This window comes from Nitrospira sp. SG-bin1, assembly GCA_002083365.1.
In the GTDB taxonomy this organism is placed as follows: Bacteria; Nitrospirota; Nitrospiria; order Nitrospirales; family Nitrospiraceae; genus Nitrospira_D.
In genome coordinates this window covers 1-57,671 of sequence record LVWS01000007.1, presented here as the reverse complement: position 1 = coordinate 57,671, position 57,671 = coordinate 1, and the positions used below count along the sequence as shown (strand labels likewise).

The following is a 57,671-nucleotide window of genomic DNA, read 5'->3' as shown; positions in this document are numbered from 1 at the left end:
GCTTTGAAGGAGGTTTCTATGAAATTCAGTCTGACTGTGATGGTCATGATCGCGGCTTGTTCGATCTTTTCCGCCTGTTCTTTGGCCCAAAGAGCCATGCCGGGTGCGACCATGTCCGATGCGGATGTGGTCGGCGTGCTCAATACCGTGAACCGCAGTGAAATTCATGCCGGCCAGCTGGCGAGGGACAGAGCATCTTCTTCGGAGGTACGGGCCTATGCCTCTCAGATGGTGAACGAGCATCAGCTGAAAATGCAGAATGCCACTCAGCTGGCGCGCAGGATCGGCGTGCAGCCCCAGCAGCCCGCGCTCGCTCGAACGCTGGAAAATACCCATCGTGAGGCGATGGAGGAGCTTCGCGAGAAGTCCGGGCGGGACTTCGACAAGGCCTACCTCGAGTACCAAATCAAAATGCACCAACAATCAGTGGACCTGGTGGAAAATACCGTCGAATCGGTTGATCATCCTGAACTGAAACGGTTCCTACGAGAGACCCGACCTGATTTACAAAAGCATCTGGCCACAGCTCAGTCTATACAGCGCAATCAGTAGTGGAGGAGCATAGGCTGAAAGGAGGGGAAGGGAAGCCATGCCGGCTCCTCTTCCTCGCGTGGATGGAATATGGTTCCCACTGCATGTGGGGTGTCTTTCCTTTTTTATGAGCACATGCCGATCCATTGAATTGATCGGTGCCATCTATTTCTTTATCGGCTTGATCGGAACAGTGGAGCACGCTCGTTCCGCTTCTGCCCTGTACTTTGTCTTCCACTTGCTGCTCGGCATCCGGGCCATCCTAGCCTCGCGGTATCGAGTCATGGCGGTCGGATTTTCGCGCAAGGCCGCCGTTGTATTCAGCCTGCTTGTACTGGTCGAAATGCACCTGCCGTTCCCGACGCAGTTTGGACTCTGGCCGGCGGTCGGTCACGATATCTTGATTCTGCACATCGCAACCGCGTTGGCGTTGACGTATTACGGCTACTATTGGACGGATGCGGTGATAGAGACTGATTCTCGCGAAGCCGTACAAAGACCGGAATGAATATCACGAGATGCCAGGGCCGCATCGATAGGATCAAGCCGGTGGCTCGGAGGCAACGGCCTATCGATGCCGTTGCCTCACACCGAGACCAGGTATCCCTTATGCCGCCTTTCGATAGGTTTCACCTGTCTCGACCACCTCGGCACGTCGGCCATATCCATAATAAGCCGCCAGGGCGGCAGTACCCGCATGCAGCCAAATATCGTGGCCGAATATCGGAATCAAGCCGAACGTGACATTGAGCACCGGAAACAGGCCCATCAAAGCCAGCGTCCCGTATAACCAGGTCAACCCCCGCGCGAAGGCTTGGGCGCTCCCGATACTCCTGGCAGACGCGATGCCGGCAATACCGACACCCACATGTACCAAGTTATGGAGCCAATTGACGGGAAACAATCCGAGCAGGTATCCGAATCCACCGTCGACGGCGAGATTGAGCGCGGTACCCACGGGGGGCGTCGTCTTGAGACCAGGGAAAAACCCGAGTATTCCGATGGCGAGAAATACCCATCCGATCAGCTGAGCGAAACCTTTACTGGTCATGAGCAACCTCCTTTCTTGTAAAGAAATAAGTCTCGCAAATGGTGCGCCATCAGAATCGAGCCTCTCGGAAGAGCCGTGCGAGTAATGACGTTCATTACATAAGATTTTGATGGGGAGGGGAGCGATACCGTGCGGACTTGACGCCTATAGCCCCAGGGATGCAGCTTCGATGATATCAGCGATCTTTTGAGGCCTGTAGTGAGCACAGTAGGCTTGATCCCAACATCGGCTGGACTTTTGGTCTTCACATGGACTGTCGTTCCGGTCTGGTGCCACAGAGAGGCCTATGGATTGCACGATCACCATATACCGGAGGGGCGATGTATGGACAGATCGGGAGACCAAAGCCAAGCCGAGTATTATGGCCTGATCCGCGGTCAGATCGAGCATCACGATCAGTTGATCAATCAACGCGTCACCTGGCAAATCATCACCCAAGCCTTTTTCTTCGGCGCGTACGCGACCCTGCTCAACGCTCAGAAAGAGGCGAAGAATCCACTGTTTGAAGCCGAGCAACTCCTCTTGCTCTGGCTTCTCCCTGTCGCGGGTCTGCTGGCCGGTGCCTTGGCCTATGTCAGCATCATTGCCTCATTGAAAAACATCGATCATCTCCGTGCTCTGTACGAAAATTTCGCGCAATCGAAAACCCCGGAAGATGCCAGCACTAAATTGTATCCGCATATCCAAGGCCCTGCGTATCTCACCAAGTGGGCCAAACTGACGCCGATGTGGATGCCCGTGGTGTTCACGACCGCCTGGCTGATTATCCTGGGGCGACTGACCGCGGCGTTCCTACTCATCTGATGAACGCGCATCTTGAACGCCTTGCTTCATGTCCTTCATATCAACGAAGTAGGTATCCGCGCCCTTGCGGGGCGGCACTCTAGAACCCGCGCTTCGCCTGTCCAACACCGGGCGACAAACCTTTCTCATCACCGCCCTACCAGGCTGGACCTTTCGCCTATCTAGATTGTCCTGAGATGGACAGAATGCCTCCCAAGCTCGTCGGTACGGCGAGTCCGGGAGCTGCGAAGCGGCGGCAGGATCCTTCATTTCGAAAGCAAGGGGGCACGGGGGCTGTTCCGGCTTCCGAACAGACCCGCCGCCTGGCGCTACCAGGCTTTGATCGCCGCGGGCTCTCGGCCGTTCAATGTGATAACCGCTGAATCGCGTGAAGTCGTCGATCCGTCGACTTGCTCATAGGTCTGATGACCGGGACCTCCGGTCCGACGGATCAACCCGAGCAAGATCGTCTCGTGTCGCGTTCTCTGTTTGCGGAAGGGAAAGCATGCAGGGGCCATCGCAACAAGGGGATTTCCGAGGAGGTCGGGTTATTCTGAGGGGCTACAGTTCTAAGACTATGAGGAAATGTGTCTTCTTATTGGCGTATCTGATGGCAAACGGCTGCGTCTCCACACTGGAACCGGCTAAGTCCACATATACCTTCGATCGCGGGTGTATTCCATCGGAGACATCCTTCAAAAACATGCCTGTCTCCAAAGTCGAATCGGTTCCTTCCTCTACCGAGATAATCCAAGACGGCGACGCGGCAAAGTATTACAGCCCAGTCGCAATAGACATCGCCGATGCCATGCATTTGCTTCCGTTGCTCCATCGGCTGGCATTTCTGGAGCACGCTCACGAGGATGTGAACGAAGTGGAACGAGTCAGGCGAAAACTGATCAACAGGCTGCAGCTCGCGACGCTCGAGGTATCGAGCTTGGTTGCTGAATTGGAATGCGAGGTCCACCGGGCCGATGAGGTGCAAGATCGACTGAAAGACGTTCAAAATACCCGCATCATATCTCAGACGATCTTATCGGTCGTGATCGGCGGCTTGGTGAACGTCATGACCGGCGGGATCGGGATGGCGACCGGCGCGGGTGACACCGCGCATATCGTTTCCGTGGCGGGAGGAGCTTTGGAGGTCCTGTTCGGAACCTCGGCGAACTTCACTAAAGTGAGACAAGAGTTCAGACATCCGCATAATCATCTTCAACAGATATGGGAAGGCGAAGAGAAACGAGAATACTACCCTCCTCGGATCTGGCGGTTCTTGACAAGGCCGAATAGTCGCGACCTGGAGCGACGAAGTTTGCGCGACGTGCTGGTCACGACGTGGAAAGAGCAGGGGCGTCTTGGTAAACCCGGTTCCCGACGAGAGCAAGAACGGAAGTCGCTGTTGTTCGGTCCGGGCGGAATTTACGATGCCGACGATCTTCACATTCGAGAGGCCATGTTGCAGCAACTGGAATCGAATATTCAGTTGATGCATCAAGATTTGGAAACGTTGTTACGTGAATTGTTGATTCGTCAAGCAATGGAAGAGGACGAAGGTTAGGTAGGATGGCGCCCATCGATACGGGCGAACATTCATTTCTTTCAAAGTCGTGATGGACCGGCGTGGGTTATCGCCGGCATGCATTCTATAAGCGATAGAAGGAGGATACCGTGGGAATGAGTCTACGTTCCATGCATCGTGAGAGTGTGTCCCGGACTAGCCGCGCACAAGCTGTTTCGCCAACGCGCAAATCATCATCATCCAGCCTGGTTGCATCGCGCAATCAAGATCGGACGGCACCCGCCAAGCCAGTGACCTTGGTTGTGGACGTGGGCGCCAGCGGAATCAAGGCCGTCCCGGTCAACGAGCTGGGGAATCTCGCCGGTCGGCGTATCCGCCGAGACACCCCGTCTTCCGGCATGCCGGGTGAATTGATGGATACGATCGTCGCGCTGGCCGAACAATTTGACTCATACGACCGAGTCGCGATCGGATTTCCGGGCATCGTTGTCGACGGCATCGTCCGACAGGCTCCCAATCTTGCACCGGAGTGGAAAGATTTTAACCTCGCCGAGGTATTGCAAGCGCGCTTGGGGAAGCCGGTTCGCGCGGCGAATGACGCCGACGTGCAAGGTTTCGGAGCCATTGCCGGAAAGGGAGTCGAGTTGGTGCTTACTTTGGGGACGGGTGTCGGGACGGCGCTGTTTACCGACGGACATCTTGTCCCGAACGTCGAACTCGGCAAAGCCAAGTTACGGAACGAGAGGTTGCAGAAGGACGGGAAGAAAAAATGGAATCAGCGCTTGGCCAAATTCGTTCGCCGACTCGAAGACCGGTTTCATCTCTCCCGCCTGTACATCGGCGGCGGCAATTCGCGCGAAGTGGACATTTCCTTGCTTCCTCCCAATGTCACCATCGTGTCGAACCTCAACGGATTGGTCGGGGGCATTGCGCTCTGGAGAGGTGAGAAGGCCTATGCGAGGACCGGACCGGCTGATCCGGGAGCAGGCTGAAATCAAGGAGTAATACGCGTCCGATGGTTCACGGAGCCTCGGAAGAATAGGATCTGCTCCACAAAACGAACCGGCTCCACATCGGCTTCCGGGTCCACCTGCTGCCGACTAGAGCTGTCCCATCGCCCGCTCCATGGATCTTTGCGGGTGTGGAGGTTGGCATCGACGGCTGCGCGACGATCGAGGTAACCGGGCGCGCCGCCGTCTCTATTCCACCATGCCGAGTATCTGTATATGAGATATTGTGTCTCGCGATCAATAGGTATGGCGGATACCAAAGAGGAGGCCTATCGCGGACAATTCCGCCCCCGGTTGGTTCCGCTTCCACGCGGTCTCCACATTCAGCTTGAGCCCTTGAGGTGCGCCGGATATCAAGTGTGTCAGCGCATAATCCACGCCACCGCCGAGGCGCCAGGCGAACGTATCATCGACATCCTTCGTGTTCACGTTCACCCCGATCCCGGTCGTAAGATACGGGATGAAAGGGCCGATATGCCCGGGACGAAACTCCAACGTCGCCGGCAAAATGGAAATCGTATTGAGGGTCCCATCCCGGCCGTCTAAGCCGTGCCGTTCCCACTCCAGCATCATGCCGACTCGAAACCATTGGTTGAGGCCGTACATGCCCTGAAAATTGAGGGCCGGTCCGGCCGTCGATACGCCGCCGTCTTGTGTCGTAAAGCTGGGGCCGACCCGGAATCCGGCGATGAAGCGTCCCTCATCGGCCATGCCCTTGTTCGTCCAATCGTCCGCTAGTGATATTCCCTGCCCCGCGATGCTTAGGCAGCCGGCAATCAGTGCAATGAGGTACGATCGAAATTTGTAGCTCATCCGTTTCCTCCTACTCGTTTCGGCATCCAAGAGTGTTGGCCCATGTCCGGTCCTGGCTGACTATAGGAATTCTCATATCTGAAGCATACTAGGAAATCCTCCTGAAAATGGTTCCTGGGAAGCCCATGAGCTTCCGGCATGTTGAAGCCGTCTCCTCCGTGAAATGCTGGAAGCAATGGCATACGGCGCATCCCAATAACCGAATGGCGACCTGCCTTGCGTGGGTCCTCCGCTTCGCGCCTTCTATCAGTGCGTCCAGAGTCTTCCCTGGTTGTGCTTCGCAGAAAAGAATGAGTCAATAGCTCGTTCGATATGGCTCGCCGATGACCAGACTTGGTGGCGGACGCACAAGGAAGGATCGAGGCACCGTGAACGTTGCGCTGCGGTGGTCACCCGAAAATCTTCGTAAGGCCAAAAAACAACTGGGCGTCGCGGCATTTCGTCCGGGCCAGGCGGAATTGATTGAAGCGGTCATGAATGGCCGGGATGCCCTGGGCATTCTGCCTACGGGAGGAGGGAAATCGCTCTGCTATCAACTACCGGCTCTGTTTCTGCCTCACGCCGTCGTCGTGGTATCGCCGTTGATTGCTTTGATGAAGGATCAACAGGACAAGCTCGAAGATCGATCGATCGCGGTGGCCAAACTTGACAGCACGCTGTCCACCCAGGATGAGCGCGACATGATAGATGAGATACGGCAGGGGACGCCCGAGTTGATTTACGTGACCCCGGAGCGCCTGGAGCGGGAGGAGACCCTGGCGATGTTGCAGCGAACCGGCGTGTCGTTGATCGTCGTGGATGAGGCCCACTGCGTCTCGCAGTGGGGTCATGACTTCCGTCCGGCGTACTTGTCGATTCGCGATGCCGTGCGTCGATTGGGGAAGCCGCCGGTCTTGGCGCTCACGGCCACCGCTCCGCCCGATGTGGCCCGCGACATTGTGCGGCAGTTGGATATCCGGACGGCCGTCATCATCGATGCGGGAAACTATCGTGACAACCTCATTTATGAGATCCGCCGCACCGTGAACGACCTCGAGAAGGACCGTTGTTTGATGGAACTGCTCGCCGGTCAGCTGCGCGGCGGTCCGGGTTTGGTGTATGCCGCGACGATTCGTGAAGCGAAAGCCCTGTTCGAACGGTTACGGCAGAGAGGCTTGCCGGTCGGCCTTTATCACGGGAAAATGCGTGCAACAGATCGACACAAGACGCAGCAGGAGTTCATGGACAATCGGGTTCCGCTGGTGGTGGCGACGAAAGCCTTCGGGCTCGGCATCGACAAGCGTGACTTGCGCGTCGTCGTCCATTATTCCCTGCCGGACTCGCTCGAAAGCTACGTGCAAGAGACGGGACGGGCGGGACGAGACGGGAAGACGGCGTGGGCCGTGCTGCTCTATCGATTGGAAGACCGGCGAGTACAAGCCTACTTTCTCGGAGGAAAGTATCCCCGGAGAGAGGACTGCGCGGACGTCTATCGGGCGTTGGCTGAAGAGCAACGGCATGGCAACAAGGGGCTGACGCTCATAAAAATGGCGGCCGCGACCTCGTTACCCGTCGATAAGGTCAAGGTCGTCGTGGCCCTGCTCGACGCGATGGGCATCTTGCGGCGCGGACGGCGCTTGAAACTGGCACGTGCGTTCGTCGACGAGGATGAATTCGGACGGTACCTGGAGGAATATGAACAGCGGCACAAGTCGGATCAGGACAAGCTCGAGGTGATGATGAAGTACGGTCAAACGACGGAGTGCCGGGTGCGGTATATATCCAGGTACTTCGGCAATGAATTACCAAGAGACTGCGGCCGTTGCGACAACTGCCGGACCGACGCCGGCCAACGGACCGTGGATGTGCGGGAATTGCAGGCCGGAGTATAGGCCGATGAGGAGTCATATCATGTGGAAGCGGAGGCTTGGCTTCTCGTACCGTAGCGTGGCTTGCTGTGTCGAGGAGTGCTTTAAGTGGTGCAGTCGTTTTCCGCCTTGACTTTCCTCCGACGCGGCGGTTGCAGGATCATCTACTTCGCTCTGCCGGTTACGATCATCATTGATTCGCCCTGGATGTCTCGGTTGGGCGGCGCGCCGCTGCGTCCGTGTTTGGTGAACGCAGCCTGCGGCGCCGGCCAATCGATCGCCGGCTCTTCATGGCGGGCAGAGACCACGTGGCCGGCGATGAGCGTGTAGTCTGGATAAGATCACCGTTCCTGAGCAGATTCGATTCCCATTGATGACGCGATCGTCTGAGCTTGTTGCAGATGTTGCTTCAACACAGGCAATGTACCCGAAGCCCATTGCTTCACGTCCTTGTCTTGCAACTGCGAGGCGTTCTGTTCAAACTCCTTCACTTCCTTTTGATGGTCCTTCAGCATGTATTGCATATAAGCTCGGTCGAACTCCTTGCCGGAGAGCTGTGACAGCTCCTGCTGTTTTTGCTTCTGCTTGTCGCTAATCTGCATGGGCAATTGCAGTCCCTCCTTGGACGCCAATTGCTTCACTTCTTGGCTGGCTTTCTGGTGATCTTGGACCATCTTGGCGCCGAACTGCTTCACTTCCGGGCTTGTAGCTTTTTGAGCAGCTAGCTGCCCGAGAGCGATTTCAGCCTGGTTTCCCTGTGCCGCCGTCTGAAGAAAGGACTCCTCACCGGCCCCTTTCATTGCCGCTGGCGCCGGTGTAGCGGATGCCATTGAAAAGAGGGCGACTGCGGCTACGGAAAGCATTGTACGATTCATAACGTCTCCTCAGTTGAAGGTTTAGCCGAACGTTTTATGATTTGACTACGTATTCGCTGATGAAACCACTAGCGAATGCCCGAGAAAATAATGCTGCAGCATAAAATCCAAAGAAGGTCCAAGAATCCTATCGGATATCCATGTAAGGCCGAATGGTCCGGCCGAATGTTCGGTGATCGGGACTCCGACTGCCTGGTCGGGAACTCGGAGGACGGCGAATGAAGCAAACGAGGGACATGCCTAGTACTGGGTTCCATAGGCGCGACGCATAAGCTAGTCCGAACAACGGAGGGCGACGTGTGGAAGCGAACGGTGAAGGCGAACGCAGCGACGGCTCATCAGCTCTCACCGTCTTTCGCAACCTATCGCCGCTGTTCCATATCGCCGTTGTCGTGAGCGTACTGCTTTCGGGATGCAGCCGGCTCCTGCACCCGCCCGGCCATCATCAAACCCGCAGCTTCGAATCCCGTTGCAAGCCGCCGTCCATTCACCGGAACGTCTCGTTGACGGCGCTGGAGGGTCCGGTGGGCGAAAGCGGTGTGGTCATCGACGATCTGCCCGATCCGGAAGGGTTTTCCCCTCGAGTCCTCGATGCCGCCTATGCCATACAAGCGCTTCCGTTGCTCAGAGAGCTGCATGCGCTCCAACAGGAAGGCGGCGCCGCTCAAATCACATTGTTGAGCATCCGCGAGAAGCTCCTGGGCCGCATTCTGCTGGGAATCGAGGAAGTCAACGGCTTGGTTGCGGAAATCGAATGTGAAGCAGATCGGGCCAACCAAGTCGCTGATCGCCTCCAGGACGAGAACTCCAGCCGTGTCCGGTATGAAACGCTGGGCGCCATCATCGTGGCCGGCGTGGCCGCCGTCGCCTCGGGAGGCGCCGTGGTGGCCGGACTGACGGCCCTCGAAGCAGGCGCGGCCATCGGAGGAGGCACGGTGGCGGCCGGACTCGCGACGTTGCCTCTGTTTGCCGAGACACACCAAGAGTACAGCCATCCACGAAATTTGCTGCGGGAAGTTTGGGACGGCCCTACGACCAGCGCACTGTTTCCCTCTTCTGTCTGGCGCTATCTCACACGACAGACGAAGGCCGAATTGGACGGCACGACGTACCGGACCGAATTGATCAAAGCTTGGCGACAGGAGGGACGATTGGGCGAGCCCGGCTCGGACATCGAGGAGAAAAGGCTCGCGCTGTTCTTCCGCGAGGGAGGCGTGTACGAATTACAAGACCTACGGGCCAGGGCCGCGATGCTGAAGATCCTTGCCAGTATGGTGGAACTCATGCATCAAGACTTGGAGATGCTGATTCGCCAGGTGTTGATTCAGCAGGCATTGGCGAAATAATTCACGGTGTTGAATCATCGTCGGTCCGGTCGGATCGCCTATGCGTTCGCTGGTGGCTCGGAAGAGAAAGGGTAGTGTCCGCCCACCACCCAGCGTGATGACCCCAGTTTCATGGTCTCACGCCGTTCTTGGGCCGCTGAGGCCCATGTGCAATACACAGCGAATGCATAGTTGTACTGCGACAGAGCGCGCGAGACACTCGTCTGTCGAGAGGACAAAAACAACTCCCAGACGGCGTCTAATTCTTTCTTCACGGGGGCTACGGCGCTCTTAAAAAACGAAGAAATAGAGCAGCAGCACAATCACCCCTGGGACACCTAGCATCCACAAAATTAATGCCTTACCCATAATTGCTCCTCCTTTTTATTGTCTCTTTAGCTGCCTAGTTGTCCCCTGCATTGTGACTTGTGGGGGACACATGAGGCCGACCGGCTGCGCTCTCCTTTAAGCTACGTTTTCGATCCGCCAAATGACATCGACACCTCGGCAGAGCGATTCTTCATCTCAAGGTTGCACACGCCGTTTCCCGGTCAGCAGGTACCAGAGTACCAACAGGCTTCCGAGCGCGATCCAAGGATGCGACGAGATATATTGTTCGAATCGCGGCCGCTGTTTATCCAAAGTGTCCTTCACGCGACCGATTGTCCGACCGATGGTTTGATCCACGGCCTCCGTCGCATCGTTGCGCAGCTCATGGACGACGTCTTTGGTGCTATCTATCGCGGTATTCACCGCCTCTTCCACCGTATGAAGGCCCTCACTGACGACAGATTGCGCGGCTCCGGCCAGCTTGTCGGGATGTGTGCCCTTGTCCATGGTCGTCTCCTATTTTTTTGTAGATGTGACGAGCTATTCATAGCGATACCCGTTGGAGAAATCAGAACGCAAAAGACATGCCCCTCATGAATCAATCTGACAAGGGCATGTCTGAATGAATACGAGGGACATCACCAGTTGGTTCGCAACGGGCTTGAGGCGAATATGAACTAGATAGGGAGATAGTGGGATCCGAACTTCGATGGAAACGGGGCGAATTGCGTCGAGTTAGTTCAGCAACTCACAACCCCGACGCTCACAACTAAACACCTTCGAGGAGGTTGTATGGCCGTCAATCTATTGGCCGATAAAGGCACTCCGATCGATCAGCAACGATTCACATGGAAGGACCTCGTTCAAAAGCCGATAAGCAAGATGAATGTGAATGCCTTCACTCGCGTGCGGATCATCTTGATGAACGGCATCGAGTCGGAGGCTGTTCGCTTCGGGCATTCGTGCGCCCGTATGAATCGAGGCTTGCAGGCCGCGCTGGCCAAGGTAAGGCGCAAAGAGCAGCATCAACAAACGATGGTCAATTGGCTCTTGCCGGCCGATCAGTCGCCTCTCGAAACCACCATCGGGTACGAGCAGGTAGCGGTCGAAGTCACTGCCGCTCTTGCGCGCGTTGAGCCGGATCCCTATATCGCGCAGGTTCTCCGTTACGGATTGCTGGAGGACTTCGATCATCTCTATCGGTACTCGGCTCTGCTCGATCGATTACAGGGCATCGACGCGAACACGATCACGCAGGGATACACGGACATCGTGCCGGGCCGGGCGACGGTGGACGAACACCGGGACCCGCTGGACGACCTGCGCAACCATTACGATAAGGCGACCGCCCACCCTCTCACGAAGCTGCATGCCAACACCATCGTGGCGGCGGAGCACCAGACCCATGACTATTACATGCATTACGGGCCGTATTTCGCCGATCCCGTGGCCCGCCAGCTATACGCCGAAATCGCCTCCATCGAAGAGCAACATGTCACGCAATATGAATCCATGATCGATGCCTCGGAGAGCTGGATCGAGAAGTGGCTGCTGCATGAGGCGAACGAAGTGTACAACTACTACAGTTGCGTCCAGCAAGAGGATCATCCGAGGATCAAAGCTATTTGGGAGCGGTTTCTGGACTATGAACTGGGACATCTTCAATTCGCCATGGAGGTCTGTAAGGAAGTCGAGCGGCGGGACCCGGCCGAATTCCTTCCGGAAGCACTGCCGGAACCGATCGCCTTCAAGAGTAATCGGGAGTATGTGCGGCAAGTGCTGCGTGACGAGGTGGATTTGCGCGCGGACGGCCCAGGATTTGTGAGCAAAAGCCAGGAGCCGGAACGGTCGCTGGAATACCGGCGTCAGATGAACGCGGATGGATCTCCGTCCGACCAGGTGTCGGCCGGATGGGAATGGAGCGCCGGCGGCGAACTCATGGCCCAGCGATGGCTCAAGGAGGCGGCATGACATTGCCCGTCATATTCGTGAATGCAACAAGCCCTACCATTCATATATCGAGGAGGCATCATGATTGAAACGGCTAAAATTGCTCGAGTATGGTCGGCCGGAATGGTTTTACTTTTTGGATTATTCATTATGGAGACCGGGGGTGTCGCATCAGCAGCAGAACAGGATAAAACCGCCAAGGCAAGAGAAGCGGGTGGTACGGAAGGCCAGGGACTTCCCTGCGAAATATCCCCTGGTCAAAATCGTGCGCAGGCTGAGCAAAACGCAAACTTGGCAAGCCGGGTAATTACTGGTGAATTAATCAAGATGGACGGCACGGATTTTGTCGTGAAGGAAGAGAGTGGGAAAGAGGTGCACTTCCAACTGACTGAGAGGACACGGAAAACACCTGTCAATAAAGGCGACCGAATCTCGGTTGACTTAGACAATCACGACAATGCCTTATGGATAAAGGCGAATAGGGGGACGACTCCCCGAACCGAACATGCTTCGGCCGACTGCAATCCGACCGAAGAGCCTTCCGACAAGCTTATGAAAAAATCTAAAGGCAAATGAGACACAAAGGAGGTACCGAGAATGGATAGCCCCCAATCGATGGGTATGAACCAAACCGGAATCGACATGTCGCCGGATGGAGCCAAGCAAATGGGAGAGGCCGTACGTGAATTTCCTCCCACTTCGGCGGGTGATGAACAGGCTCTGGCCGAATTGCGCGCATCGTACCTCGCCGAAGCCGAGCCGGTCGGCACGGTGCCGGTGCCGGGCACGGTCAAGGGCGTGGCGAAGGCCGGCATGCAAAAGCTCATGGGACGTCACGCGGAAGTCTTGATCGACGAGCTGGGAGGTCGGCTCGCGTTCGAACGAACCGGGACCAGATTGTACGATGCGCTCATCGGGAAGTTCATGGTCCGCAAAGACGAAGCGACGATGGTCGCGTTGGAGGAGCTGATGCAGTTTCGCGCGGAGGAGGCGGCTCACATCGGAGTCTGCTGGGATGCCTTGCGTCAACTCGGCGCCGATCCGACGTGCGTCACGCCCATGGCCGATACGAATGCCGTGGCGTCCATCGGGTTGCTGCAGATCATTACCGACCCACGAATGACGATCGCGCAAAGCCTGCACGCCATTCATGTCGCGGAACTGGCGGATAATGACGGGTGGGTCCTGCTCATCAAGATCGCCAAGGAAATGGGACAAGACGAGATGGTGGCCGACTTCCGTCAAGCGCTCCATGAAGAGGACCGCCATCTGAAAGCGCTGCGCCAGTGGATGGATCGGATGTGTTTGAGCGAGGCGGGAGTGCAATGACCGTCTCTTGCTCCGGCACCGTACGATCTTTGGCGGGGCCGGAGGGGCGATGACGCCATGGGGTTGCCCGGCGGAGGAGACGAGTCTACGCGAGATCACGTCTATGACGCCATTGTCGTCGGAGGCGGTTTGGCCGGGTTATCGGCGGCCATCTATCTTGGCAGAAGTCGACGCGATACGTTGTTGATCCATTCGGGACACTCCATGGCCAAATGGGAACAGGATGTACAGAATTATCTGGGGTTTCCGGATGGGATCAGCGGAAACGACCTGCTTGCCAGAGGGCTTGCCCAAGCTCAACGCTTCGAGGTCGAGGTCGCGGATGATGAAATTCACGATCTGAAACGGAACCACGGGGGCATGTTGGAGCTCACGGGTGTCGCCAGGTGTTATATCGCCAAACGTGTGTTATTGGCCACCGGCCTCACGCATGTCCCCCCGGAGATCCCGGGGGTGAAAGACTGCCTGGGGAAAAGTCTGTTTTTCTGTAAAGACTGCGATGCATATCGTGTACAGGGCCGCAGCACCGTCATTATCGGACGGAACAATGAGGCGGCGGACTATGCGTTGAGTATGCTGTCGTTTTCTTCCAAGGTCGCGATCTGCACGAACGGGAAGCCACCGTGTTGGGACGAGGCGCATGCCGAATGGCTGGCGGAATACGGCGTTCCGGTCATGCAGCAGTCGATTCGATCGATTTCACACGACCGGGGACACGTCTCCGCTGTGACCTTGGACGACGGGCGGTCCCTGTCGGCGCAGGCGGTCTTTGCGACACGCGGCGACGTTTATCATCACGATTTGGCGGAACAGGTCGGCGCACGATTGGATGAAGAGGGACAGATCATCGTCGATCGGGACATGAGAACCTCCGTGCCGGGGCTGTATGCCGCCGGTTGTGTCACACCGGCCAACTGCCAAATGATCATCGCCGCCGGTCAGGGTGCGGCCGCCGGTCAAGCGATCAATCGCGATCTCTTCGAAGACAGCCTACGGCGGCATGTCCTTCCGCGTCACGGTCTGGCCGACTATGGGGCTCGATACGCATCATGAGCGATGCGACCGAAACGATTCGTCACAGGTTCGGAGTACGTGATGATGGCGACATGATGCCTCGTTGGCTCAAATGGATGGCGGTCGGCATGGTCGCCCTGGTCGCCCTCGTTCTTGCAGCCGCGTATTTCGCGGATGAGCCGCTTCGTCGATATGTGGAACAATCCGCCAATCGATCGATGGATGGGTACAGTCTCCACATCGGGACGCTCGATCTTCATCCGCTCACCCTTTCCGTGGATCTGCACGACGTCGTCGTACGGCAAAAGGCCCATCCGGACCCTCAGTTGCTGGATATTCCCAAACTGGTGATCGACGCGAGGATCGCTCCGCTGTTGACTGGAAAAGTGGCAGCCGACATTCATCTTCGTGATCCTGTCGTTTCCGTGACGCGACTCCAGATGGACACTGCAATCGCGCAGGGGAGGGAGAAATCCCCCGAGGCCGATCAAGCCGTGTGGCAGGATCAGGTCCGGGACATGGTTCCTTTTGAATCGGCGTTCTTCATTAAGAACGGTGCCGTGAGTTATGCGGGACATCCTGCCGCTGAACCGATTCATGTCACGGCGCTTGACGTTGTCGTGCGGCATGTCACCAATCGGCCGGAACAAAGTCTCGTGTACCCGGCGGAGATGCATGTCACCGCGAACCTATTGGACCATGCCGAGGTGGAGATAACCGGGCGTGCTGATCCATTTGCCAAACCGTTGCCCGCGGTGCAGGTCGGAATCCGAGCCGACCAATTGGAAATCGACAAAGCCCTGACTGCGGCCGGCCGGACAGACCTGCCCATCAAGTCGGGAAGCGTCTCGCTTGCCGGGCATATCGAATACGGTCCTTCCGAACGTGCCGTCACCATCGACAGTGTCCGCCTCATGCGTCCCGCGATCGAGTATGTGAACCAACCGGCTGCCGCGGGGACCGCGGCAGCCGGTGGTGATGCGGCCGCCGAGGTTCCGACATGGCAAAAGCAGATGCTTGCGCTGGTTCCCCTGTCCATTCGAGAGGCCGTCATAGACGACGGAACGGTCACCTATCGCCATGCATCCCAGGCCGACCCTATTCACCTCAGGGGGCTCACGGCGTCCGTGCATGATGTGCGCAACGTCGCGTCCAAAAAAGGAGAATATCCCTCCCGAGTACAAGGGCGCGTGCGGCTGGGTGAACAGGGACTCGTCGAGATCGACGGCCGAGGCGATCTCTTTGCGCAACCGACGCCGGCGATCGATGCTCGGGTTCGGCTCGATCGTCTTCGGCTTCGTGACGTCGCTCCCATTGCCAAAGCGTACAACGTGCACATCCACGACGGGCTGTTCAGAATGGAAGGTCAGGTGAAACACGACCGGGGGACCATGATCGCGTTGGAGTCGTTTCTGTTGGAGAAGGGAAAGGTCGACTATGTGTACAAGCCGGAAACGCAGGAGAAGCAGCGGCGCCAAGTTCGGCGCGGCGTGACCAAGGCCGCGAAGGCGCATCGAGATGCCTCCTTCGTGTTCCGGATGGGGCACGGAAAGATCCTCTCCAGTGAAGTCGGTTTCATCAACCGAACGACGGAACCCGACTATCGCATGTTTCTGGCCGACCTCAATGCCGACATGGACAATTTCAGCAATCGGCTCGAGGAAGGGACCGGTGTCGTGAAGGTGACGGGGAAATTCATGGGCAGCGGTCCGACGGTGATGACGGGGACCTTTCGTCCTGAAAAACCGCGTCCTGATTTCGACTTGGCCGTGACGATCATTCGGACGGATGTGACGGCACTCAACGAGGTTCTGCGTGCGTACGGCAATGTCGACACGCATCATGGAAAGTTTGCGTTGTTCAGCGAACTCACGGTTCACAACAACCGTATTGACGGGTACGTCAAGCCGTTGTTCCGAGATGTCGACGTCTACGATCCCGATAAAGACCAAGACAAGGCGTTGTCCCGCCAGATCTACAAGGCCGTCGTCGGAGGAGTGATGTCGTTATTGGAGAATCAGCCGCGTGACGAGGTCGCCACCAAAGCCGATATGTCCGGCGCGCTCGACAATCCGGAAGTCAGCACCTGGCAGATCATCGCCACGCTCGTTCAAAATGCATTCTTCAATGCCATTCTTCCCGGTTTTGCAGGCAACACATGAGTCGGACATCCGCGGAATCATCGCTCACGAGCCCGTCGCCGGCGTACAATCCCTGGAAGTTGGGCGACTTGCCCTTTAAGGAGCTGATCCGGCGATTATGGCACCAGATTCAAAAGGACGAACTGCTTGGCCGGGCCGCGCAGCTGTCTTACTACATCCTCTTGGCGTTGTTTCCCGCGCTGATCTTTCTCACCGCCTTGATGGGGTTCTTTTCCGTCGGGGAGTTCATGCCTCAGCTCATGGGGTATGCGAAGAATGTCCTTCCGGAAGATGCCCTGTCCATGGTGGAACGCTTCCTGACCCAGGTGGCTCAGGGCGCCGGAACGAACATCCTCTCGTTCGGCGTGTTGGCCACCCTCTGGTGGTCCTCCAGCGGCGTCGTCGCCATCATGGAGGCGTTGAACGTCGTGTACGACGTGAAGGAAGATTCGCGGCCGTTCTGGAAAGTCCGGCTCATTTCAATCGCGTTGACGCTGGCCTTGGCCGGGTTCGTCATGCTTTCGTTGACGCTCGTTCTGTACGGGCCCGGCATCGGGACATGGATCGCCGACTTTGTGGGATTGGGCCCGCTGTTTGTATTCGCCTGGAACGTGCTGCAGTGGCCGGTCGTGGTCCTGCTCATGTTGTTCGTGGTCGGCGTGCTGTACTACTTCTGTCCCGACATCGATCAAGACTGGAGATGGGTCTCTCCGGGTTCGGCATTTGCCGTGTTTATGTGGCTGGTCGTGTCGCTCGGTTTCAAATTGTACGTCGATAATTTCGGCGACTACAACAAGGTATATGGCTCCATCGCCGGAGTGGTCGTCCTGATGCTGTGGCTTTATTGGAGCGGGATGGTCCTTCTCGTCGGCGGTGAAATCAACGCGGAGATCGAACATGCGGCCACCGAGCGACAGCAGGGTGCCGGCGAAACGACGGATGATCGACAAGCCGCTTGATGAATTTCTAGTTTCGCGTTCCAATTTAGGCCGCTATCGAAGAACCATCCAGCGATGGTGGGTGGGTGGATGATGACAGAGGGTCAAGATACCGACAGCCTGACCGTGAGAAACCGCCTGGACGCTGGTCCCGCTAGTCGTTTGAGTGTGACGAAGAAGACGGAAAAGCTCGAACTGCCTCTGTACTTGCTGCAAGTGAAGCAGACGCGGCCAATATTCCGCTGTCCAATGGGCGAGCGGGCGGGAGTCCGGTCACTTCGAGGATCTCCACCTCATTGAGCGTCTCACGAGCCAGTAAGGCGTCGGCCAGCGCATCAAGCTGTTTCCGATGCGCCGTGAGCAGTTCCTTGGCCTGCTCATGGCTCTCATGAAGGATCTTCAGCACTTCGCCATCGATCGCTTTGGCGGTCTCCTCGCTGAATGGTTTCGCTCCCATGTATCCAGGTGACCCATTTAAATAAGGGTTGTCTTTGGGCGCCAGCTGCACCAGACCGAGTCGGTCACTCATGCCCCATCGCGTGACCATCCGACGCGCCAAGTCGGTCGCTTGCTCGATGTCGTTCTCGGCTCCTGTCGTTTTGGTTCCGTAGACAATTTCCTCGGCCGCTCGCCCGCCCAGCATGCCGATGATCCTGGCGCGAAGATAGGGTTCGGGATAGTTGTAACGGTCGCTCTCGGGTCGCTGATAGGTCACGCCGAGGGCTTGACCCCGAGGAACGATGGAGACTCGGTTCACCGGATCAGCGCCGGGCACGACCAGGCCCAGGATGGCGTGGCCTCCTTCGTGAAAGGCGATTCGCTTGCGGTCGGCTTGGCTCAGGAGAATAGGCCGCTCGGGGCCGAGCACGATTTTCTCAAGCGCATCGAGAAAGTCTTTGTGACGGACCTCTTGTTGTCCGCGCCGTGCAGCCAGCAGCGCCGCCTCGTTGACGAGGTTCCTGATGTCGGCTCCTGAAAAGCCTGGTGTCGCGGCCGCGAGGTCGCCGAGGATCGCGTCATCGGCGAGCGGCACATTCCTGGTGTGGACTTTGAGAATGGCCTCACGTCCCGCCTTATCCGGCAGATTGACCACGATCCGGCGGTCGAAGCGGCCGGGACGTAACAGCGCTTTGTCCAGCACGTCCGGCTGATTCGTCGCGGCCAAGACGATGATGCCTTCGCGGCTCGAGAAGCCGTCCATTTCAGTGAGAATTTGATTCAGCGTCTGCTCTTGCTCACTCGAGCCGCCGATCGCCATGTGCCCACGGGCCCGGCCAATGGCATCGAGCTCGTCGATAAAAATAATCGCCGGCGCATGTTCGCGCGCCTCCTTGAAGAGGTCCCGTACCCGGGCCGCCCCCACGCCGACGATCATTTCGACGAACTCCGCCGCGCTCATGGAGAAAAACGGAACCCCCGCCTCTCCTGCGACCGCTTTGGCCAGCAGCGTCTTCCCCGTGCCGGGCGCGCCGACGAGGAGCACGCCTTTCGGGGCGGTGCCGCCAAGCCGCGTGTACTTGGCCGTGTCCTTGAGGAAGTCCACGATTTCGACCAGCTCGTTCTCGGCCTCGTCAATGCCCGCCACGTCGTCAAATCTGACCTTGGTTTCCTTTTCCTGGTCATAGCGGCGGGCCTTGCTCTTTCCGATGCCCATCATCCCCCCGCTCATCAAGCCACTGCCCTGCTGCGCCGCTCGCCGAAAGAGCCAGATATAAAAGCCAATGAAGAGAAGGGCCGGGCCAAAACTGAACAGCAACGTAAGGAAAGAGTTGGCTTGCTCTTGGATCGGCTTCGCGCTGATCTCCACTCTATTTTTGATCAAAAACGCTTCGAGGCCATCGTCCACGAAGGCCGGCAGGATGGTCCGAAAGTGTGTCGTCATGGCCGAGGGGGTCGTAGGAGTCGGCCGATTTTGATTCCCCCCGGCCTGTCGTTGATTCGAAGGCGTCGCGCCCTTGTCCTCCGTCGACGGGTAGGCCACCGGGGTGATGAAGCGGCCGGTAATGGTCTCCCCTTCGCTGTAAATCGCGCCGACGTTTCCGCTCCCTACCTGGTTTTTGAAGAACGTGTAGGGCACGGTGGTGGGTTCTTCGGGACCGGGCAGGAAAAGCCGGACGATAAAGTAATTTACGACCAAGAGGGCTAAGAACCAGATCCATGTGCGCCGCGGAGGCATCGGGGTCTGATCGGCCATATCGTTGGTTTTCGGTTGCCCCGTCTGTTCCTTGAGACGTTCGTTCGGCCAAGCATTCCCTCGGTGGGTCGTCTTTAGTCCTGCCATTATGGCCACTTCTCTCCCGGCGCTTTTGTAGCGGACCTTTTCCCCATCAGCAGTTCAAACTCAACCATGTGTGCTGCGTTGTACGAAGCCAGTAGGAAGAGACAGCTTATCCCTCATCGCCAGGACGCATGGCGTATCAATGACAATCATCCACAGCACATCAATCATGACGTTATTGTATGTGAATCTTTCCCGAGCTAGGCCTGGGAGATGTCATAGCACCACAATGGCATCGACGCGGTACAGTCCGTAAGAGAAGCATAGGCATGAGCGAGTTGCCAATCTTGACCTCGGTGGATAACGGACGATTCTTGAGATGTATGATCAGCTGTTTACGCTTCAATGGGGAGTAGGCTCGTGGAGATGATTCGGGAGATCGCCGCCGCCGATGTTCAAAACCACTGCAATATGTTCAGAGGCTGACCTCCGAATGATCGGTGTCGAAACGAAACGGTAATCGGAGCGGCCCTCTAGGAGCCGCTCCGATATGGCCCCCTCATTCCTCTGGAACCACGAGGGCGAGGTTGGTCTCTTTCAGCTTCGACTCCACCATGCGTTGTTCCTGCCCGTCCTCCTTGCGAATGGTCAACCACTCTTTTACCTTTTGGCGCTTTTCCACGACCGGCACTTCTTTCATCATCGTTACTTCGATGCTCTGTGGAGCAAACGTTCCATTCGGCACACCGCCGGCCATCTCTGTATGCGGCGTCCGTTCGATCACGATCACTTCATCACGGAGTTGCACCGTCTCGCGCGCATTCCGCTCGGTCGGTTGAATGGAGATCCGCACTTTTTCCGACGGGACCTCCCGCTTGTCGATGACCAGACGCTGTTTGACCTCCGCGAACGTGAACGGATACGTCACGGACTGGGCCGACGGCAGCATGAGCGGCGCGGAGAGCCCTGCGGATGAGCCTTTCAACTCGCGACCGACCGGGGTGATGTCGGCAGAAGCGATGCTTTGCGGCTCACGCGTCACTTCCGCTTTGGTACCCTTGAGCGTGTCTTCCACCGTCTGGTTCCGGACGACCTCTTGCTTTCGAACCGTGACCATATTCGTCATGACCGGTTGGATGGTGGCCGTCGGAATTTCCGTCATCGCCGTCACTTCGAATGTCTTCGGCTGGAATGAGTAATCCGTGATCGACTGATCGCCTTCCCGGACGGGAATGCGTTCCACGACGACCTGTTCTCGTTTCACCGGTACAGATTCCGTCACCGGGGTTTCCACCGGGTTGATCATGATGCGGACCCTATTGCCTTCCACCTTCTTGGTGCTGACCTGCATCTCTTCTTCGACGATCGGGATCCGCGATGGCACCTCACCTGAGGCGGCAGTCGGTGGAAGAGGGGAGTTCTGTCGTTGAGTCTTACGCTCCGTTGTTTTTGTATCGTTCGGAGGGGCGGCAGCCGTCACAGTAGTGGTGACGGTCTTGGTTCGTTCGGCTTGGGCAACGGTGCTTTGACAACCTGACCAGGTAAGAAATGCGAGAGACGAAATCATAACAATTGACCGCTCCATGATGTAGATCCTCCTCTTTGTGGACAACAACAATACAGAAATACAGTGAATGGACAAACTAACTAGAAGAGAGCAAGCATTATGCATGCCCTCATGAAATACTACAGCGCAACCCTTCTCGACTCACCAAGACCACATGGCGACTAGGACTGAATTCGATTCATCGATAAGATGAGTATGAGTCGGGGATGTCTTCACAGCCCGTCGCCTTTAGATCTCTACAGACGCCGTGTTCCCCGCCCACCTGTTTGTACTCGCTGTATGGATTCCTTTTCGCGTGCTCTACGCTGTAAAAGGTACAGGAAGACGTCATCATTAAAAACGCAGGGAGGGCGAAGAACAAAAGAACAGCGGTAAACGTTCGGCCATCGTTAGGACACATTATTGGTTCCTGTTAGTTTGCTTACGACTATGTATCTGCAAAATGTTTTCCAATCTGAGTTCTATCTCTTCTATCGATGTGCTGTGCATGGGTCTATCGGCTTATGCAGAATCCACCGTTGAGGACCGAACAGTTGTATGACCCGTGGTAGTCACATTCACCGGTTTCGCCTAGGCCATTACATGATATGTCGATCGCATCAAATGGGCTCTTCCGGGAGAATGACCGTAGACACCTTATGCCCCCGCCGACAGTTTGTCTCACACTGTTTCCTCGGTGAAGAACCATGTATCGCGAAGGTGGAGCGATACAAAGGCGTATAACGTCGCTAGGCAAGTGATCATAAGGGCACATCCGTTGCAGACCACATGATATGTGCAGGTGGGCTGGTCATGAAGGAGAAGGTGCCTGGGAAAGGTCAAGGATGCGGTGCGGTATTCATGGGTACGAGGAAAGCAAAAGTTGCAGCGTAAAGTAGCCTGAGAATGTCATGTTCCATCGCACGGTCATGTCACGGTACGGCCATGGATTCATCGCGCTGTTCTTGTCCTGTGCATTGTACGGGGAGCCTTTCGCATCTACGAATGGAGAGGAAGGCTCTCCACGGGAACGCATCATCCCGATATTGGGAGTGACGATCTCAGGCGGCGGTCAACCGATCGGAACGGTGACCAGTCTCACGCTCACGTTTCAAGAACGAACGGATCACAGGGGATTGATGGTCTCGTTCCTCCGTGGACCGGGCAAGCTGTCGCCGATGGCTCAGACGTCGATTCAGCAAGCCATTTACCGCGCAGCCAGCGCAGCCGGTCTTTCCACCGACGCCTGGACCGTGACGATAGCCGTGCCCCAGCCTGTCACCATCTACGGCGACAGTTTGTCCGCGATGGTGGGTCTCACCGTGACGGCTCTCGCCAAGCATGATTCAATCATGGATGATCGTATCATCACCGGCGGCATAGCGCCGGACGGACATATCAGCAAGACCGGCGGTCTCTCGTATAAGCTTGCGGCCGCGAACGCGGCGCACATCCGCCGGGTCCTGGTGCCGGATGTGCTTGATCCGGAGGAAGCGGAATGGCAAACACCGTTTCTCATGCACGTGAGCCCCGTCGAGTCCGTGCAGCAGGCCTACCAAGTGCTCACCGGAAATCCCATTCAATAGTTACCGACGTCCGCCGCTCGATTTCCGAACGCTGTTCAAGACGCTGTTCAAGGCGCACTCTGGTGCTTGGGGAGACAGGTTGTCCCCGCCTCCCGTCATCCCATGTCATCTGCTTCCCATGTGCTTCCCGGGGGGATCAAGTCTATAGAGACTTACATGATCACGAGAGACTTGCATGATCACGATCCAGTCCGGCGATGTGTCATCCACCGCAGGTGATCTTCATCGACTCGATGTCATCGCTCATGTTCAATTTGCTCAGATCATTGACACGCCTATTCGGCTTTAATACCAGTTCGGTTCCTTTGAAATCCTTATCCGGATAGGCCGTGATCTCCGCGTTGGGACCGACGACGATGCTTTCAATCTCGTTATTCCAATTTCGTCCGCTATAATCCTTGAGGTTTGCGATCTGAGTGGGGCCTTGGATGATGACATGCGGATCATCTTTATCAAAATCGGTATCCTCGAAGATCTCGGCGTAACAAGCCTTGTCCACTGTCTTCACCTCGACGTCTGCGGCGGCATAGGCGGACATGGCACCCACACCAAGCAATCCTGCCATCAAGAACAGTAGCCTTATCATAGTGACCTCCTTAATGAGTGACGCGCGCCCATCGCGCGACACGCACCTAAAAAGTGCAAAGGCTATACCCGGCTCTTGCGTGAGAACGACATTGCCGTTGCTTCAGCTACCGGACATTCCGATATTCCTGCCTTCGCAAGTTTCCAACCTCTTCAGCGAGGGTCATCGTGCTGATGGCATTACCGAGAAAGACGGGACTAGGACTGTTGCTGCTAATGGGATCATCAGGCGCATTCTCCACTGATCCTCTCTGTACGATGGACAATAACGACAGGTCGGTTGTGCGCCAAGGCCAAGGTGCGCGGCATCGTCATTTCGGGATAAACATCGACCCGATGCCGGCGCGCCGCTGGAGGGGAAGGGGGGCTCAAATGAAAGAGAAAGTCGGGGAGATTGATTGGTCGCGTTGCACCACAGACCTCTATAATAAACGGGCTCCGTCCTCTTTCAAGGACGGAGCCTTCGAACATGCAATTTTTACATTATGCGGTGATAGCGTTTCCGCTATGTGTTCACAATGTTTCCATTGCTTGTTCTGGTCATACGATATCGCGTTCACACGTCAGCCGGTACTCGGATAATCCCTAACACTTGCGCGCGGTGCGGAGACGGTGTAACCAAATTCACGCACCCGAACCCGGAGGCCTAGAACCTCGCATGGAGAGTCGAGCCCATCAAATCCTCGATGATGATCCGTATGAGATCGATCAATGGACCCGGATAGCCTCCCAGCCAGAGAAGCATCGATGCAATCATGCCCAATGAGAGCGCGGTTGCCCAGTTGCCGTGAATCGGTTGCTTTGAAGGGGCCCTGCCTTCCATGGTCGTCTCCACGGTGGAGCGGTCGAACATGGTCGCGATCAAGTGCAAATAGTAGTAAACCCCGATGGCGCTGTTGGCGATCAGAAGCAAGACCAGCAGCCACAAATCGGCACGGACCCCCGCCGCGATCGCATAAAATTTCCCGAAGAATCCGGCCGTGATCGGAATGCCCGCCAGCGACAAAAGCGACAGCATGAATGTGACGGACAACCACGGTCGCGACCAAAATAATCCGCGATAGTCCTCGAACCGGTCGGCGTCTCGCCGGGCCGTCGATTGAGCCGTCACCACGCCGAAGGCTCCCAAGGTCATCGTGACATAGGCGATGACGTAGAATGTCACGGCTTCGGCGGCGAACGGTCCTCCCGCGAGGAGCGCCACCAGCAGATATCCAAAATGCGCGATGGACGAGTAGGCCAGCAGTCGTTTGACGTTCTGTTGCAGCAGCGCCAAGATGTTGCCCCCGAGCATGGACGCGACCGCGAGGCACGCGAAGAAGGTACCGAGAGCCGGTGTTTCAAGAATCCGCAGATCGGTGACAAAGCGAAGCAAAAGTCCCACGACCGCTGCTTTCGACACGGTGGCCACATAGGCGGTGATGGGCGCCGGCGCGCCTTGATACACGTCCGGGATCCAGAGATGGAACGGAACGAGTCCGAGCTTGAAACCGATCCCGACCATCACGAGGATGAAGCCTCCCAGCCAAAGCGGCTTCGTGCCGGTTGTGGCGGTGCTCAGTTCGGCAAAGACCATCGTGCCGGTTTGAAAGTACAGCAGCGCCATGCCGAACAGGAGGAAGGCCGAAGCCGTCGATGACAGCAAGAGATACTTGAGCGATGCTTCAAGAGGAGCGCGACGTGTCCGCAAATAGCCGATCAAACCGTATAGGGAGACGCTGACCAGCTCCAATCCCAGGAAAAATGAAACGAAGTGTACGGAGGCGGTCAAAACAAGGGCGCCCAACGTGGCGACCAGCACAAGGAGATAGAATTCCTCGCACTCCTCGTGATCTTCCACGTGCAGCATCCAATAGCGATAGGACAGCAGAACAATGACGAGTGTCGCGGTGAGCACGAGCCCCATATACAGCAAAGCATAGCTGTCCAGTCGCAGCAGCGTCGTCACGGTTCGAGGCGAGACGGATGCCGCCAGTGGAAGTGTGCCGAGGGTGATCACGGTACCGACGGCGGCAAGCGCGGCGATGGTCGCGTGGCGTCTGTGTATGGCGATTCCCAGCATGGTGATGATGCAAAGAGCGCCAAGGGCGAGGATAGGGGAGAGTGCGAACAGGTCTGAGACCGTCATCGTGCGCTCGCATCAAAAAGAGGTGGAGAAGGAGGCTGCAGCAAAGGCGAAAGATCGATGATCGACCGCATCGAAGCCGCGTCGGGTGCAGACGTTTCGAAGTGATGAAGAAACTGCACGCTCGATTCGGTCGCCGAAAATATGACCGAGGGATACCAGCCCAGCCAGATCAGAATGACCATCATGACAATCAGTACGGCAAAAGGACCGCCTGAGACATCTGGGAACTGCCGATCGATTCGGAGAGGCCCATGAAATATTCGCCGGATGAGGGCCAGCGAATAGATCGCTCCGGTCACCATGCCTGTGGACGCCAATGCTGTCCACAGCGGGTATCTCTCGAACGACCCTAGAAGGACCATAAATTCCCCGATGAAATTGGCCAGCCCCGGAAGGCCGAGGGAGGCAATGGCAAAAAAGAGCCCGATGGACGATAGACGGGGCGCCGACGCCCACAGCCCTCCCATGTGACGCATATCCCGCGTATGAAGCCGCTCCTCAACAATACCGGCCAGCATGAACAGAGCCGATGAGCTGACTCCGTATGCAATGAGTTGCATTACCGCGCCTTGGAGCGCCAGATCAGACATTGCAAAAATGCCCATCAGCACAAATCCGAGATGGCTGATGCTGCTGTAGGCAACCAGTCGTTTGAAATTGGTCTGAGCGAACGCGAGGACGGATCCATAGAGGATGCTTAACGCACCGAGAATGATCGCTACAGGGGCTGCGCCCTCTGCTGCCTCCGGGAAAAGGGGGAGAACGAAACGCAACAAACCATAGGCCGCCGGTATTTCCAGCACTCCGGCAAGCAGGATGCTGGCGCCGGTCGGTGCTTCAGCATACGCGTCCGGGGCCCATGTATGAAACGGCACGATCGGAAGTTTCACGGCGAAAGCTAGAAAGAAGCCCAGCATGAGCCACCATCCGGTTGAAGGTGCGGTGGTGAGAGCAAGGAGGTCGTGGTAGTCGAAGCTCGGCGCTCCCGTGGCGTCTTGATACAACACGGCCATCGTTACGGCCGCAACGAGCAATACCAGGCTTCCGGCTTGCGTGAAGAGGAAAAACTTGAAGGAGGCATAGCGGCGATTCTCATGTCCCCAGACGGCGATGATGAGATACATCGGCAGGAGCATGACCTCCCAAAAAAGAAAAAAGAGGAACAGGTCCAAGGCCAGGAACACGCCGATGACACCGCTCAGGACCAGCAGCAGGTTTAAATAAAAAAAGCCTTGTCGTTCTTGAATCTCCGTCCAGGAAGACACCACGGCCACGATGCCGATCACATTCGTCAGGACGATGAAGACGAAACTGAGGCCGTCCAAACCGAGATGCAGATCGATCCCCCATTGAGGGATCCATGGCGTATGGCTGTCCAACATCCATTGTCCCTCGAGCGCGCCGGGCGGAACTGGATAATGAAGCCAGGCGATCAAGGTCAGCGCGCCGTCCATCATAAAGGCGCAGACGGCTATCCACACCGTCACGAGGGGGGACCGGCGCGACGCCCACCATGCGAGCGGAGCCGCGAGCAAGGGGATGATGATAAGCAGCCACAGTATCATCGAGGTTGGAATCCAATAACGAGTACAAGAAGCAGGATCAAGGCTCTCACAGCCGGCGACAATGTACTCAAGGGAACGACAATACTCGTCACGGCGAGTGTTGCGATGGTGGCCTGGCGCCTGGGAGCGGCGGTTTCCAGTATGGTGACGACGCCGAGAGTTCCCATTGCGGGAATCGGAAAATGCGTGAAGAGGTCCGTCGCCGTCATGGTGCGCTCACATGTGAAAAATGTGGGATGGGCTGGAACATCTCACTCGTCAAACAGGTCTTCGACCGTGATGAAGCTGCGTTGGGCGCCGTGGGTTCAAGATAATGGAAAGATTGCAATGTCGATTTCGTCGCTGAAAACAAGGGCATGGGATACAAGCCAAGCCAGACCAACAGCGCCATCATGGACACCAGGACGGCGAAGGGAGCTCCGGACAGATCCTGTAAGTCCCGATCGACACGGAGGGGCCCGTGGAACGTTCGCTGAATGAGCGCCAGTGAGTAAACCGCGGCGGTCACCATACCGGTGGCGGCCAATGCCGTCAGCAGCGGATGCGGGCCGAACGATCCGAAAAGGACGAGGAATTCACCGACAAAATTTCCCAATCCCGGCAAACCGAGGGAGGCGATGGCGAAAAAGAGGGCGATGGACGCGAGCCGCGGAACCGACCCCCACAGGCCGCCCATGCGGCGCATATCCCGCGTGTGGAGCCGTTCCTGAAGCGCGCCCGCCAGCATGAACAACGCGGCTGAGCTCACCCCATGCGCGACGAGTTGCATCACCGCACCTTGGAGAGCCAGGCTCGTCATGGCAAAGATCCCGATCAAGGCAAACCCCAGATGACTGATGCTGCTGTATGCGACGAGCCGTTTATAATCCGTCTGAGCAAACGCCAAGAGCGCTCCATACAGTATTCCTACTGCTCCCAATGCCATGGCGATCGGGGCAAATGCATGTGCGGCGTCGGGAAACAGCGGAATGGTGAAACGCAATAACCCGTACGCGCCGGTTTTCAACAAGAGTCCCGCCAGGATGACGCTGCCGCCGGTGGGCGCTTCCGTGTGGGCATCGGGAAGCCACGTATGGATCGGTACGATCGGAAGCTTCACGGCAAAACCCACGAAGAAGGCCAACATGAGCCACCAGGCAGTGGAAGGTGTGATGGGAAGCACGAGCAAATCGTGGTAGTCAAAGCTCGGCACTCCCGTGGCGTCCTGATGAAGCAAGGCTAATGTGGCGATCGCAACGAGCAACACAAGGCTTCCGGCTTGCGTGAAGAGGAAAAACTTGAAGGAGGCATAGCGGCGATTCTCATGTCCCCAGACGGCGATGATGAGATACATCGGCAGGAGCATGACCTCCCAAAAAAGAAAAAAGAGGAACAGGTCCAAGGCCAGGAACACGCCGATGACACCGCTCAGGACCAGCAGCAGGTTGAAATAAAAAAAGCCTTGTCGTTCTTGAATCTCCGTCCAAGAAGACACAACCGCCACGACGCCGAGCACGGTCGTCAAGAGAATGAGGACGAAACTGAGGCCGTCCAGGCCAAGATGCAGATCGATTCCCCATTGAGGAATCCAAGGTGTATGGCTGTCGAGGATCCATTGTCCCGGATCGGAGGTTGACGGGTCCCGATGCCGGATCCAGACGGTCGAAGACACGATGCCATCGATTGCGAATGCGCCGATCGCTATCCATCGAGCGAGGAGGGGCGAAGAGCGCGCCGCCCACCAGGCGAACGGAGCCGCGAGCAACGGAATCAGAATGAGCAGCCACAGCAACATCGGAATCACAATCCGATAAACAAACCAAGAAGAATGAGAGCTCCGGCCGCCATGGTGGCGGCATACCACCGAATCCGTCCGGTCTGTGTGCGAACGGATTGCCCATGGGTCCAACCGAGCGCATCGACAAATTTTTCATACAGGAGGTCGATCACGTCGCGGGGGGTGCTCGTCAACGAAAGCCATGGCCGTACCAGCAGACGATCGTACAGGTGGTCGAATCCCCATGAGTCTCGCCATCGCGCCGCGACGTCATCTCGCCAGGCGGGAGAAGCCATCCAGCTCGGCATGGTTGACTTCGGGAAAAAGGTCATGAAGGCCAAGCCGATGCCGAGCAAGGACATGAACCCGACCATCACTTGTTCTCGGGCCTCTTCCGCAATATCCATCCCGGGACCGGAAGATACGGTCGGTAGGGCATGGGTCAGATAGTGACTGAACAGCCGGAGGTCACCGAGCGTCCGGGGCAATTCCAAAAATCCGACCGTCACGGCGAGCAGAGCGAGCAGCACCAATGGAATTGAAACGGCGGGTCCCCGCTCCGGACCCGGCTTGGTCCGCTGTTCGCCGAAGAACACCAGGAATACCATTCGAAAAGTATAGAGGCCGGTCAGCATGGCACCGACGACTCCACCGATCCAAAGCCATCGGTTGCTGAGCGGCGACGACCAGGCGGACCAGAGAATCCAGTCCTTGCTGTAGAAGCCCGACGCAATGAGGGGGACGCCCGACAGAGCGGCCGCGCCGATGAGAAAGGTCCAAAATGTCAGGGGTAAGCTCCGTCGTAATCCACCCATGCGAAACATGTCTTGCTCATGGTGGAGGCTCAGAATCACGGAACCGGCTGCGAGGAAGAGCAGAGCCTTGAAACAGGCATGCGTGAGAAAATGGAACAGCGCTGCCGGCCACGCGCCGACGCCCAGCGCCAGGAACATGTAGCCGATCTGGCTGATCGTGGAGTAGGCCAACACGCGTTTGATGTCCCGTTGCATGAGCGCATTGACGGCGGCGAGCAAAAGCGTCAGGACGCCGATGACCGCCACGGCAAACTGCACCGCCGGCGCGAGCGTGAAAAGACCATGCAGACGCGCGATGAGGTACACACCCGCCGTGACCATGGTGGCCGCATGAATGAGGGCACTGACCGGAGTCGGACCGGCCATGGCATCCGGAAGCCACACGTGCAAGGGAATCTGCGCCGACTTGCCGAGCGCTCCGATCAACAGCAGCGCGGCGACCGTCGTGGCGAGCTGCGATCCCACGGGCCACATGCCGGCGGCACGGATAGAGGCTTCTTGCATCGAGAGGGTACCCACGTAAGAAAAGATGATGAACAGGCCGATCGCCAACGCCGTGTCCCCGACGCGGGTGACGATGAACGCCTTCTGCGCCGCCGCCCCGTTTTCGGGGTCGCGATACCAAAAACCGATCAACAGATAGCTGCAGAGCCCGACACCCTCCCATCCCACGTACAAGAGGAGCAGATTATCGGCGAGCACCAGGGTGACCATGGCGGACACGAACAAATTCATGTAGGCGAAGAAGCGCCGGTATCCTTCGTCGCCGCTCATGTAGCTCGTGGAATAAAGATGAATGAGAAAGCCGACGCCGGTCACCACGAGCAGCATGAGCAGGGCGAGCGCATCGAGATACCAGGCGACTTCCACGGCCATGCCCGAGGTGTCCATCCAACTCCACGAGACTTGGCGGTACGAGGGCCTGTTTGAAAGCTGTGGGATGAACTCGAACGCCACGAGTCCGGTGATCAGAGCTGACGCACCGACGGAGCCTGTCCCCAGCCAGGCGATCCCGCGACGGGACAGTCGGGATCCAAACGCCAGGAGCGACAGATAGCCGGCGAGAGGCAGCGCCGGGATGAGCCAAAGTAAGGAAAGCATAATCTCTAAGCCAAGGTTATGATCGAGGTTAAGTTGGTCCGCACCTTTTCGGCACTCGACCTCAGCCTCAATCTCAACCTCCTTGTTATCCTTTCATCTCGCTCAGTGCATCCGCGTCCAAGGTCCGGAAGCACGATGACACCCGGAGCACGATCCCCAGCGCGACGGACACTTCGGCCGCCGCCAACGTCAAAATGAACATGTACATGATCTGACCGTCGGTCTGGCCCCACCTGGCCCCGGCCGCGATGAAGGCCAGACTCGCGGCATTGAGCATGATCTCCACTGAAAGCAACATGTACAGAACATTGCGCCGCACCAGAAGGCCGATGAGCCCCAAGCAGAAAAGAACCATCGCCAGGATCAACGCGTGAGTCGTGAGCATCAACGGCGCTCCTTGCCCAAGCGGCGCCCCAGGTGATACGCGCCCACCAGACCGCTTAGGAGCAGCATCGAGGCCAGTTCGACGGCGATCACATACGGTCCGTAAAGGGCGACCGCCACCTCCTTGGGGCCGACGCCGACGAGGTCATGCAACGGCGGGGGGCTCGTCATAAGGATGTACAGCACTTCCCCCAGCAGGACGAACGCCAGTAGGCTGGGCCCGATCCACATGCCCGGCGACAGCCAACTGCGTTCCTGTTCGACGGTCAACGGTCCTTGATTCAGGAGCATCACGACAAACACAAAGAGCACCATGATGGCGCCGGCGTAGACGATGATTTCCAATGCGGCGGCAAACGGCGCGCCCAGCAGATAGAAAATGACGGCCAATGCAATCAGTGCGACGACAAAATAGAGCAGGGCGTGCACCGCATGCAGATGCGTGATCACGCGGAGCGTTGCCAAGACAGTGACCGCGGCGGCGATGTAAAAAAGAATATCCATAAGATAAGTCCGGGGCTGAGTTCTGAGTGCTGCGTACGCCAATGCTTCTCGCTCCGCGTTCGGCACTTTACCTCAGCACTGCTTTACGGCATCAAACTCCTCACATCCACCGGGGGCAATTCATTCTGAGCCTCACCCTTGTCCTTGTCGCGAATCTTCACGCCTGCGACTCGATAGAAGTTGTAGTCGGGATACTTGCCGGTGCCGCTGATCAACAAGTCTTCCTTTTCGTACACCATGTTGGAGCGGGTGTATTCGCTCTGTTCGAAATCCGGCACGAGCTGAATCGCGTAGGTCGGACAGGCCTCCTCGCAGTACCCGCAGTAGATGCAGCGTGAGAAATTGATTCTAAAGAACGCCGGGTACCGGCGATCATGCGCGGTCGGATCTTCGGTCGCCTGCAGCGCGATGCAATCGACCGGACAGGCGACCGCGCAGAGATAGCAGGCGACGCAACGTTCCTCGCCGTCAGGATCGCGCGTCAACACGATCCGTCCGCGCCAACGGGGCGGCAAATAGGGCCGTTCCTCGGGATACTGCACCGTGACGGGCTTGCTGAACGTGCGTTTGAAGACGATCCAGAGACCGAGCACCAGGTCACGGATGTAGCGAAAGAGTGTCATGGTGCCTCTTGTCCATCTCGTCTGTGTGGTCTATTCGGGTGATATGGTCTGATTGATCTCCGAACTGACGAGACGGACCAGATAGACATCAGTTTCCTTTCCAGAGCACGATTCCTCCTGTCGCCAGCAAATTGATCAACGCGAGCGGCATCACGACCTTCCACCCGAACGACAGAAATTGATCGAAGCGCAATCGCGGCCACGTCGCTCGAATGAGGATGATCAATACGATGAAGACGGTGGTCTTGAGCAGAAACCACAGCGCCGGCGGCAGCAGCGGTCCATGCCATCCGCCGAAAAACAGAATGACGATCATCGCCGACAGCAGGGTGACGCTCAGGTATTCGCCGACGAAAAACATGCCGAACTTCATTCCGCTGTACTCCGCGTGATATCCGGCCACCAGCTCGGCTTCCGCCTCCGGCACATCGAACGGCGTGCGATGCGCCTCGGCCAAGCCCGCGATGAAAAAGCCCAGGAAACCCATGAACTGCGGCACGACGAACCAGAGATCACGTTGAGCATCGACGATATCGCTTAAATTGAAGGATCCGGTCAGGAGTACCGACCCCATCAGGGACAGGCCCATGAAGACCTCGTAACTGAGCAGTTGAGCGGTGGCGCGGAGGCTTCCGAGAAATGCGAATTTGCTGTTCGAGGCCCAGCCGCCGATGATCACGCTGTACGCCGCAAGGCTGGACATGGCCAAAAAGAACAGCACCCCTATATTGACATCGGCCACGACAAAGCCGGGCGCGATGGGGACGACCGAGAACGACATCAGCGCCGCGACAACGATGATCGCCGGCGTCAGCACGAACACGGCCTTGTCGGCGAACGGTGGAATCCAATCTTCTTTCGTGAAGATTTTGATCATGTCGGCGAGAGATTGCAGAATCCCGCCTGGTCCGACGCGATTCGGCCCATGGCGCTCCTGCCAGATGCCGAGCAAACGGCGCTCGACCCAAATCAGGAGGGCGGCGAGTGTCAGCAGGCCACCGAGCATGGTGGCGATGATGAACGCGGTGCGTCCCCAGTCGATCATGCCACCCTCCGTTCGGCTCGGATGGTCTCGGTAAGGTCCGCCCAAGCCGGCAATCGGATCCCGACGGCTTCATGGACCACGGAGATGCCGGCCGTGCCGGGGGGCGTGGAAGAGTCCAGGCGCAGGGCCAATCGCAAGGTGACTCCCTGCAACGTCAATTCGATGACGATTCCGTCTCCCAACTGGAGTCGGGCGCCGTCCGATGGATGCAGTGAGATGAAGGGGTCCGGTATTCGTTCGGCGACGGCCGGCGCGCGATTGCTCAACTCTTCACTCCCAAACAGAGCGGGCAGCGATAACAGCAGCCAACGGTGAGGTGTGGGCTGAAAGGGACGCGGGATGTCCATGAACGGAGAGGGAGCCTGCGCGGCCGTCGGCTCGATCAGCCGCAGGCCCGGCATTTCATCGCGCAGCGGGCCGCCGACTTCGTCCTGGTATTTGTTCAAAGCCTGAGTGGAATTCCAGCCGGGACTCCAGAACTGCGGAATGAGCGGCGAAGGAACCGGCCCTCGATACCCTTCCATTGAAAAAGCCAGCGGCGTGTCGGGATCGGGCGGGGGAGGCGGCTCATGCACGGTGAGATGGGACCGCATGGCGGTGCGGCCGCTATATCGCTCCGGCTGTCGAGGAATCTTTTGCCCCACGAGACGAAAACGAGCGGGGGGAGCGATTTCTTCGATCCGGGCGAGTTCCGGGACCGCTTTCGCCGTGCCTGAGACAGCGTCATCAAAGGTTTGCCAGGTTGCGACACCGGACGGACTTTCTGTTTCATCCGAAGTTGCCCGGGCCAGATCCCTCAGCCAGCGCCAACTTTCGGTCACGTCGCCGTCCGGCTCGAATACTTGATAAAACCGCTGTGCGCGACCTTCCTGATTGAGGAGGGTCCCGTCGGATTCCGGAACCGTGGCGGCCGGCAGAAGAATGTCGGCGCGAGCCGACGTTCGATGATCGAGTGAGTCGATGACGATGACGGTGTTTGCGGCATTCAACAGGGCATCGGCCTCCGCGGGCTGCGCGTGGCGGTACAGGTCGTTCTCCAACACGATGATACTGTCGGCCTTTCCCTCCCGAATCCATGCAGACGCCTCGTTCAACGTTCCGCCGCCGAGAAGATCGAGGCCCAAGCTGTTGCAATCCGGAAGGACGAAGCTGAGACGAGGATGCTTCCCCATGCGATGCAGCGCCCAGGCGACATCGGCTGCGGCCTCGATGGTTGCTTGGGAGCCGCTTCCGGTGCCGGCGATCACCAACGGCCGCTCCGCTTGCTTCAGGGCGTCGGCGATGCGATGGGCCCTGTCCCGTGCGTCTTTCGAAAGGTCCGGGATGGAGGAATCATCCGCTTCAATCGACCGAGCGACGGCAAAACCCAAGCGGGCGATATCGTCCGGCGCGGCGAAATAACCCTCCGTCGCATGATCATGCAGCCACGTCCGCCGATAACCGGAGAGAAAGAGCGGTCCACGTCGGCCCTGCACGACATTGCGGACCGCGGCATCGTCCCACCGAGGTATCTTCAAGTCATCCGCTCGTTTTATCGGCTCTTGGCGAACCGATTGCAGAAGCGCGAGCGCCAGGCGCGGAGCGCTGTTCAACACGTCTTCACCGAGTACGAAGACCGCGTCCGAGTCTTCCACGTCATGCATGGAAGCGGAGGGGACAGGACCGGTCGTCAGAATAGTCAGGATCGTCGAGATGAGCCGATGCTCACGGTCGCCGATGCCGAGAAAAAACCGATCGGGGCCCACGAACGAACGGAGCGCCGCATTGGCTTCCAACGACGCGCGGGGAGAGCCGATTCCCAGGATCCCACGCGCCCGTCGTAAACGGTCGGCCGCGACGGCCAGCACGTGTGAGACTCCTTCCGGCCTGGCCGGGCTGCTGCGGTCGCCGGTCGACCTCAAGAGGGCTCGTTTGATCCGACCGTCACTGTTGACGTAGTCGTAGCCGAATCGACCTCGGTCGCAGATGAAGTATCCGTTGACCTGGGAGTTATAGCGGTTGACGACGCGGCGCAAGACCCCATAGCGTTCTCCCGGCGTGGTATTGCACCCAAGACTGCAATGGGGGCAGATCGACTGGGCGGACTGGAGGTCCCATTTTCTCGAGTAGTGGTGGAAGAGCGTATTGTCGTTGAAGACGCCGGTCGGACAGACCTCGATCAAATTGCCGCTGAATTCATTTTCCAAGGTCCCGTCGCTCTCCCGACCGAAATAGAGGTTGTCGTGCGAGCCGAAGACATTCAGGTCGCGCCCGCCGGCATAATCTCTGTAGAAGCGGACACAGCGGTAACATTGGATGCAGCGGTTCATGTCGTGCTTGATGAAGGGGCCGAGATACTGGTTGCGATAGGTCCGTTTGGGAAACTGGTAGCGGCGGTAGGCATGGCCCGTCATGACGGTCATGTCCTGCAGATGGCATTCGCCGCCTTCGTCGCAGACCGGACAATCGTGCGGATGGTTGACCATCAGCCATTCGATGACCGAGGCGCGAAAGGCCTTGGCGTCTGGATCGTCGATCGAAATGCGGGCGCCGTCGGAAGCGGGAGTCATGCAGGCCATGACAAGGCGCCCTTGCCGATCCTGTTCATCCTTGAATTGTTTGACCGCGCATTGGCGACAGGCGCCGACCGATCCCATGGCGGGGTGCCAGCAGAAATAGGGCACGTTCAATCCCGTGCCGAGACAAGCGGCAAGCAGGTTCTGTCGCTCATCCACCGAGTAGGATCGATTATCGACGATGATCGTTGCCATCGGGTTCTGGTTTTATGTGTCTTGTTTCGCGTTTCGAGCTTCGTCTCTTGTTTCAAGTTTGGGCTACACCAAAACCCTTTGCCGCTTCGCCTTGACGTTCCAAGGACATTGCCCCAAACGGATATGCCGCATAAAGTCATCCCGAAAATATTTCAACGCGGACCGCAAGGGTTCGGCCGCACCCGGCGCCAAGGCGCAGAACGTCCGGCCGGGGCCGAGAAATTCGGCATGCATGTCAAGCAACGTCAGATCATCCTTGGTGGCTCGACCTTCCTCGAAGGATTGGAGTATCCGCGCAACCCACGGCAGCCCCTCGCGGCAGGGGGTACACCAGCCGCAGGACTCGCGGGCAAAGAACTTTTCCAAGTTGAGGACGAATCCGACGGGACAGGTCCGGTCATCCAGCACGATCATCGTTCCGGTTCCGAGTCGGCCCACATGAGGCGGGATCGAAGTGAAGTCCATGGGAAGATGCAGATGTTCTTGGAGAAGAAAAGCCGTCGAGGCTCCCCCGGGGAGCAGCGCACGAAAGCCGAAACCGTCGAACATGCCGTCGGCGTAGTGTTCCAGCAGTTCGCGAGCCGTCGTCCCGAGGGGAAGTTCCCAGCAGCCGGGATGCGCGACACGCCCGCTCATGCCGTAGAGTTTCGTGCCGCCGTCCTTGCCGCGACTGAGACCGCGATACCAAGCGGCGCCATGGTTGACGATGTGAGGAATGTTGTACAAGGTCTCGACGTTCTGCACGACGGTGGGCCGGCCCCACAGACCCACCGTCTGAGGATAAGGGGGCTTGGCGCGGGGAATCGCCCGTTTCCCTTCCAACGCATTGAGCAGCGCGGTTTCCTCGCCGCAAATGTACCGGCCGGCGCTGGCATGGAGATGAAGGTCGAAGCGAAAATCCGTTCCAGGCAGCGTCTTTCCCAGATGTCCTTGCTCGTAGGCCTCGGCGATGGCCTGTGTTAAGTACCGTGCGGACAGCCGGTACTCGCCCCGGAGAAAAACGTACCCGACTTCCGCTCCGATGGCGTAGCCCGCGAGGATCATCCCTTCCACCAGGCCGTGAGGATCACCCTCCATGAGCACGCGGTCCTTAAACGTACCCGGTTCCATCTCGTCCGCATTGGCGACGATGTACTTCGGTCTCGGCGCATCCGACCCCATCGGGACGAAGCTCCATTTCGTGCCGGTGAGGAATCCGGCGCCGCCTCTCCCGCGCAGTCCTGAGTCCGTCACCAGTCGCTGGACGTCATGAGAGGAGAGCCCCTCGGCCAGTCTCTTGAGACTGCGATAGCCGCCGGTCTTGCCGTACTCCTGCAGAGACCGATACCGGTGATCCCGGGCGATGTGTTGAGTGAGGGGATGTTCCATAACTGAAACCGGGTTCAGGTGAAGGTTGAGGAATCAGTGAATCCGGCTCAACCTGATCCTTAACCTGTCTTATTTGTATTTCTCCACGATTCGTTCGATCTTGTCCGTGGTGACATTGCCGTAGATATCGTCATCGATCATCAGAGCCGGGGCGCGCTCGCAATGTCCGAGACATGCGATCGGGAGCACCGTGAGACGACCGTCGGCCGTCGTCCGTCCCATCTCGGCACCGTAGCGTCGGCTCAACTGTTCTCGTAGCCGTTCACCTCCCATGATCCAGCAGCTGATGCTGTCGCACAGAAACAGGACATGGCGGCCGACGGGCTTGCGGAAAATGAGGTTGTAAAACGTCGCCACGCCGTCCACATCTTCTGCCGTCGTGTTCAGAAGCCGCGCGATGTCATGAAGAGAGTCGTCCGAGATCCATCCACGCCGCCGCTGGAGGAGCAACAAGGCATCGATGGCACCCGCCTGTTTGTCGGGATAGTGCTTCAAAGCCTCTTCGATTTCGCGCCGTTCAATGTCGGTCAACATGTTCGTTCATCGTCAAACGTTCTTCGTTAAACGCCGGAGTGCTCTTGCGGTTCGCGATTCGAATAACGCCTTCTTGCCTGACTTCACCGATCCACGTCCGACAGGACAAAGTCCACGCTTCCCAGTATCGCCAAGAGGTCCGGCAACAGGGCGCCGCGTGCCATGAACGGGACCATCTGAATGTGCGCGAAGGACGGGGTACGGATTCTCGTCCGGTACGAAACTTGTGCCCCATCGCTGGTCAAGTAATAGCTGGTCTGGCCCTTCGACGATTCCGTGGGCACTTCCGCCTCGCCCGGCGGCAGCACCGGTCCCCAACTCACCCCCAGAAAATGATGGATGAGGGTCTCGATATCATGCATGGTCCGTTCTTTGAGCGGAGGAGTCGTCAGGGAATCGAGAGATTTGTACGGACCGGCCGGCATGTGGTCGAGGCACTGGCGGATGATGCGCAACGACTGCCGCATCTCCAGCACGTGCACGACGGCCCGATCGTAACAATCTCCGCGGGAGCCGACCGGAACTTCGAAGTCGAACCGATCGTAACCGGAGTAGGGGCGGACCTTGCGCAGATCCCAGGGCAGCCCGCAGGCACGCAACATGGGGCCGGTCGCGCCCCACGCGATCGCGTCTTCGAGCGTGAAGGCGCCGATGCCGACCGTCCGTTCCTTGAAAATCGGATTGTCCATCACCAGCCGCTCGTATTCATCCAAACGGCCGGGGAGGTAGTCCACGAACTGTTTGACCAGTTTGTCCCAACCGACGGGGAGATCCTGGGACACGCCTCCGATCCGGAACCAGTTCGGGTGCATGCGACCGCCGCAAATCGCCTCCGTGATCGCATGAATCCGCTCGCGGTCGTTGAACATGTAAAAGACCGGAGAGAGGGCGCCGACGTCCTGCGCGAAAGTGCCGTACCACACGAGATGACTGGCCAGACGATAGAACTCGCTCATCATGACGCGGATGACCTGCGCCCGGTCTGGAACCGTGATGCCGGCCAGTCGCTCGACCGAGAGGCAGTAGGGCATCTCGTTGAGCACACCTTGGAGGTAGTCGACACGGTCGGTATAGGGAATGAAGGTGTGCCAGGTCTGCCGCTCGGCGATCTTTTCCTTGGCCCGATGGTGGAAGCCGATATCGGGCACGATGTCGATGATTTCTTCGCCCGCCAGTTGCGTGACGAGCCTCAAGACGCCGTGCGTGCCGGTATGAGCCGGCCCGAGGTTGATGAACATGTAGTCGAAGTCGGAGTCGTGATGGGTGCGGACCAACCCCCAGTCTTCCGGCTTGAACCGCAACGCTTCCTGCGTCATGGCCAGCTTTTCCGGCGGCAGTTGGAAACGGCCCATCTCCGTTCCGCGCGCCGGATGTTCTTTCCGCAGGGGATGGCCGTCCCACCACGGAGGCATGAGGAGACGGCGGAGAAACGGGTGGCCTTCGAACCGGATGCCGAACATGTCGTATATTTCGCGCTCATACCAATCGGCGTTCGGCCAGAGATCCATGACGGACGGCAACGAGAGAGGTTCCTCGCGGAGGGGTACTTTAATGCGGAGCGATTCATTGCGATCGAATGAATAGAGGCGATAGAAGACGGTGAACAGCCCGATCGGCAACCCGCCATGATTGCGGCGCAGCCGTTCGTCGGTCGCGCTCAAATCGAACAGCATGGGAAACGGACGGGGAATCTCGGACTTCAAATATGTCAGCGTGTCACGCAGCCGATTGTTATCGATCCAGACAGTCGGGATCTCATCTTTTGTGGGCTGAAAAGCCATAATTCCGCCGGAGCCGAAGCGACTCTCCAGTTCCTTCACCACGCCGGAAACACCGACGGACACGCCTTCAATGGTCGATGATAGTCGGTTCATGGCTTGGAGGCCGATTCATCCGGCTGTTGTGCCGCGAAGCGCGGCGAGAGGAGATCGGTTCTGGGAAGGATATCCGGGGCCGGATAGTCCCGCCGATGGATCCGTTCTTCTCGTTTCATGTCCCTCATCGACGGCATGATCGGTTTTTGGACGTCTTGCGGACCGAACCACCAACTCAACGGCCGTCGTTCCCGACCGACTTTATCTTGTAAAAGCAGCAGACATTCCATGAAGGCATGGGGGGGCGGGGGGCACCCCGGCATGTACACGTCCACGGGAAGGAATTTGTCCACACCCTGCACGACGGAGTACGCGTCGAACATTCCTCCTGAGTTCGCGCAGGAACCCATTGAGATCACCCACCGGGGCTCCATCATCTGTTCGTACAGCTGCTTGATGATCGGAGCCACCTTGATGAACACCGTACCGGAGACCACCAGGACATCGGCTTGGCGGGGAGAACCGCGGACGACTTCGGCGCCGAACCGGGCCACGTCGTAGACGCTGGTCAGACTGGTCGCCATTTCCACGTAGCAACAGGACAGGCCGAAATTCAGCGGCCAGAGCGAATTCTTCCTGCCCCAAGCCAGTAAATCTTGGAGTGTGGCGAGCAACACCGACTGACCGACCACGGTCGCCAGGGAGCCGTCGCCGCCGTCCCTGATGGAAGTCCCTTCCAGTCTTCCGTTACGCCACCCGCGCATCGGCCCGCTCCTTCACTTGAAAACGATGAAGGCGACGGACAGGCGGTCGTTGATATCGGGCGCTCCAATCCAATGCGCCGATACGCCACAAATAGGCCAGCGCCGCCAAGAGAATCGCGACGAAGATCGTCACCTCGATGAAGCCGAGCCAACCCGTTTCTTTGACCGCCACCGCCCAGGCATAGAGAAAGACGGCTTCCAAGTCGAAAATCACGAAGAACATCGCGACCAGGTAGTACTGGATGGGAAGGCGGATTTGCGCATTGCCGGTCGGTTGAATCCCCGATTCATACTGCACGCCGGTCGCAATATCTCGCCGACGTTCCGGCTTTCGCCAATGTCGCTCTCCCAGGAATGCCGGAAGCCCCAGCATCGCGCCGATGACGAGAAGAACTCCTGCCGCATAAAGGCCCATCTGCAATGTCCGCTCAACATCCATCCTGCATCCTCTCTCTTCAGTCCGGGGGTAAAGGGGATCCTTCAAAACCGATAGAATCGATGAAGCAAGCGGCGAGCCAGTTCGCCGCATGCAAGATAAGCGGGCGCCGATCCTCGGTATCCCGAACGGCCGGTGACCGGCGTTGTCGTGGACAGTTTGTCCGGGCTTAGACAGCCTGTCTCGGCTCCGGACATCGTCCGAGCCGTTCTCTCATGCTTCGGAGCGATATTCGGATGTTAAGAAAATATCTTCTGTCCCACGATGATGCCCGCGATGAGCAAGATGAGGAATATGCCAAGAAACAGATAGAAAAGGATCTTGGCGATGCTCGCCGCCCCTGCAGCGATGCCGGTAAAGCCGAACGCCGCCGCGATCAAAGCAACCACGAAAAAGATCAATGCCCATTTCAAAAGCATAACGTCCTCCGTGAGTGTTCTCTCGTGCAGGACGACGCAACATCAATGCCCGTCGCAGCGGAAGATCCGATAGGGACGCTCTCGAGAAATTCCGTCGATGCCTCAGCACGAGGTCCACGATGTCCAGGTCGTGTGCCGATCGCCCACATACCGTTCGAGCGACTCTTCCCAGCATGGCAGGAGCCAGCCTCGCTCGCTGCCCAAGGCACTGTACGACGGGCGCAGCGCCGACCACCCCAACGCCGACGGCTCGCAAGGTTCGATCAGCGACGGATCGAATGAAGCCATACCGGCCGCGGTTCGCGCGAAGTCATACCAGGACACCGCTCCGCGGTTGGAAATGTGCCAGATGCCTCGCTCATCATCGATCAATAGATCCAGGCTCGCCTGGACGAGATCGGGCACATACGTGGGAGATACCACTAAATCCGCCGTACGAACGTTGCGTCCTTGACCGAGGTCACGGAGGACATGGGCGACGAAGTTCGCCGAATCCCACGGTCCGAAGAAGGCGCTCGTGCGGACGATCAATGCGGACGGCAGGGTCCGCGATACCGCGCGCTCGGCCTCGGCTTTGCTCCGGCCGTAGACGTTCAGCGGAGCGATAGAATGGCTTTCGAGATAGGGGGACGTTCGAAGCCCATCGAAAACGAGATCAGTCGAAAACGTGAGGAGCTTGATCCCGTATCGGCTGCAGGTCTCGGCAAGATGTCGTGCGCCGCCGGCGTTGTCGCGGAGACATCGGACGGTGTCGCCTTCCGCCTGATCCACCCTGACGTACCCCGCGGCGTTGACGACGGCCCACGGGCGGATTTCGCCGAGCACCCGATCGACGGCGCGCGCGTCCGTGATATCGAGTTGCGCGCGTGCCAGAGCCCGAGCCGGAATGCCGCGCTGAGCACAGAGTCGTTCAAACGCATGGCCCAACGTTCCATTGGCGCCGATGATCACGATCGGATGATTCCTGCCGGCGGCCGGTGTGCCGTCGCCCGACGCGACCATGTCGGCCGGCTTGCTATCCTGAGCGTCCTCCGGTCCCACCGGAGGAAAGTGAAACCGGGAAGGCTGCCGCCACCAGCCGACCTCGCCCAAGAGCGGATGCTCGAAGTCACCACGCGATGAAAGATTTTGCATCATGCGGGCGAGCGCGGTCCGCCGCGGCGCCGGACCGCGCACATCGAAAATTCCCGGCTCATAGAATCCCGTCTCTTCCGTCACCAATTTATTCCAATCGTACGTGCCCAGCAGCGACCAGGCCGTCACGGCCTTCACGTCGGCTCCGCGAGATGCCGCGAGGCGCGCGCCGTCCCAGGCTTCCTTGAGCCAGCGCATTTGTTCTTCCCTGGTGCAGCCGAGATGAGCTTCGGTCAAGGCGACCGGGATGCGATAGCGATCCCAAAAGTAGGCCAGCAACTTCTCGAATCCGGTAATGCCGTCCCGCCACGCCCGCACGGCCGGGACATCCGCGTACGCATGACGCCCGTTCCCTCCATGGGACCAGGAGGGATAGCGCTCAAGGCGCTCGTCAAGCAAACGGTCGCTGGTCAGGTAATAATTGAGTCCGATCACGTCCGGCGGACAAGGATGAGCCGTGAACCATCCCAGCTCTTCGTCCGTGATTCCATGATGGGCGAGATAGCCCAACAAGGGATGATCCGGACTCATGCGCCCCGTGAGGAGATCGAAGCCGAGCACCCGGCGCGCGTTGTCGAACCGGGCTTGATACGTAAGCATCGGCGTGCTGTAGGTGTGGCCCGCGTCTTCGGTCTGTACGAGCTGCGCCGACCCGATCACCGAGCGAATCGCCTGCATGGAGAGCGCGGTCGCGCGACACTGGTTCAGTAAGGCCCGGAGAAAGGACCGGTCGTCCTGCCGGTGGGGATACCAATGTCCGTACAAGCCGCTGAAACGAGCCGTGGTCAGCGGTTCGTTCACCGGTGTGTAGGCCTCGACCCAGGGATATCGTCGGGCGGCGGCTTCGGCGAACGCCGCCAGCTTCGATGGAAAATCGGGGTCCAGCAAATTCGTGTCGGGAGGACCGCTGCCATGATGGATGAGGCCGACGATCGGACGGATACCGTATTCCGTGAGCCGATGAAGACATCGGTCCGACCATTCCCATGAGGCGCTCGATAGCCCGCGGGGAGCCGTGCGCTCCCACAGCACGGGAACGCGCATGGCGGCAACGCCCAGCGAGGCAAACCGATCGATGTCGTCCGGTCGACGCTCATGACCGTTGCGGACCAATTGATCGAAATAGCGATCGCCGACCCGGTTAACCGTGCACTCGACTCCCGCCCACAGCTGGATGGCCATTCTGTGACACCTCGATGAGATCATGGCGCGATGCGCCCGTCAGTTTGGTGCATAATGAAAGCGACTGGGCCACCACCTGATCCATGTTGTAGTACTTGTACGTGGCCAGACGACCCACGAAATGGACTCCCGACGTGGCCTGGGCCAACGCATCGTACCTGCGGTAGAGAGCCGTGTTCTCCGGCCTCGGGACGGGATAGTACGGATCGCCTTCCGCCTGCGGGTATTCGTAGACCAGGCTCGTCCAGTGATGATCTTGTCCGGTGATGTGTTTGAACTCCGTCACCCTCGTGTACGAGTAGTCGTTCGGATGGTTGATCACCGCGACCGGTTGCACCAGAGGCCGGTGCACGGTTTCGAAACGGAACTCCAGGGACCGGTAAGGCAGCGAACCGTATCGGTAGTCGAAAAACTCGTCGATCGGTCCCGTGAAAATCATTTTTTTATAGTTCACTTCACCGATAAGGTCCCGATAGTCGGTATTGAGCACGATGGTGATGTTGGGATGGACCAGCATCCGCTCGAACATTCTGGTGTACCCGTGGAGCGGCATCGCTTGGTAGGTGTCGGTAAAATAGCGATCGTCCCGGTTGGTGCGCACCGGGACGCGCGCGGTCACTTGGGCGTCCAGCTCGGACGGATCGAGCGCCCATTGCTTGCGCGTGTAGTTGCGAAAAAATTTTTCGTAGAGTTCGCGACCGACTTTGCCGACGATGACGTCTTCGGACGTGCGCGGCACGGCCACGGGCTCGGCCTTCGAGGCGAAGAATTGTTCGACTTCCGGACCGGTCAGCGTCATCCCATATAGCCGATTGATGGTATCCAGATTGATTGGAATGGGAACCAGCTGCCCATCCACCGAAGCCAGAACGCGGTGTTGATACGGCCGCCAGGCCGTGAAACGGGATAGGTAGTCGAAGACATCCTTGCTGTTGGTGTGAAAAATGTGCGGGCCGTACCGATGGATCAGAATTCCCTGCTCGTCGTAGGCGTCGTAGGCGTTCCCGCCGATGTGCGCTCGCTTATCGACGATCAAGACCCGCTTGCCGAATCCGGCGGCCAGGCGCTCCGCCGCGACGCTGCCTGCGAATCCCGCTCCCACGATCAGATAATCGTACATTTACGATCTCACCGCGGGCATGCCGGCCGATACTTCGCTGATCAATGAGTCCATTCTTTTCCAGGTCTCGTCCCACGATTGATTTCGAAGCAATGAATCCACCTTGATCAATCGGTCATGAGGATCGTCGAGGAGGCTGTCCTGCATCGCGCGGACGGTATCCTGCGGAGAGTCGGCGATGCGCGCGAAGCCGTGGTCGCCGTAGGTACGCACCACATCACGAATGGAAGTCGAGACGACCGGTTTGCCCGCCGCCAGATATTCGGGGGTTTTGGTCGGGCTGATGAAACGGGTCGCTTGATTGCGCGCGAAGGGCATCCATGCGACATCCCATCCGCCGACGTAAGCCGGCAACTCTTGATACTGTTTGGACCCGAGATAATGGATGTTCGCCGCCTGAGGGAGCGAGCCCGCGTCGATTTTCGCCGTCGGCCCGACGAAGACGAAATGCCAATGGCTTCGGAGCTTCGCCACGGCGGCGATGAGGTTCACATCCAATCGTTCGTCGATGACTCCGAAGTATCCGATGCGGGGATGGGGAATCGGCGCTTGATCTCCCGGGTCGATGACGCCTTCTCGAGCCCGGCGGAAATGCTCCACATCGACGCTGCTGGGAAAGCAATGCGCGTTCGCATGACCGGTCCGTTTCGCTTCATAGAGACTGAGTCCGCCGGTAAACAAGAGATCGCAGCGTTCGAGGAGTTCCCGTTCGAGCGCGAAGATTTCCGGGGGAGCGCCGGCAAAGCCGGCCAGCTGATCCATGCAATCGTAGATGGTGGCCAAGGGCGTCAGATCGCGTGAAAACGGCAGCGCCATGGGGGTGTAGTACCAGAGGAGGTAGCGCCGAACGGCTTGTTCTTCCAACAATGACTGGAGCAGCCGGCTTTGGATCGCCTCGATCTCTGCTCCGTTACTGTCACGGGGCAGACGTGGGACGGCAACGATGACGTCGGAATGCGGGGAAGTAAGTTCCATGAAAGGAGCGCTGGTCGCGTCGAACACCGGTTCTTCGACGAAGAAGACCCGGCGTTTTCCGGCGGCGCGCGTCAAGAGGTGTTGCGGACGCTGGAACACCCAATTCCAACGCAGGTGCGAAAGACACAGAATATCCGGACTCGTGGAGGATTCGATCGATTGGTTCAAGGACATGGACCCTCTTTCTGCGGTCATGCGATTCCCGCTATGTCCCGACATGAGCTGACATCGTGAATCGGTGGGCGATTCAAATCTGGAAGCGCAGAGTCGGCGACGTGCTGTCTGAGGTCACAACAAACTTTAGCTGTGCAAAAGGCGGACCCTAAAACGTACACGATTCCTTGTTGGTTACGAGGCGGCATCGCTAGGCTGGCTGCCATATCGTTCCGGGGAAGACAACTTGCGCCGAATTTATAGATGGCTGGTCTCGCGGTTGAACGGCAGCAAGATCGTCGCGTCTCGTTGTGTGCCCGCACGATAGCGTTGGGAGACCCACTGCGCGACATCCCTGCCGTTTCCGGCCGCCGCCGCGAAGACCACCGATCCTCCGAATCCTCCGCCCGTCAACCGGGCTCCATAGACCGCGGGGTGCGCACGGGCCAACTCGACCAAGAGATCGATGTCCGGAATGGACACGTCGAAATCATGCCGCAGCGAATCATGCGACGCCGACATGACCGTGCCGAACCCCTGTGCATTGCCTTGCCGCAGGAAATCCATGGCGGTCAAGACACGCTGGTTTTCCGTGATGACGTGCCTGGCTCGCCGGTCCAATGGGGACGGGAGTTCGCCGATCCTCGCCAGCACGCTTTGCAGGCCGTTGCGCTCCAAGTCGCGCAACCAACGCAGGCCGAGCAAACGGTTGATGGTCTCGCATTCCTGCCGACGCTCGCGGTACGAGCCGGTCGCATGGTGATGAGACAAGCCGGAGTGGAGCACCACCCATTCGATGGTCTGCGGTAAGGCGACGTACTCATGTTCCAGCGTCGCGGCGTCCAGAAAAAACGCCTCGTGCGGCCTGCCCAGCGAACAGACCATATGGTCCATGATTCCCACCGGCGCGCCGACAAACTCGGTTTCCGCCCGGTGGGCCACGGTGGCGAGGGCTTCGTCGGTGAACTCCAGCCCCAAGGCTTTGCGTAGTCCTCGTAACAGCGCGATCAACAGAGCGGCACTCGACGACAGGCCGGCTCCGAGGGGAACGGTCGATTCGATCCGAAGGTCAAACCCGCGTAATGCGCGATGGTCGGGACGCAGCGCCCATGTCACGGCCTGAACATAGTCGGTCCAGTCCTGTTTCCTGGTTTCGCCGCCGATACTATATGTTTCGAGGGTCGAGGGTTCCTCGACCGAAGCACTCCACATGCGGACCATTCCGTCTTCCCGCAAGCGCAGTTCGACGGTCGTATGGTGAGGTATCGGCATCGGCAGGACGAATCCGCCGTTGTAGTCCGTATGGTCTCCGATGAGGTTCACGCGCCCAGGAGCATCGGCCCTGTGTGTGGGCGCGGCGCCGAAGAGGGCGGGGAAGTTCCGGGTGATCGCTCGCGCGGTTGCAGAGTCAGTCAAGGTGCACCGCCACCTGTTGCAACTCCGCCGCCTTGGATTCCGGCAACGTGTCCGAGGTGAATACGCCCGCCCCCAGTTCGCTGCCGGCCAAATACTTGAGCCGTCCCGGCATGCGATAGGCGGGATAGCATTCGAGATGCAAATGCGCTTCCGGATGCAGAACTCCATCGGTGGGGGCCTGATGGAAAACCATGACATAGGGAAAGGCACGGCCCCACAATCCGTCGTATTTCAGGAGGAGGGTTTTGAGGGCGCGGGCCGCATCCCGTCGCTCGGCGGGAGAAAGGTCGGCCAGCGAGGGGGCGGGCCGTTTAGGCGCTACCCACGCTTCATACGCATAGCGGGCGAACGACGGGACAAAGGCGACGGCGTGCGCCCCGTCATAGAGCATCCGCCGTCCGTCCCGTTGTTCCGCTTCGAGATGTGCCGCGAGCAGTCCCCGCCCATGCGCATGGAAAAACTCCGCTTGCCGACGGAGTTCGCCGGCCGGAATCGGAGGCACGAAGGGGTAGGCGTAGATTTGCCCATGCGGGTGATGCAACGTGACGCCGACTTCGACGCCGCGGTTTTCAAAGGGCATGACGTACTGGATGTCCGGTCTTTCTCCGAGCTCTTTATAACGGTCGCCCAACGACGCCAGGACGATTTCAAGATGTTCGAGCGGCAACGTACCCAACGACGCCGTCGGATCCTGCGTATAGACGATGACCTCGCACACCCCCGTGCCTGGCCTCGTGTCCGTCAATGACTCCGGCGGCCGGCCTGCATCGCGCGACAACGTCGGAAAGCGATTCTCGAACACGGCGACGTCATACCGGCCCGAGGGAAGCTCCGTCGGTCGAGCCGTATCCACCGTCGGAGCGAGCGGATTGTGTTCGGGCGCGGGCAGGAAGGTGCGATGCTGGCGATAATCGGCATAGGCGACCCACTCTCCTCGAAAAGGATGCCAACGAAAATGACTCGAAGGCGCGGGCCGCTCACCCGGCGGATTCGGAGCCTCCTGCGCGACGATCGGCTCTCGTCCGTAGAGAATCAGCATGCGCCCATCCGGTTTGTGCAGTACCTCCTTGTAGAGCGGGACGGTTGGGGGGGGCGAAGTCATGTCGCCTGGGTCTCCTGGTCGGATTCCAGCATCGGATGATGCTCGGGTCCGCGGGTCGCTTCGGACATCCGCTCGATTGAAAATTTCGGTCGACGGTCGGCATGGAGCAGCCCGTTCGCTTCTTGATAAGTGTCCGCAAATTGGGTGTAACAAAATCCGGCAAGCAGTTGCAGCCCGTGCACCATGGCCAACAACTCGACGTATCGGCGTTCGAGTTCGTCGGCGTCCTGGCTTTTGACATAGCCCCATGTCCGTTCCCCTTTGATCGCGATGCCGCCGAATTCGGACAATACGATGGGATGTTCTGCTTGCAATGGTCCGGATTCTTGCCCCTGCAGCATGAGCAGGCGCCCGCCCGGCCGCTCGTGCAGGAACAGTCGTACGCGCATATCGGTCGTTTGGTAGCGCAGCGCCATGCGGGCGGGTTCCTTGTCATAGTCGTGAATGCCGATGATGTCGGTCGCCACGCTTTCCCACCCGTCGTTCCCGACCACTGGCCTGGTCGGATCGATCGTTTTCGTCAGGTGATAGAGCGCCTGTACATAGTGGCGTTCCGCCGCATTGTCCGGGAGGTTCGGCACGCCCCAGGATTCGTTGAACGGCACCCATCCGATGATGCAGGGGTGGTTGTAGTCTCGGTGCAGCACTTCCTCCCATTGATGCTTCAGCCGTTCCACCGATTTGGTCGTGAAGCGGTAGGCGCTCGGCATTTCTTCCCAGACGAGCAGGCCGAGGCGATCGGCCCAATAGAGATACCGGGGGTCTTCGATCTTCTGATGTTTACGCACGCCGTTGAACCCCATCTGCTTCGCCAATTCGACGTCGCGCCGCAGCGCCGCATCATCAGGAGGCGTCATGCCCGTCTCCGGCCAGTACCCTTGATCCAGCACGAACCGGAGTTGCACCGCTCGCCCGTTCAGAATGATGCGGTCCCCTTGAATGGAGATTTCCCGCAGCGCCGTGTAACTTTCGACCCGATCGAGGACGTCCCCGCGCGCGTTGAGCAGCTCCAGCGTGACGTCGATCAGCGTCGGAGAGCGGGGACTCCAGAGCAATTCATTCCGTGAGTCGTCGATGCCTGGATCGGACAACGCGATGCGTCGGTGCACCTCGCCGGCCGACACGCTGTAGCTGTCTTCGGCGAGCAGCTGCCCCTTCACCCTCAGGACGGCTTTCACCCGCATCCCCTCCATGTCACGCCCGGCGAGACCCACATTGAGGCCGATTTCCCAGCGGCTCAAATTGGGGGTATAGCGGATGCTCTGGATATGGCGATCCGGCACCTGTTCCAGCCAGACGGTCTGCCAGATTCCGCTCGTTCTCGGGTACCAGATGAGGTGGGGCTCCCGTTGCCAGTCTTGCTTTCCACGCGGCTGTTGGAGATCGTTCGGCAGATCCACGGCCCGAACGACCAGCTCATGCCGCTCTCGGTCCGCCAAGTGTTCCGTGACGTCGAACGAAAAGGGGGTGTACCCGCCTTCATGCGAGCCCAGACACTGGCCGTCGATCCACACGGTGGACCTGTAATCCACGGCTCCGAAGTGGAGCAGGCACCGTTCTTCACGGCGGAGTTTCGACAAGGAGATGGACCGCCGATACCAGCAAGACTTGAAGAAATCCTTCTCGCCGATGCCGCTGCGTTCCGTTTCGGGGGCGAAAGGGACGTGAATGACGTTCCGCCACGGCACTTCTTTCGGATGTTGCCACACGGCGAACGGATCCATGGTGAAGTCCCAAAGGCCGTTCAGATTGGTCCAGTTGGCTCGACGCAGTTGCGGGCGAGGATAGCCTTGACCAATGGTCTGTTCGTCAACCTCTTCCATACGTCGTCAACACTCCGGTTCACCGTACTCCGGATGCGACAACTCGTCGCCTGGGGGGGTGCCTAGGCCGATGGCGAATCGAGCATCAGGCGATGTCCATCGCCTCGTATGGACGACGGAGAGGCACGTGAACCGGAGAATCACTCCCGTTTCGACTTCGGTCGGAGACAAGCTGCGCTCGTGGAGACGTTTTGTGCACGACTGCTCCGGCATCGCTCGCACAAGTCGCCCTGTACGAGTGAGCCGATGATGAGCGATTCACCGCTATCTTGACGCGAAGTCTCGTCCGTTCTGATCGGGTAAAAGGGATCGCGACAGCTGGTACGCCCATTGCGATGAGGGTACCTGTGATACTCAGATAGGTCTCTCCATGGCCCAGGGTCATGTAGCGCTGAGGGGAGACATCAGGAGAGCCGAGGAGGCTCATGAAGTTTACAAGAGTGTTCATTGCTGGGGTCGCCGTCGTGGCAATTGCGCCCGTAATTCCGAGTTCGGCGGCAATGCGGAGTGCCGCCGAAGAATCGTTTCTGACGACCGTGGCTCAGGGACAGGAGAATGTGGTCATGCTGGGACAACTGGCCACCCGCAAAGCATCGAGCCGGAGCGTGAAGCAATTCGCCGCCAAGATGATCGAGGATCACCAGATAGCTCAACGGGAAGTTCGTCGACTGGGGTTAAAGGAAGGGATTCAACTGCCGGTGCAGGTGAGCGAGAAGCAGAAGCGGATACATCGAGAGTTGGCGATGCTGCGGAACCAGGACTTCGATCGCGAATATATGCGGCATATGTTGCGGGACCATGCGAAGGAAGTGACGGAGTTCGAGCAGCAGGCGCGGCAGCTCGCGGACACGGACATCAAACGATGGGCATCCGATGCCTTGCCGGTGCTCAAGCAACATCTTCAGAAGGCGCTTCACATCACCCCGGCCATGATCATCGAGGCCGCTCAACCGAGATTTGCCGAGCATTCGGATTCCGGGCCGCCGGCTTCGTTCGCATTCGTCGATCCCGGCGACACCGCCACGTGCGTGCAAATAATGGAACCCATCGCTCGCGTGAGAGGTGAACGAGAGTTCGGCCTCCGATAGGAACGGTCGCTTTCGACTGAGAGAGGTGACACAGATGGCCCGGCGGAACAAGAAGGACGGTCAGGCGAAGAAGGTGGGAATCACCCACTTTCCTGTCGACCAGGAACGAAGCAGGCAGGAAAGGGTCCGGTCCTCGGAAGGAGGACAGGGAAGGGATGCAGCCACGCCGGGAGTGGGCGGTCGAGGACATCGATCGTCGCGGAAAGCCGGCGCGGGGCCGCCGCCCGAATCGGATGGGCGATTCGAAGCCAAGGGGACCAAGGGAGGAAAGACCGGCGGATCAAGGGCGGGACTGGTGTCGGCCGGCCGCAAGAGGCCGAAAGGAAAACCGTGACCCGCCGATATTCCGTCGTGTTTCCGACCGAGGTTCAATGTTTTTGCGGCGGATACCCGGTTCCATGACGCGGCAAGAACAGGTGAAGTGGATCTGAGCGCTTGCGTTCGCCGTATGCCGATATCGAAGACTATGCCTTGATCGGCGATTGCCGAAGCGCCGCGCTCATCTCTTCATCCGGCTCGCTGGACTGGCTCTGTCTCCCTCAGTTCGACAGTCCTTCCGTGTTCAATCGTCTGCTCGACCATGCACGCGGCGGCTATTTCAGCATTACCCCTTCGTGCTCCTTCTCGGCTCATCGGGCCTATCGTGATTCGACCGCCGTGCTCATGACCGAATTCCGGACGGAAAGCGGCATGGTCCGGGTGACGGATTGCATGCCGGTGATGCCGGAAGAGGACAAGCGACGTCGTCTGACGCCGTGGCGCAGCGTGTTGCGATATATCGAAGGAGTGGAGGGTACCGTCCCCCTGCAGATCGGTTGCCGGCCACGGCCGAACGACGGGTGTGTGATTCCGATGTTCCGCAGCCGCGGCGAGGCGGGATATTGCGCCGATTTGGGAAATCGGCTGTTTCATCTTTCCACCGACATCCCGATGACCGTCGCGCCGGGCGGCTTACACGCCCGACTCGACATGGCCGCCGGGCGTCGGGCGGTCTTGTGGTTGTCTTATTCGGAAGACGCACCGGCCGTGTATCCCGTCATCGCGCAGGCGGAACAGACGATCGAAGAGTCCAGCCGCTATTGGGACCGATGGGCGGAAACCTGTTGCTACCGCGGACCGTATCGCCGGCAGGTCATTCGTAGCGCGGTCACTCTTAAACTATTGTCCTTCGCTCCCTCCGGCGCCATTGTCGCGGCGCCCACGACCTCGCTGCCGGAAGTCATCGGCGGGACCAGGAACTGGGACTATCGGTATTGTTGGTTGCGTGATGCCTCGTATACCGCGCGGGTCTTCTTCCGTTTGAGATACCTCGAGGAAGCGCGGGCCTTCGTGCAATGGATGACCCATGCCACCGCGCTCACCTATCCCGCGCTGCACGTCATGTATGACGTGTACGGAGAGAGCGGACTGACGCAGAAAACCCTGGCCCATTTGGCGGGATATCGTGGATCCGCTCCGGTAAGGACAGGGAATCAGGCCCATGCGCAGTTCCAATTGGACGTCTATGGGGAGGTGATGGGGGCGGTGTGGCATGCGGTCCAGGAGGGACTGGATCTGGATCGAGGCATGCGGCGACATGTCGTGCAGATGGCCGAATTGGTCTGCGAACAATGGGCCCGTCCCGATCATGGATTCTGGGAAATCCCGACCGAACCGCGGCAATATGTGCATTCCAAGGTGATGTGTTGGGTGGCGCTCGATCGTGCCGAGCGGGTGGTTCGCACCTTAGGCCTGCGGGCCGATACTGTGCGGTGGAAACGGGTGCGCGATTCCATCCGATGCCTCATCCTCGAAGGAGGCTATTCTTGGGAACGGAGAAGCTTCGTCCAGCGCTTCGACGAGCAGGCGCTCGATGCCACGGCGCTTCTCTTCCCGAATGAAGGGTTCATCGATCCGAACGATCTTCGTATGATCGGCACCATTCGCGCGATCCGGAAGGACCTGTGTCGCGATGACCTCGTGTATCGCTATCGCGGAACAGACGGATTGGATGGCACGGAAGGAGCCTTTTTGCCCTGCAGCTTCTGGCTCGTCGAAGCCCTGGCGGGGGCCGGGTATCGGACCGAGGCGCGCCGTCTCTTTGACCGGCTTGGGAGGCGCGCGAACGACGTCGGTCTGTACGCGGAAGAAATGGATGTCTCGTCGGGACACATGCTGGGAAATTTCCCGCAAGCGCTCACCCATCTCGCTCACATCGGCGCCGCCTTGAGTCTCGATCAAACCCGATAGAATCCACCCAGCACGGCGCCGTATGCGAGATGCGCCGGCACCGTCGCCAACGGCGTTTGATAGCCGTAATTCATGGCCAAGAATCCGGGCGGCTCCCAGCAGACGAGTCGGTTCAGGGTCCTGGAAGTCCGAGGCCATTCTGGGATGGGGCCCGGCAGCAGGGCAGCACGACGGTCAGGACGAAGGCGGCATGGGCGAATCCCAGAAGCCCGCCCGGCCACCACGTCGCAAAACCGAAGCTGTGAAACAAGGCGGCATAAAACAGGGCCATCCACCATCCGTTGAGACAATGGATGGCGAATCGCGATCACGCTTGCGCGATCGCGATTCGGCGTGATCATGGAACCGAGGAGGAAGGGGGACGTCCATCCATTCGTGTGAGATGAAAGGCCTGGCGATTCGAAGAATCACCGTCAACAAGCCGGTGCCACCACGCCCCATAAGAGAATCTCTTGAACGTGCATGCGGTACGTTCAGGACATGGCCGACCTACAGGAACCTCCGTCATCCGTCCGGCGATGTGAAAGATCCACCCATTGATAGCCGACTTCCCGCCGGCCGTCCGTGCAAGCCGACGCGGTCAGCTTAGTCCTTCATTTTTTCATTCAGCTCCTTGACCTTGCCTTTCCCTTTCTCCATGGCGCCTTTCGTGTTGCCTTTTGCCCGCTCTCCGGCCGCCTTCATATCGTTTCCTTTTGCTTCTTCCTTCAGAGCTTTGGCTTCCCCCTTCGCCTCTTCCATCTCGCCTTTGACCTGTCCTTTCGCCTTTTCCATTTCGCCCTTCATCTCACCGGCCACGCCTATCGTGGAAAAGCCTAAAAAAGACACTAAAGCAATTGCCAAACCCAGCAGAATCTTCATGGCAGCCTCCTTAATGACACAAATCATGGCTTCTTTATAAGCACGATATCTTTATGGGGGGGCTTCACGCACTAGGACTGTCCCCAGAGGAACACCAGGCTACTAGGAAGAACCCTAGTTTAGTTTCACGTTCATTTTACGATTGTGCCTCAAAAGGATTAGGGCGTAATATTCCGACTCCTCGTTCGTTCGTACACCGAATGATATCTGGTCCGACCGCCGGCTTCATCGCTGACGGTCCGAGGACGGAAACAGTGGGTCGCATACAGGAGCCGGACATGGATCATTTTTCTCGCCATACACTCGACGATTCGGCCGTCCCCTCGTTCACGGATTTCGGCGCCTGGGATTGGGACATCGTCGGTGGAGATGTGCAGTGGTTCGGCACCCACGAGCGGTTGATCGGCATGCAAACCAGAAGTTTGAGCGGCAAAGTCGAGGCGTTTTCCGATGTGCTCCATCCGGATGATCGGGAGCGGGTCTGGAAAAAAGTGCTCGGCATGATGGCGCGGCAGGAGACGCAGTACTCGGACCAATTTCGGTTTCTGTATTCGAACGGCTCGGTGCGATGGATGAGCGGCACCGGGCGTTTCTACTACGACGACGGCGGCCGACCGGTGCGCATGGCGGGCGTCGTCCACGATATGACCGAGCGCAAGCAGGCGCAGGACGCGCTGCGCGAAAGCGAAGAGCGATTCGCCAAAGCCTTCCGCGCAAGCCCGCACCCCGTCGGCATCACCGAAGTGGAGACCGGCCGTTGTCTGGAAGTGAACGACGCCTGTCTGCGGCTGTTCGGGTTCGATCGCGAAGAAGTGATCGGCAACACGACGCTGATGCTCGGCATTTGGCCGAAACACGAGGAGCGAGTCCGGCTCATCGACCGTCTGAAAGCGGGCGAGCCGGTGCGCAATCTGGAGCTGAGTTTCAAGACCAAGCTCGGCGACATCCGCCATATTCTGGTGTCTTCCGATTTGGTCGAGCTCAACGGCACGCTCTGCCTGATCACCGTCGGCAACGACATCACCGCACGCAAGCAAGCGGAACAAGCGTTGCGGGAGAGCGAAGCCCGGTTCCGCACGATGGCGGAGGCCGTGCCGAGCTTCTTGTTCGAGACCGACGCGGACGGGTGGAACACCTGGACGAGCGAGGGCTGGTGCCGGTTCACCGGACAAACACCGGAGCAAGTGGCCGGACACGGCTGGGCCGAGGCGCTGCATCCCGACGACCGAGCGGCGAATATCGATCGATGGTTGGAATGTATGAAGGGCGGCCTGCCCTTCGAGGCGCAGCAGCGGTTGCGCCGAACCGACGGCACCTATGCCTGGGTGATCGCGCGGGCGTTGCCGGTACGTGACCATCAGGGCGAAGTCCGTCGCTGGGTCGGCTCAGTGACCGATGTAGACGCCATCGTGCGGGCTGAAGAGGAAAAGGCGAGGTTGGCGGCCATTGTCGAGAGCACGAGCGACGCCATCATCGGGAAAAACCTCCAGGGCACCATCACGAGTTGGAACAGAAGCGCGGAAGCCGTGCTCGGCTATACGGCGGAGGAGGCCGTCGGCCGACCGGTCACCATGTTGTTTCCGCCCGATCTGGTGGAGGAAGAGCCGGCCATTCTCGACAGGCTCAAGCGGGGAGAGTCCATCACCCGCTATGAAACCGTGCGGCGGCGCAAGGACGGCCGCGATGTGGATGTGTCGCTGACCATCTCGCCGATTCGAGACCGACAGGGCCGTATCCTTGGGGCCTCCAAAATCTTGCGCGACATCACCGAGAGAAAGCGGACCGAGGAACGGTTGCGGGAAAATCATCGATTCATCAGCGAAATGACGTCGGTGCTTCCCGGTGTGCTGTATATCTTCGACCTTCAGGAACAGCGGAATGTCTATGTGAATCGACACACCGGAGCCGTGCTGGGCTATAGCCCGGAGGAAGTCCATGCGTTGGGGGCGGACTTCATCCCGACCGTTCTCCATCCCGACGACGCCATCCGATTGCTCCAGTACTTCGAAGCCTTCAAAGAATTAGGCGACGGGGTGACGACTCAGGTGGAATATCGCTTCCGACATCGCGACGGATCGTATCGCTGGTTTCTCAGCCGCGATGTCGTGTGGGAACGGAACGCGGAGGGGCAGGTCCGGCAAATACTGGGGATGGCGACGGATATCACCGAGCGCAAGCAGGCCGAAGACCGGCTCCGCGACAGCGAAGAACGACTGCGATTGGCCTTGGAGGGCGCGGACCTGGGTTCATGGGATGTCGACGTGCGGACGGGAGAGGCGGTCTGGAACCGGCGACATGCCCTGATGCAGGGCTACAAGCCGGAAAGCGGACCGGTGTCGATGGAACAGTGGCGACGGCTGGTGCATCCCGATGACCTCGGCCGTGTCACGGCCGCGATCGAATGGGCGAAGCGTGAGCGAGGGCTATTTGCGCAAGAACATCGCGTCTACCGGGCCGATACCGGTGAATTGCGGTGGCTCTCCCTCCACGGACGGTTCTCGTATGACGATGAAGGAGAACCCATTCGGTTCAGCGGCGTGTCGCTCGACATCACGGAGCGCAAATCGGAGGAACGCCGACAGGAGTTTCTCTTGAGATTAAGCGATGTCTTACGCCCGCTGTCCGATCCGTTGGAAATTCAGCGGGCGGCGATGCAGGTCGTCGGCGAGTTGTTGCAGGCGGACCGGGTGTTTTATGCCGACGTCTCGTCGGACGGCAAGACGTGCATCGTGCAGGATACGTACACGAGCGGGCGTTTGCCGAAGCTCATCGGCCGGTTCCCGACCGCGGAATGGAACGCCGCGGTGGATACATTACGGCGCGGCGAAGTGGTCGTCATCCCGGACATAACCGTCGCGACGGAGTTACGAGACGCGGAGCGTCCTGCGTTCGCCTGCCTCGATGTCCGGTCCGCCTTAGGCGTTCCGCTCGTCAAAGACGGCCGCTGGGTGTCCTATCTCGGCGTCCATCACACCGAACCGCGTCAGTGGAAAACGGAAGAAATCTCACTGTTGCATGAAACGGGGGAACGAACCTGGGCGGCGGTCGAACGCGCCCGTGCTGAAGTAGCCTTGCGCGACAGTGAAGCACGGTTTCGTAGCGTCTACGAACATGCGGGGACCGGTATAGCCATAGCCGACCTGGACGGCGGCTTCGTGCAATGTAATCCGGCCTTTTGTGCGATGCTGGGC

Annotated in this window: 47 protein-coding genes and 4 pseudogenes; 19 read left to right on the top strand and 32 right to left on the bottom strand. The window is 58.6% G+C overall.

Annotated features, from left to right (window positions below; all coding sequences use genetic code 11):
- The first annotated feature begins 18 nt into the window (after nt 1-18).
- Together A4E19_13925 and A4E19_13920 are read left to right on the top strand one after the other, a co-directional pair.
- Nucleotides 19-552 (top strand): hypothetical protein, encoded by a 534-nt coding sequence (locus A4E19_13925; GenBank protein ID OQW37258.1) that lies wholly within the window; start codon nt 19-21, stop codon nt 550-552.
- A gap of 37 nt (nt 553-589) precedes the next feature.
- Complete coding sequence (locus A4E19_13920; GenBank protein ID OQW37257.1) at nt 590-1,039, top strand: hypothetical protein; 450 nt, start codon at nt 590-592, stop codon at nt 1,037-1,039.
- 99 nt (nt 1,040-1,138) lie between these two features.
- Here A4E19_13920 and A4E19_13915 read toward each other — a convergent pair whose 3' ends face one another.
- Nucleotides 1,139-1,582: a hypothetical protein gene (locus A4E19_13915; GenBank protein OQW37256.1), complete on the bottom strand. Its 444-nt coding sequence runs from the start codon at nt 1,580-1,582 to the stop codon at nt 1,139-1,141.
- Nucleotides 1,583-1,906: 324 nt separating this feature from the next.
- Between A4E19_13915 and A4E19_13910 the strand changes: the two genes are divergently transcribed.
- Entirely contained in the window at nt 1,907-2,386 is a 480-nt protein-coding gene (locus tag A4E19_13910) for a hypothetical protein (protein OQW37255.1), read from the top strand.
- A gap of 308 nt (nt 2,387-2,694) precedes the next feature.
- On the opposite strand, the gene A4E19_13905 is transcribed toward A4E19_13910, so the two are convergent.
- Entirely contained in the window at nt 2,695-2,883 is a 189-nt protein-coding gene (locus A4E19_13905; GenBank protein OQW37254.1) for a hypothetical protein, read from the bottom strand.
- A 185-nt stretch (nt 2,884-3,068) separates the two neighbouring features.
- Between A4E19_13905 and A4E19_13900 the strand changes: the two genes are divergently transcribed.
- The gene (locus A4E19_13900) at nt 3,069-3,923 is read left to right on the top strand and encodes a hypothetical protein (protein ID OQW37253.1); all 855 of its coding nucleotides are present in this window, start codon (nt 3,069-3,071) and stop codon (nt 3,921-3,923) included.
- 251 nt (nt 3,924-4,174) lie between these two features.
- The gene (locus A4E19_13895; GenBank protein ID OQW37349.1) at nt 4,175-4,876 is read left to right on the top strand and encodes a hypothetical protein; all 702 of its coding nucleotides are present in this window, start codon (nt 4,175-4,177) and stop codon (nt 4,874-4,876) included.
- Nucleotides 4,877-5,131: 255 nt separating this feature from the next.
- Here A4E19_13895 and A4E19_13890 read toward each other — a convergent pair whose 3' ends face one another.
- On the bottom strand, nt 5,132-5,707 hold the full coding sequence (locus A4E19_13890; protein OQW37252.1) for a hypothetical protein: 576 nt from the start codon (nt 5,705-5,707) through the stop codon (nt 5,132-5,134).
- A gap of 380 nt (nt 5,708-6,087) precedes the next feature.
- Between A4E19_13890 and A4E19_13885 the strand changes: the two genes are divergently transcribed.
- Both A4E19_13885 and A4E19_13880 read left to right on the top strand, forming a co-directional pair.
- The gene (locus A4E19_13885; GenBank protein OQW37348.1) at nt 6,088-7,578 is read left to right on the top strand and encodes a recombinase RecQ; all 1,491 of its coding nucleotides are present in this window, start codon (nt 6,088-6,090) and stop codon (nt 7,576-7,578) included.
- 84 nt (nt 7,579-7,662) lie between these two features.
- Nucleotides 7,663-7,884, top strand: a complete 222-nt coding sequence (locus A4E19_13880; protein ID OQW37251.1) for a hypothetical protein — start codon at nt 7,663-7,665, stop codon at nt 7,882-7,884.
- A gap of 11 nt (nt 7,885-7,895) precedes the next feature.
- Here the strand turns inward: A4E19_13880 and A4E19_13875 are convergent, their stop codons facing one another.
- Nucleotides 7,896-8,429: a hypothetical protein gene (locus tag A4E19_13875; GenBank protein ID OQW37250.1), complete on the bottom strand. Its 534-nt coding sequence runs from the start codon at nt 8,427-8,429 to the stop codon at nt 7,896-7,898.
- A 299-nt stretch (nt 8,430-8,728) separates the two neighbouring features.
- Between A4E19_13875 and A4E19_13870 the strand changes: the two genes are divergently transcribed.
- Nucleotides 8,729-9,775, top strand: coding sequence for a hypothetical protein (locus A4E19_13870; GenBank protein OQW37249.1), 1,047 nt, complete (start codon nt 8,729-8,731; stop codon nt 9,773-9,775).
- Nucleotides 9,776-10,279: 504 nt separating this feature from the next.
- Here A4E19_13870 and A4E19_13865 read toward each other — a convergent pair.
- Nucleotides 10,280-10,591 (bottom strand): hypothetical protein, encoded by a 312-nt coding sequence (locus tag A4E19_13865; GenBank protein OQW37248.1) that lies wholly within the window; start codon nt 10,589-10,591, stop codon nt 10,280-10,282.
- A 285-nt stretch (nt 10,592-10,876) separates the two neighbouring features.
- Here A4E19_13865 and A4E19_13860 point away from each other — a divergent pair, with 285 nt between their 5' ends.
- From A4E19_13860 to A4E19_13835, 6 genes are read left to right on the top strand one after another with little or no spacing between them, the layout of a single operon-like run.
- Nucleotides 10,877-12,055, top strand: coding sequence for a hypothetical protein (locus A4E19_13860; protein OQW37247.1), 1,179 nt, complete (start codon nt 10,877-10,879; stop codon nt 12,053-12,055).
- 21 nt (nt 12,056-12,076) lie between these two features.
- Nucleotides 12,077-12,610, top strand: coding sequence for a hypothetical protein (locus A4E19_13855; GenBank protein OQW37246.1), 534 nt, complete (start codon nt 12,077-12,079; stop codon nt 12,608-12,610).
- A 21-nt stretch (nt 12,611-12,631) separates the two neighbouring features.
- Nucleotides 12,632-13,363 (top strand): hypothetical protein, encoded by a 732-nt coding sequence (locus A4E19_13850; protein ID OQW37245.1) that lies wholly within the window; start codon nt 12,632-12,634, stop codon nt 13,361-13,363.
- 57 nt (nt 13,364-13,420) lie between these two features.
- The gene (locus tag A4E19_13845; protein ID OQW37244.1) at nt 13,421-14,416 is read left to right on the top strand and encodes a hypothetical protein; all 996 of its coding nucleotides are present in this window, start codon (nt 13,421-13,423) and stop codon (nt 14,414-14,416) included.
- On the top strand, nt 14,413-16,539 hold the full coding sequence (locus tag A4E19_13840) for a hypothetical protein (GenBank protein OQW37243.1): 2,127 nt from the start codon (nt 14,413-14,415) through the stop codon (nt 16,537-16,539). Before A4E19_13845 ends, A4E19_13840 begins: the two co-directional genes overlap by 4 nt.
- Nucleotides 16,536-17,477 carry a hypothetical protein gene (locus A4E19_13835; protein OQW37242.1) on the top strand — a complete coding sequence of 314 codons (942 nt, stop codon included), beginning with the start codon at nt 16,536-16,538 and terminating at the stop codon, nt 17,475-17,477. Before A4E19_13840 ends, A4E19_13835 begins: the two co-directional genes overlap by 4 nt.
- A 223-nt stretch (nt 17,478-17,700) precedes the next feature.
- Here A4E19_13835 and A4E19_13830 read toward each other — a convergent pair.
- Both A4E19_13830 and A4E19_13825 read right to left on the bottom strand, forming a co-directional pair.
- Nucleotides 17,701-19,650, bottom strand: a pseudogene (locus A4E19_13830) (cell division protein FtsH).
- 583 nt (nt 19,651-20,233) lie between these two features.
- Nucleotides 20,234-21,241, bottom strand: a complete 1,008-nt coding sequence (locus A4E19_13825) for a hypothetical protein (GenBank protein OQW37241.1) — start codon at nt 21,239-21,241, stop codon at nt 20,234-20,236.
- 890 nt (nt 21,242-22,131) lie between these two features.
- Between A4E19_13825 and A4E19_13820 the strand changes: the two genes are divergently transcribed.
- Nucleotides 22,132-22,806 (top strand): hypothetical protein, encoded by a 675-nt coding sequence (locus A4E19_13820; GenBank protein OQW37240.1) that lies wholly within the window; start codon nt 22,132-22,134, stop codon nt 22,804-22,806.
- Nucleotides 22,807-23,008: 202 nt separating this feature from the next.
- Here A4E19_13820 and A4E19_13815 read toward each other — a convergent pair whose 3' ends face one another.
- The 23 genes and pseudogenes from A4E19_13815 to A4E19_13705 form a co-directional block, all read right to left on the bottom strand.
- Complete coding sequence (locus tag A4E19_13815) at nt 23,009-23,371, bottom strand: hypothetical protein (protein ID OQW37239.1); 363 nt, start codon at nt 23,369-23,371, stop codon at nt 23,009-23,011.
- A 666-nt stretch (nt 23,372-24,037) separates the two neighbouring features.
- The gene (locus A4E19_13810; GenBank protein OQW37238.1) at nt 24,038-25,519 is read right to left on the bottom strand and encodes a hypothetical protein; all 1,482 of its coding nucleotides are present in this window, start codon (nt 25,517-25,519) and stop codon (nt 24,038-24,040) included.
- Between the two features lie 107 nt (nt 25,520-25,626).
- Nucleotides 25,627-27,084, bottom strand: a pseudogene (locus A4E19_13805) (NADH dehydrogenase).
- The gene (locus A4E19_13800; protein ID OQW37237.1) at nt 27,081-27,293 is read right to left on the bottom strand and encodes a hypothetical protein; all 213 of its coding nucleotides are present in this window, start codon (nt 27,291-27,293) and stop codon (nt 27,081-27,083) included. The pseudogene A4E19_13805 and the gene A4E19_13800 overlap by 4 nt, the downstream one beginning before the upstream one ends.
- On the bottom strand, nt 27,290-28,858 hold the full coding sequence (locus tag A4E19_13795) for an NADH dehydrogenase (GenBank protein OQW37347.1): 1,569 nt from the start codon (nt 28,856-28,858) through the stop codon (nt 27,290-27,292). The genes A4E19_13800 and A4E19_13795 overlap by 4 nt, the downstream gene beginning before the upstream one ends.
- A 5-nt stretch (nt 28,859-28,863) precedes the next feature.
- Nucleotides 28,864-30,756, bottom strand: coding sequence for an NADH-quinone oxidoreductase subunit L (locus A4E19_13790; GenBank protein ID OQW37236.1), 1,893 nt, complete (start codon nt 30,754-30,756; stop codon nt 28,864-28,866).
- A gap of 85 nt (nt 30,757-30,841) precedes the next feature.
- Nucleotides 30,842-31,141: an NADH-quinone oxidoreductase subunit K gene (locus A4E19_13785; protein OQW37235.1), complete on the bottom strand. Its 300-nt coding sequence runs from the start codon at nt 31,139-31,141 to the stop codon at nt 30,842-30,844.
- Complete coding sequence (locus A4E19_13780; GenBank protein ID OQW37234.1) at nt 31,141-31,644, bottom strand: NADH dehydrogenase; 504 nt, start codon at nt 31,642-31,644, stop codon at nt 31,141-31,143. Before A4E19_13780 ends, A4E19_13785 begins: the two co-directional genes overlap by 1 nt.
- 83 nt (nt 31,645-31,727) lie before the next feature.
- The gene (locus tag A4E19_13775) at nt 31,728-32,267 is read right to left on the bottom strand and encodes an NADH-quinone oxidoreductase subunit I (protein ID OQW37233.1); all 540 of its coding nucleotides are present in this window, start codon (nt 32,265-32,267) and stop codon (nt 31,728-31,730) included.
- 88 nt (nt 32,268-32,355) lie between these two features.
- A complete protein-coding gene (locus tag A4E19_13770; GenBank protein OQW37232.1) occupies nt 32,356-33,312 on the bottom strand; it encodes an NADH:ubiquinone oxidoreductase in 957 nt (318 codons plus the stop codon).
- Nucleotides 33,309-36,062 carry an NADH-quinone oxidoreductase subunit G gene (locus A4E19_13765; GenBank protein ID OQW37231.1) on the bottom strand — a complete coding sequence of 918 codons (2,754 nt, stop codon included), beginning with the start codon at nt 36,060-36,062 and terminating at the stop codon, nt 33,309-33,311. Before A4E19_13765 ends, A4E19_13770 begins: the two co-directional genes overlap by 4 nt.
- Before the next feature lie 63 nt (nt 36,063-36,125).
- A complete protein-coding gene (locus A4E19_13760) occupies nt 36,126-37,430 on the bottom strand; it encodes an NADH-quinone oxidoreductase subunit F (GenBank protein OQW37230.1) in 1,305 nt (434 codons plus the stop codon).
- 69 nt (nt 37,431-37,499) lie between these two features.
- Nucleotides 37,500-37,964, bottom strand: a complete 465-nt coding sequence (locus tag A4E19_13755) for an NADH dehydrogenase (GenBank protein ID OQW37229.1) — start codon at nt 37,962-37,964, stop codon at nt 37,500-37,502.
- Between the two features lie 83 nt (nt 37,965-38,047).
- Nucleotides 38,048-39,838, bottom strand: coding sequence for an NADH-quinone oxidoreductase subunit C/D (locus A4E19_13750; protein ID OQW37228.1), 1,791 nt, complete (start codon nt 39,836-39,838; stop codon nt 38,048-38,050).
- A gap of 98 nt (nt 39,839-39,936) precedes the next feature.
- A pseudogene (locus tag A4E19_13745) lies at nt 39,937-40,542 on the bottom strand (NADH-quinone oxidoreductase subunit B).
- Nucleotides 40,526-40,981, bottom strand: coding sequence for a hypothetical protein (locus A4E19_13740; GenBank protein ID OQW37227.1), 456 nt, complete (start codon nt 40,979-40,981; stop codon nt 40,526-40,528). Before A4E19_13740 ends, A4E19_13745 begins: the two are co-directional and overlap by 17 nt.
- Nucleotides 40,982-41,217: 236 nt before the next feature.
- Nucleotides 41,218-41,397 (bottom strand): hypothetical protein, encoded by a 180-nt coding sequence (locus A4E19_13735; protein OQW37226.1) that lies wholly within the window; start codon nt 41,395-41,397, stop codon nt 41,218-41,220.
- Between the two features lie 102 nt (nt 41,398-41,499).
- Nucleotides 41,500-43,737, bottom strand: coding sequence for a dTDP-4-dehydrorhamnose reductase (locus tag A4E19_13730; protein ID OQW37225.1), 2,238 nt, complete (start codon nt 43,735-43,737; stop codon nt 41,500-41,502).
- Nucleotides 43,673-44,833, bottom strand: a complete 1,161-nt coding sequence (locus A4E19_13725; GenBank protein ID OQW37224.1) for a UDP-galactopyranose mutase — start codon at nt 44,831-44,833, stop codon at nt 43,673-43,675. Before A4E19_13725 ends, A4E19_13730 begins: the two co-directional genes overlap by 65 nt.
- On the bottom strand, nt 44,834-45,982 hold the full coding sequence (locus A4E19_13720) for a glycosyl transferase (protein ID OQW37223.1): 1,149 nt from the start codon (nt 45,980-45,982) through the stop codon (nt 44,834-44,836). It lies immediately after the preceding gene.
- 237 nt (nt 45,983-46,219) lie between these two features.
- Nucleotides 46,220-47,350, bottom strand: coding sequence for a hypothetical protein (locus tag A4E19_13715; GenBank protein ID OQW37346.1), 1,131 nt, complete (start codon nt 47,348-47,350; stop codon nt 46,220-46,222).
- A 19-nt stretch (nt 47,351-47,369) separates the two neighbouring features.
- Nucleotides 47,370-48,479: a galactose-1-phosphate uridylyltransferase gene (locus A4E19_13710; protein ID OQW37222.1), complete on the bottom strand. Its 1,110-nt coding sequence runs from the start codon at nt 48,477-48,479 to the stop codon at nt 47,370-47,372.
- A complete protein-coding gene (locus A4E19_13705; protein ID OQW37221.1) occupies nt 48,476-50,302 on the bottom strand; it encodes a glycoside hydrolase in 1,827 nt (608 codons plus the stop codon). Before A4E19_13705 ends, A4E19_13710 begins: the two co-directional genes overlap by 4 nt.
- 425 nt (nt 50,303-50,727) lie before the next feature.
- On the opposite strand from A4E19_13705, the gene A4E19_13700 reads away from it, so the two are divergent.
- The 3 genes from A4E19_13700 (at nt 50,728) to A4E19_13690 (ending at nt 53,619) form a co-directional block, all read left to right on the top strand.
- Nucleotides 50,728-51,390 (top strand): hypothetical protein, encoded by a 663-nt coding sequence (locus A4E19_13700; GenBank protein OQW37220.1) that lies wholly within the window; start codon nt 50,728-50,730, stop codon nt 51,388-51,390.
- 34 nt (nt 51,391-51,424) lie between these two features.
- The gene (locus tag A4E19_13695) at nt 51,425-51,724 is read left to right on the top strand and encodes a hypothetical protein (GenBank protein OQW37219.1); all 300 of its coding nucleotides are present in this window, start codon (nt 51,425-51,427) and stop codon (nt 51,722-51,724) included.
- 122 nt (nt 51,725-51,846) lie between these two features.
- Complete coding sequence (locus A4E19_13690; GenBank protein OQW37345.1) at nt 51,847-53,619, top strand: hypothetical protein; 1,773 nt, start codon at nt 51,847-51,849, stop codon at nt 53,617-53,619.
- Here the strand turns inward: A4E19_13690 and A4E19_13685 are convergent.
- Together A4E19_13685 and A4E19_13680 are read right to left on the bottom strand one after the other, a co-directional pair.
- Nucleotides 53,607-53,960, bottom strand: coding sequence for a hypothetical protein (locus tag A4E19_13685; protein OQW37218.1), 354 nt, complete (start codon nt 53,958-53,960; stop codon nt 53,607-53,609). The genes A4E19_13690 and A4E19_13685 overlap by 13 nt on opposite strands.
- Nucleotides 53,961-54,204: 244 nt before the next feature.
- Nucleotides 54,205-54,480 carry a hypothetical protein gene (locus A4E19_13680; GenBank protein ID OQW37217.1) on the bottom strand — a complete coding sequence of 92 codons (276 nt, stop codon included), beginning with the start codon at nt 54,478-54,480 and terminating at the stop codon, nt 54,205-54,207.
- 278 nt (nt 54,481-54,758) lie between these two features.
- Between A4E19_13680 and A4E19_13675 the strand changes: the two are divergent.
- Nucleotides 54,759-57,671: pseudogene (locus tag A4E19_13675) on the top strand (hypothetical protein).

What these genes read in the sequence shown, in the direction of transcription:
- A4E19_13925 (OQW37258.1), top strand. Translation starts at nt 19, where the DNA reads ATGAAATTCAGTCTGACTGTGATGGTCATGATCGCGGCTTGTTCGATC.
- A4E19_13920 (OQW37257.1), top strand. Translation starts at nt 590, where the DNA reads ATGCCGGCTCCTCTTCCTCGCGTGGATGGAATATGGTTCCCACTGCAT.
- A4E19_13915 (OQW37256.1), bottom strand. Translation starts at nt 1,582, where the DNA reads ATGACCAGTAAAGGTTTCGCTCAGCTGATCGGATGGGTATTTCTCGCC.
- A4E19_13910 (OQW37255.1), top strand. Translation starts at nt 1,907, where the DNA reads ATGGACAGATCGGGAGACCAAAGCCAAGCCGAGTATTATGGCCTGATC.
- A4E19_13905 (OQW37254.1), bottom strand. Translation starts at nt 2,883, where the DNA reads ATGGCCCCTGCATGCTTTCCCTTCCGCAAACAGAGAACGCGACACGAG.
- A4E19_13900 (OQW37253.1), top strand. Translation starts at nt 3,069, where the DNA reads ATGCCTGTCTCCAAAGTCGAATCGGTTCCTTCCTCTACCGAGATAATC.
- A4E19_13890 (OQW37252.1), bottom strand. Translation starts at nt 5,707, where the DNA reads ATGAGCTACAAATTTCGATCGTACCTCATTGCACTGATTGCCGGCTGC.
- A4E19_13875 (OQW37250.1), bottom strand. Translation starts at nt 8,429, where the DNA reads ATGAATCGTACAATGCTTTCCGTAGCCGCAGTCGCCCTCTTTTCAATG.
- A4E19_13865 (OQW37248.1), bottom strand. Translation starts at nt 10,591, where the DNA reads ATGGACAAGGGCACACATCCCGACAAGCTGGCCGGAGCCGCGCAATCT.
- A4E19_13860 (OQW37247.1), top strand. Translation starts at nt 10,877, where the DNA reads ATGGCCGTCAATCTATTGGCCGATAAAGGCACTCCGATCGATCAGCAA.
- A4E19_13855 (OQW37246.1), top strand. Translation starts at nt 12,077, where the DNA reads ATGCAACAAGCCCTACCATTCATATATCGAGGAGGCATCATGATTGAA.
- A4E19_13850 (OQW37245.1), top strand. Translation starts at nt 12,632, where the DNA reads ATGGATAGCCCCCAATCGATGGGTATGAACCAAACCGGAATCGACATG.
- A4E19_13845 (OQW37244.1), top strand. Translation starts at nt 13,421, where the DNA reads ATGGGGTTGCCCGGCGGAGGAGACGAGTCTACGCGAGATCACGTCTAT.
- A4E19_13840 (OQW37243.1), top strand. Translation starts at nt 14,413, where the DNA reads ATGAGCGATGCGACCGAAACGATTCGTCACAGGTTCGGAGTACGTGAT.
- A4E19_13835 (OQW37242.1), top strand. Translation starts at nt 16,536, where the DNA reads ATGAGTCGGACATCCGCGGAATCATCGCTCACGAGCCCGTCGCCGGCG.
- A4E19_13825 (OQW37241.1), bottom strand. Translation starts at nt 21,241, where the DNA reads ATGATTTCGTCTCTCGCATTTCTTACCTGGTCAGGTTGTCAAAGCACC.
- A4E19_13820 (OQW37240.1), top strand. Translation starts at nt 22,132, where the DNA reads ATGTTCCATCGCACGGTCATGTCACGGTACGGCCATGGATTCATCGCG.
- A4E19_13815 (OQW37239.1), bottom strand. Translation starts at nt 23,371, where the DNA reads ATGGCAGGATTGCTTGGTGTGGGTGCCATGTCCGCCTATGCCGCCGCA.
- A4E19_13810 (OQW37238.1), bottom strand. Translation starts at nt 25,519, where the DNA reads ATGACGGTCTCAGACCTGTTCGCACTCTCCCCTATCCTCGCCCTTGGC.
- A4E19_13800 (OQW37237.1), bottom strand. Translation starts at nt 27,293, where the DNA reads ATGACGGCGACGGACCTCTTCACGCATTTTCCGATTCCCGCAATGGGA.
- A4E19_13795 (OQW37347.1), bottom strand. Translation starts at nt 28,858, where the DNA reads ATGTTGCTGTGGCTGCTCATTCTGATTCCGTTGCTCGCGGCTCCGTTC.
- A4E19_13790 (OQW37236.1), bottom strand. Translation starts at nt 30,756, where the DNA reads ATGCTTTCCTTACTTTGGCTCATCCCGGCGCTGCCTCTCGCCGGCTAT.
- A4E19_13785 (OQW37235.1), bottom strand. Translation starts at nt 31,141, where the DNA reads ATGCTCACGACTCACGCGTTGATCCTGGCGATGGTTCTTTTCTGCTTG.
- A4E19_13780 (OQW37234.1), bottom strand. Translation starts at nt 31,644, where the DNA reads ATGGATATTCTTTTTTACATCGCCGCCGCGGTCACTGTCTTGGCAACG.
- A4E19_13775 (OQW37233.1), bottom strand. Translation starts at nt 32,267, where the DNA reads ATGACACTCTTTCGCTACATCCGTGACCTGGTGCTCGGTCTCTGGATC.
- A4E19_13770 (OQW37232.1), bottom strand. Translation starts at nt 33,312, where the DNA reads ATGATCGACTGGGGACGCACCGCGTTCATCATCGCCACCATGCTCGGT.
- A4E19_13765 (OQW37231.1), bottom strand. Translation starts at nt 36,062, where the DNA reads ATGGCAACGATCATCGTCGATAATCGATCCTACTCGGTGGATGAGCGA.
- A4E19_13760 (OQW37230.1), bottom strand. Translation starts at nt 37,430, where the DNA reads ATGGAACATCCCCTCACTCAACACATCGCCCGGGATCACCGGTATCGG.
- A4E19_13755 (OQW37229.1), bottom strand. Translation starts at nt 37,964, where the DNA reads ATGTTGACCGACATTGAACGGCGCGAAATCGAAGAGGCTTTGAAGCAC.
- A4E19_13750 (OQW37228.1), bottom strand. Translation starts at nt 39,838, where the DNA reads ATGAACCGACTATCATCGACCATTGAAGGCGTGTCCGTCGGTGTTTCC.
- A4E19_13740 (OQW37227.1), bottom strand. Translation starts at nt 40,981, where the DNA reads ATGGATGTTGAGCGGACATTGCAGATGGGCCTTTATGCGGCAGGAGTT.
- A4E19_13735 (OQW37226.1), bottom strand. Translation starts at nt 41,397, where the DNA reads ATGCTTTTGAAATGGGCATTGATCTTTTTCGTGGTTGCTTTGATCGCG.
- A4E19_13730 (OQW37225.1), bottom strand. Translation starts at nt 43,737, where the DNA reads ATGATCTCATCGAGGTGTCACAGAATGGCCATCCAGCTGTGGGCGGGA.
- A4E19_13725 (OQW37224.1), bottom strand. Translation starts at nt 44,833, where the DNA reads ATGTACGATTATCTGATCGTGGGAGCGGGATTCGCAGGCAGCGTCGCG.
- A4E19_13720 (OQW37223.1), bottom strand. Translation starts at nt 45,982, where the DNA reads ATGTCCTTGAACCAATCGATCGAATCCTCCACGAGTCCGGATATTCTG.
- A4E19_13710 (OQW37222.1), bottom strand. Translation starts at nt 48,479, where the DNA reads ATGACTTCGCCCCCCCCAACCGTCCCGCTCTACAAGGAGGTACTGCAC.
- A4E19_13705 (OQW37221.1), bottom strand. Translation starts at nt 50,302, where the DNA reads ATGGAAGAGGTTGACGAACAGACCATTGGTCAAGGCTATCCTCGCCCG.
- A4E19_13700 (OQW37220.1), top strand. Translation starts at nt 50,728, where the DNA reads ATGAAGTTTACAAGAGTGTTCATTGCTGGGGTCGCCGTCGTGGCAATT.
- A4E19_13695 (OQW37219.1), top strand. Translation starts at nt 51,425, where the DNA reads ATGGCCCGGCGGAACAAGAAGGACGGTCAGGCGAAGAAGGTGGGAATC.
- A4E19_13685 (OQW37218.1), bottom strand. Translation starts at nt 53,960, where the DNA reads ATGATCACGCCGAATCGCGATCGCGCAAGCGTGATCGCGATTCGCCAT.
- A4E19_13680 (OQW37217.1), bottom strand. Translation starts at nt 54,480, where the DNA reads ATGAAGATTCTGCTGGGTTTGGCAATTGCTTTAGTGTCTTTTTTAGGC.